Origin of the sequence: Streptomyces sp. NPDC091280, from assembly GCF_044768565.1 — a bacterium.
Lineage (GTDB): Bacteria > Actinomycetota > Actinomycetes > Streptomycetales > Streptomycetaceae > Streptomyces.
On the sequence record NZ_JBIVUZ010000019.1, the window covers coordinates 112049 to 169719 of the forward strand.

26 protein-coding genes and 1 pseudogene (1 of these 27 cut by a window edge) are annotated in these 57671 nt (G+C 71.2%); 12 read left to right on the forward strand and 15 right to left on the reverse strand.

What is annotated here, in order from left to right; all coding sequences use genetic code 11:
* Positions 1–172: the beginning of a hypothetical protein gene (locus tag ACIQPR_RS43035; RefSeq protein ID WP_403661039.1), read on the reverse strand. 341 nt of this gene lie to the left of the window's left edge; the window shows 172 of its 513 coding nt (coding positions 1–172); its start codon is at positions 170–172; its stop codon lies beyond the left edge, outside the window.
* 175 nt (positions 173–347) lie between these two features.
* Here ACIQPR_RS43035 and ACIQPR_RS43040 point away from each other — a divergent pair, with 175 nt between their 5' ends.
* Positions 348–692, forward strand: coding sequence for a cupin domain-containing protein (locus ACIQPR_RS43040; protein ID WP_403661042.1), 345 nt, complete (start codon positions 348–350; stop codon positions 690–692).
* Between the two features lie 6 nt (positions 693–698).
* Here ACIQPR_RS43040 and ACIQPR_RS43045 read toward each other — a convergent pair whose 3' ends face one another.
* A complete protein-coding gene (locus tag ACIQPR_RS43045; protein WP_403661045.1) occupies positions 699–1730 on the reverse strand; it encodes a LacI family DNA-binding transcriptional regulator in 1032 nt (343 codons plus the stop codon).
* Positions 1731–1837: 107 nt separating this feature from the next.
* Here ACIQPR_RS43045 and ACIQPR_RS43050 point away from each other — a divergent pair, with 107 nt between their 5' ends.
* Genes ACIQPR_RS43050 through ACIQPR_RS43065 form a run of 4 tightly spaced genes read left to right on the forward strand, consistent with a single transcriptional unit; the run spans position 1838 to position 5863 of the window.
* The gene (locus tag ACIQPR_RS43050) at positions 1838–3013 is read left to right on the forward strand and encodes a phytanoyl-CoA dioxygenase family protein (RefSeq protein ID WP_403661048.1); all 1176 of its coding nucleotides are present in this window, start codon (positions 1838–1840) and stop codon (positions 3011–3013) included.
* An 8-nt stretch (positions 3014–3021) separates the two neighbouring features.
* Positions 3022–3789 (forward strand): SDR family oxidoreductase, encoded by a 768-nt coding sequence (locus ACIQPR_RS43055; protein ID WP_403661051.1) that lies wholly within the window; start codon positions 3022–3024, stop codon positions 3787–3789.
* 50 nt (positions 3790–3839) lie between these two features.
* Positions 3840–4844: a Gfo/Idh/MocA family oxidoreductase gene (locus tag ACIQPR_RS43060; RefSeq protein WP_403661054.1), complete on the forward strand. Its 1005-nt coding sequence runs from the start codon at positions 3840–3842 to the stop codon at positions 4842–4844.
* The gene (locus ACIQPR_RS43065) at positions 4841–5863 is read left to right on the forward strand and encodes a Gfo/Idh/MocA family protein (RefSeq protein ID WP_403661057.1); all 1023 of its coding nucleotides are present in this window, start codon (positions 4841–4843) and stop codon (positions 5861–5863) included. Before ACIQPR_RS43060 ends, ACIQPR_RS43065 begins: the two co-directional genes overlap by 4 nt.
* Before the next feature lie 70 nt (positions 5864–5933).
* Here the strand turns inward: ACIQPR_RS43065 and ACIQPR_RS43070 are convergent, their stop codons facing one another.
* The 5 genes from ACIQPR_RS43070 to ACIQPR_RS43090 form a co-directional block, all read right to left on the reverse strand.
* Positions 5934–6953, reverse strand: coding sequence for a Gfo/Idh/MocA family protein (locus tag ACIQPR_RS43070; RefSeq protein WP_403661118.1), 1020 nt, complete (start codon positions 6951–6953; stop codon positions 5934–5936).
* An 87-nt stretch (positions 6954–7040) separates the two neighbouring features.
* Positions 7041–7949 (reverse strand): sugar phosphate isomerase/epimerase family protein, encoded by a 909-nt coding sequence (locus tag ACIQPR_RS43075; protein WP_403661060.1) that lies wholly within the window; start codon positions 7947–7949, stop codon positions 7041–7043.
* 1 nt (position 7950) lies between these two features.
* Positions 7951–8865 (reverse strand): ATP-binding cassette domain-containing protein, encoded by a 915-nt coding sequence (locus tag ACIQPR_RS43080; RefSeq protein ID WP_403661063.1) that lies wholly within the window; start codon positions 8863–8865, stop codon positions 7951–7953.
* 5 nt (positions 8866–8870) lie between these two features.
* Positions 8871–9947, reverse strand: coding sequence for an ABC transporter permease (locus ACIQPR_RS43085; RefSeq protein WP_403661066.1), 1077 nt, complete (start codon positions 9945–9947; stop codon positions 8871–8873).
* Entirely contained in the window at positions 9947–10966 is a 1020-nt protein-coding gene (locus tag ACIQPR_RS43090) for a sugar ABC transporter substrate-binding protein (protein WP_403661069.1), read from the reverse strand. The genes ACIQPR_RS43085 and ACIQPR_RS43090 overlap by 1 nt, the downstream gene beginning before the upstream one ends.
* 290 nt (positions 10967–11256) lie before the next feature.
* Here ACIQPR_RS43090 and iolC point away from each other — a divergent pair, with 290 nt between their 5' ends.
* The 6 genes from iolC to ACIQPR_RS43120 are packed head-to-tail and all read left to right on the forward strand — an operon-like array spanning position 11257 to position 18291.
* Positions 11257–12225 carry a 5-dehydro-2-deoxygluconokinase gene (iolC, locus tag ACIQPR_RS43095; protein WP_403661072.1) on the forward strand — a complete coding sequence of 323 codons (969 nt, stop codon included), beginning with the start codon at positions 11257–11259 and terminating at the stop codon, positions 12223–12225.
* A gap of 39 nt (positions 12226–12264) precedes the next feature.
* A complete protein-coding gene (locus ACIQPR_RS43100; protein ID WP_403661075.1) occupies positions 12265–13143 on the forward strand; it encodes a deoxyribose-phosphate aldolase in 879 nt (292 codons plus the stop codon).
* A 14-nt stretch (positions 13144–13157) separates the two neighbouring features.
* Complete coding sequence (gene iolB, locus ACIQPR_RS43105) at positions 13158–14054, forward strand: 5-deoxy-glucuronate isomerase (protein ID WP_403661078.1); 897 nt, start codon at positions 13158–13160, stop codon at positions 14052–14054.
* Positions 14054–15931 (forward strand): 3D-(3,5/4)-trihydroxycyclohexane-1,2-dione acylhydrolase (decyclizing), encoded by a 1878-nt coding sequence (iolD, locus tag ACIQPR_RS43110; RefSeq protein WP_403661081.1) that lies wholly within the window; start codon positions 14054–14056, stop codon positions 15929–15931. The genes iolB and iolD overlap by 1 nt, the downstream gene beginning before the upstream one ends.
* 47 nt (positions 15932–15978) lie before the next feature.
* Positions 15979–17472 carry a CoA-acylating methylmalonate-semialdehyde dehydrogenase gene (locus ACIQPR_RS43115; RefSeq protein ID WP_403661084.1) on the forward strand — a complete coding sequence of 498 codons (1494 nt, stop codon included), beginning with the start codon at positions 15979–15981 and terminating at the stop codon, positions 17470–17472.
* A gap of 33 nt (positions 17473–17505) precedes the next feature.
* Positions 17506–18291: a GntR family transcriptional regulator gene (locus tag ACIQPR_RS43120; RefSeq protein ID WP_403661088.1), complete on the forward strand. Its 786-nt coding sequence runs from the start codon at positions 17506–17508 to the stop codon at positions 18289–18291.
* A gap of 42 nt (positions 18292–18333) precedes the next feature.
* Here the strand turns inward: ACIQPR_RS43120 and ACIQPR_RS43125 are convergent, their stop codons facing one another.
* A complete protein-coding gene (locus ACIQPR_RS43125; RefSeq protein ID WP_403661091.1) occupies positions 18334–18996 on the reverse strand; it encodes an NUDIX domain-containing protein in 663 nt (220 codons plus the stop codon).
* A gap of 165 nt (positions 18997–19161) precedes the next feature.
* Here ACIQPR_RS43125 and ACIQPR_RS43130 point away from each other — a divergent pair, with 165 nt between their 5' ends.
* Positions 19162–20289 (forward strand): DUF5954 family protein, encoded by a 1128-nt coding sequence (locus ACIQPR_RS43130; RefSeq protein WP_403661094.1) that lies wholly within the window; start codon positions 19162–19164, stop codon positions 20287–20289.
* Positions 20290–20365: 76 nt separating this feature from the next.
* Here the strand turns inward: ACIQPR_RS43130 and ACIQPR_RS43135 are convergent, their stop codons facing one another.
* From ACIQPR_RS43135 to ACIQPR_RS43165, 7 genes and pseudogenes are all read right to left on the reverse strand, one after another.
* Positions 20366–20989, reverse strand: a complete 624-nt coding sequence (locus ACIQPR_RS43135; RefSeq protein WP_403661097.1) for a DUF305 domain-containing protein — start codon at positions 20987–20989, stop codon at positions 20366–20368.
* Positions 20990–21062: 73 nt separating this feature from the next.
* Positions 21063–21440: a DUF6153 family protein gene (locus ACIQPR_RS43140; RefSeq protein ID WP_403661121.1), complete on the reverse strand. Its 378-nt coding sequence runs from the start codon at positions 21438–21440 to the stop codon at positions 21063–21065.
* Positions 21426–22004: pseudogene (locus ACIQPR_RS43145) on the reverse strand (hypothetical protein); the annotation flags it as partial. The pseudogene ACIQPR_RS43145 and the gene ACIQPR_RS43140, both read right to left, overlap by 15 nt.
* Positions 22005–22129: 125 nt before the next feature.
* A complete protein-coding gene (locus ACIQPR_RS43150) occupies positions 22130–23671 on the reverse strand; it encodes an AMP-binding protein (RefSeq protein ID WP_403661100.1) in 1542 nt (513 codons plus the stop codon).
* A gap of 110 nt (positions 23672–23781) precedes the next feature.
* Positions 23782–24063, reverse strand: a complete 282-nt coding sequence (locus tag ACIQPR_RS43155; protein ID WP_403661103.1) for a hypothetical protein — start codon at positions 24061–24063, stop codon at positions 23782–23784.
* Positions 24064–24165: 102 nt separating this feature from the next.
* On the reverse strand, positions 24166–48195 hold the full coding sequence (locus ACIQPR_RS43160) for an SDR family NAD(P)-dependent oxidoreductase (protein WP_403661106.1): 24030 nt from the start codon (positions 48193–48195) through the stop codon (positions 24166–24168).
* A 53-nt stretch (positions 48196–48248) separates the two neighbouring features.
* Complete coding sequence (locus ACIQPR_RS43165; protein WP_403661109.1) at positions 48249–57641, reverse strand: type I polyketide synthase; 9393 nt, start codon at positions 57639–57641, stop codon at positions 48249–48251.
* Positions 57642–57671 lie beyond the last annotated feature (30 nt).

A 57671-nucleotide genomic window follows, 5' to 3' on the forward strand; every position in this document is an offset into this window, starting at 1 on the left:
CCAGCAGCCACAGGGCGTCGTAGCGGCGGCTGCCTCTGGAGGTGTGGCCGTACTGGGTGAGCGCGGCGACCATCGAGCAGGCGAGGACGGCGCCGTAGACGCCTCCGAAGAGGATGTTCTCCCGGGTGTCGTGCCGGTGCGGCTCGGGGAGGGCCGTCGTGGTGTCCGCCATGGGCTGCCCTCTTCGCAGGCGTACGGGGATCGCGAGTGTACGGGGACGCTTCCCCTCCACGATCACCCGGGCCCCCGCTCCCCGCCACCGGGCGACGAAGTGTCCTCCGACCTGGGCCGATACCCCACACAGTGTCCACGCCCGGGGCGCGGTGGACCGGGCTAGGGTCGGCGGTATGACACACAGTTTCGTTGTCCGCATCCCCGACGCCGAGCTCGAACCCGAACCGCTGGACCCGGCGCAGATCGTGTCCGGTACGCCGGAGGTGACCGGGAAGGTCGTGTGGGAGTCCGAGGACGGGCGGCAGATCCGGGGGATCTGGCAGATCACGCCCGGGGTGGTCACCGACACGGAGGCGGACGAGCTGTTCGTCGTGATCAGCGGCTCGGCGACCATCGAGGTCGAGGGCGGGCCGACCCTGGAGGTCGGTCCCGGTGACATGGCCGTGCTGCGCGCGGGCGACCGTACGACGTGGACCGTGCGCGAGACGCTGCGCAAGGCGTACGCGATCACCCTCTGACGGGCCTCAACGCGGCCCGGCGGTGGGCATGTTGTAGGGCGTGACGACCTGGATCGCGGACGGCAGGGCCGGTCCGGCGGGCGGCAGCGCGTCGTGGGCGCGCATCACGATGCGGCAGGCCTCGCGGACGTCCTGGCGCAGGTCGTGGTGGAGGACGGCGGACAGGCGCTGCTCGTGCAGCAGCCGGGTGTTGTCGTGGTCGAGGTCGTGCGCGACGAACACGGCGCACTCGCGGCCCAGGTCGGCGAAGGCGCGCAGGGTCGCGATGTTGCCGCCGCCGATCGAGTAGACCGCGCGGATGTCCGGGTCCCGCTTCAGGGCGGCCCGGACCAGCTCGTACTGGGTGGCGTCCAGGCCGTGGCCCTCGGTGATCTCGACGAGGGACCGGTCCGGGCAGCGGGCCCGCATGGTGCTGCGGAAGCCCATCTCGCGCTCCTCTTCGTTGCGGAAGAAGCCGCTGCTCAGGCTGGTGAGGACATTGCCGGGGCGGTCGCCGAGCCACTGGCCCATGAGGTAGGCGGCGGTGGCGCCCGCCGCCCGGTTGTCTATCCCGACATAGGCCAGGCGGGCGCTCGCGGGCAGGTCGGTGACCAGGGTGACGACCGGGATGCCGGCGGCGACGAGCCGGCCGACGGCCGCGGTGATCTCGGGGACGTCCGGCGCCTTGAGGATCACGCCCTGCGAGCCGCGCCGGGCGATCCGCTCCAGGGTCCCGACGAGTTCCCTCACCGGGGCGGTCTCCCGGAAGTGGAAGCGGGAGCGCACCACGGCGGGGTGCAGATCGGGCAGCTCCGCCTCCAGCGCCACCCGTACGGCGGTGGAGAACCGCTCCGGCGTCTGCATCACGATGTCGATCATGAAGGTGCGGCCGACCAGCCGGACCTGGGTGCGCTGCCGGTCGAGATCGGCGATGGCCTGCCTGACCTCACGCTCGGTGCTCTCCCGGACACCGCCCCTGCCGTTCAGCACCCGGTCCACGGTGGCCTCGCTGAGACCCGCCTGACGTGCGATTTCCCTGATCGGGAAGGGGTGGCCCACGGGTCTCCTCCTTGAGGGGTTTTTGATGGCTCGCTGCCGGTTGTTCGACGGGTTTGTACTGACAAGAATGACAGGAACGCACCACTCCGTGACCCGAGGGGACGACGATGTCCTTCACATCAGCACCACGCCCCGCCTGGCTCACCGAGCAGGACTGCGACCTCGACGCCTTCCGCGCACTCGTCGAGCGGCCGACCGACCCGGGCGATTTCCCCTACGCCTCCTCGGTCGAGCGCGAGGTCCTCGTCTACGACAGCGACCAGCTGCGCAAGTCGGTGGCGGCCGGTGAGCGCCGCGAGGTGCAGAGCGAACTGGTGCGGGCGTTCACGGAGGGGCCCGGCGTCGTGATCCTGCGGGACACGTTCCCGGACGCGTCCGTGGTGGACCGTACGACCGAGGTCTTCGAGGCGCTGATCGCCGAGCAGCACGCCTCCGGCGCGGGCGCCGGTGACCACTTCGCGAAGCCGGGGGCCAACGACCGGGTGTGGAACGCCCTGGAGAAGGCTGCGCTCTACGACCCGGAGGCCTTCGCCGACTACTACGCCAACGACCTGCTGGCCCTGGTGTCCGTCGCCTGGCTCGGCCCCGGCTACCAGGTCACCTCGCAGGTCAACGTGGTCCACCCGGGCGGCGCGGCGCAGACCGCGCACCGCGACTACCACCTCGGCTTCCTCGGCAACGACACCGCCGCGGGCTACCCGGCGCACGTGCACCGCCTCTCCCCCGTGCTCACCCTCCAAGGAGCCGTCGCGCACTGCGACATGCCGGTGGAGTCGGGGCCGACGCTGTACCTTCCGCACTCGCACAAGTACGAGCCGGGCTATCTGGCGTGGCGACTCCCGCCGTTCCAGGCCTACTTCGAGGCCCACCACGTCCAACTCCCGCTCGCCAAGGGCGATGCCGCGTTCTTCAACCCGGCGGTGTTCCACGCGGCCGGCACCAACCGCACCACCGATGTGCGGCGCATGGCCAATCTGCTCCAGGTGTCCTCCGCGTTCGGGCGGGCGATGGAGACGGTGGACCGCGAGGCCGTCAGCAACGCGGTCTTCCCGGTGCTGCTCAGCCGGAAGGCGGCGGGCGCCGGCGAGGAGTGGCTGGACGCGGTCGTCGCGGCCTGCGCCGAGGGCTACCCCTTCCCCACCAACCTCGACAACGACCCGCCGGTCGAGGGGCTCGCCCCGCCCTCGCAGGCCGACATCGTGCGGCGCGCGGTGCGTGAGGGGTGGGCCCCGCAGGCCCTTCGCGGAGAACTGCGGGCCGGTGCCGAGCGGCGCGAGAGCTGAGGGAGACCATGGGACTTCGACTTCTCGACGGCAAGGTCGTCCTCGTCAACGGCGGCAGCCAGGGCGTGGGCGCGGCGATCGTCCGGGCGGCGGTGCGCGAGGGCGCGACCGTCGACTTCACCGGCCGCCGGGCGGAGGTGGGCGAGAAGCTGGCCGCCGACACGGGTGCCCGCTTCGTGCGCGCCGACCTCTCCGATCCGGGCCGGGCCCGCGACAGCGTCGCGGCGACCGTCGAGGCCCACGGGCGCGTCGACTGCCTCGTCAACGCGGCCGGACTGACCTCGCGCGGCTCGCTGCTGGACACCACACCCGAACTCTTCGACCAGCACATCGCGATCAACCTCAAGGCACCGTTCTTCGCGACGCGGGCGGCGGTCGCCGACATGGTGGGGCGCGCGGCACCGGGCACGATCGTCAACATCGGCTCCAACTGCGCCCACGGCGGGCCGCCCCACCTCGCCGCCTACTCCGTCGCCAAGGCCGGACTCGCCGGGCTGACCCGCAACGCGGCGCACGCCCACCGCTTCGACCGGATCCGGATCAACACCGTCAACATCGGCTGGACCGACACCGAGGGCGAGGACGCCACCCAGCGCGCCTTCCACGGCGCGGGCGACGACTGGCGCGAACAGGCCGCGGCCCGGCTCCCGATGGGCCGGCTGGGGCAGCCGGACGAGATCGCCGACTTCGTCGTGTTCCTGCTCTCCGACCGGTCCGGCGTGGTCACCGGCTCGGTGATCGACTGGGACCAGAACGTCCCGGGCGCGCTCGACTGACCCGCACCACCGGCAACACACCCGCACCCCTCAAGAAAGCAAGAGCACTCATGCGCATCGGAATCCTCGGCCTCGGCCGCATCGGCGCCTTCCACGCCGAGACCCTGTCCGGACTCGACGTGGTCGAGTCCCTCGTCGTCGCCGACCCGTTCGCGGAGGCCGCCAAGAAGGCCGCCGAGCGCTTCGGCGCCGAGGTCGCGGACTCCCCCGAGGCCGTGCTCGCCGCCGGTGTCGACGGTGTCGTGGTGGCCGCGGCGACCGACGCCCACCCGGGTCTGATCCTGGCCGCCGTCGAGGCGGGCATCCCCGTCTTCTGCGAGAAGCCCGTCGCCAAGACGATGGCCGAGGGCGTCCAGGTCCTCAAGGCGGTCGAGGGCAGCGACGTGCCGATCCAGATCGGCTACAACCGCCGCTTCGACGCCGGTTTCGTCGCCGCGCGCGCCGCCGTGCAGTCCGGGGAGCTGGGCAAGCTGCACACCGTGCGCTCGACCACGCTGGACCCGGCGCCGCCGCCGGCCGCGTACATCGCCGCGTCCGGGGGCATCTTCCGGGACTGTTCCGTGCACGACTTCGACATCATCCGCTGGGTCACCGGCCGTGAGGTCGTCGAGGTGTACGCGGTCGGCGGCAACCGGGGCGCCGAGTACATCAAGGAGGCGGGCGACGCCGACACCACCGGCGCGATCCTCACCCTCGACGACGGCACCATCGCGGTGGTCTCCAACTCCCGCCACAACGCCCGGGGTTACGACGTCCGGATGGAGATCCACGGCTTCACGGACTCCATCGCGGTGGGCCTGGAGGACAAGCTGCCGCTGCGCTCCGTGGAGCCCGGGGTGACCTTCCCGGCCGGTGTCCCGCACGACTTCTTCATGGACCGCTTCACGGCCGCCTACCGCGCCGAACTCACCGCGTTCACCGAGGTCGTGGCCGGCACCCGGCCCTCGCCCTGCACCGTCGCCGACGCGCTGGAGGCCGGCTGGATCGCCGACGCCTGCACGCTGTCGCTGCACGAGCACCGCCCCGTCACCATCCAGGAGGTACGCGAAGCATGAGCGGTACGGGCCGGGAACCACTGCGCATCGGAGTACTGGGAGCGGCTCGGATCACCGAGCACTCCCTGATCGGCCCGGCCCGGACGACCGGCCACCGCGTCGTCGCGGTGGCCGCCCGCGACCGGGACCGGGCGACGGCGTACGCGAGCGCGCACCGCGTCGAGCGGATCGCGGACTCCTACGCCGACCTGATCGCCGACCCCGAGGTGGAGGTCGTCTACAACCCCCTCGCCAACGGTCTGCACGGACCGTGGAACCTCGCCGCGCTGGAGGCGGGCAAGCACGTCCTGTCGGAGAAGCCCTCGGCGAGCAACGCCGAGGAGGCGGCCGAGGTCAAGGAAGCGGCGGCGAAGTCGGGGACGGTCTTCATGGAGGCCTTCCACTACCTCTTCCACCCGGTCACCCGGCGTCTGCACGAGCTGCTGGCCTCCGGTGAGCTCGGCGAGCTGCGGCACGTCGAGACGCTGGTCGCGATCCCGGCCCCGCCGGACACCGACCCGCGCTGGTCGCTCGACCTGGCCGGCGGCGCCGTCATGGACCTGGGCTGCTACAGCCTGCACGCCCAGCGCATGCTGGCGCCCTGGGCGGGCGGCGCGCCGCGGCTGGTCTCGGCCCGGGGCGGCGAACGGCCGGGCGCGCCCGGTGTCGACGAGTGGCTGGACGCCGACCTCGCCTTCCCGAGCGGCGCGACCGGCTCCGCCCGCTGCCACATGGCGTACGACGAGATGGTGATGAGCTGCCGGATCATCGGCAGCCGGGGCGAGGCCTTCGCGCCGAACTTCGTCCTGCCCCACCTGGACGACCGGGTGGTGGTCCGCACGACGGACGGCGAACGCACCGAGCGCCTCGGCCGCCGCTCGTCGTACACCTATCAACTGGACGCGTTCGCGGCCCGGTTGAGGAACGGCGCGCCCCTGCCGCTGGGGCCGGACGACGCGGTGGCGACGATGACGCTGATCGACGGGGCCTATCGGGCGGCGGGGTTCGCGCCGAGGCCGCGGGTGTCGGTTCTGCGGTAGCAGCGGGCCGGTCCAGAACGCGGCGACGCCCGGACGGTTCCGTCCGGGCGTTCCGCGTGCGGGGGGCGCGTCACCGATACAGCGCGGGGCGCTCCACCAACTCGACCTCGATCCGGCCGCCTTCCTCCAGCGCCCGGACCCCGGCCTCGCACACGGCCGCCGCCGCGTAGCCGTCCCAGGCGCTCGGGCCGGTGACCTCGTCGCGGCGGGTGGCGTCGATCCAGGTCTGGACTTCACGGTCGTAGGCGTCGGCGAAGCGTTCGGTGAAGTCCTGGGCGATGGTGCCGCCCCAGCGGCCGGCCATGTTGGTGACCATGGCGTGGCCGTCGCCGATGCGGGCGGTGCCGCGTTCGCAGACGATCTCGGCCTGGACCTGGTAGCCGAAGCCGCAGTTGACGAACATCTCGACGTCGACGATCGCGCCGCCGTCGGTCTCGAAGACGACGAACTGCGGGTCCTGGAGGTCGTCCGGGGCGCTCGCCGAGGGGCGTGGGCGCAGCACCTGGACGGCCGTGATCTCGTGTCCGAGGAGCCAGCGGGTCGCGTCGGTCTCGTGCGCCACGGAGTCGCTGATCAGCATGGAGCTGGTGAAGAAGGGCGGGCTGGCCGCGTTGCGGTGCCGGTTGTGCAGCATCAGCGGCCGGCCCAACTGGCCTGTTTCCAGAAGGGACTTCAGCTTCATGTACTCGGCGTCGTAGCGCCGCATGAAGCCGACCTGGACCCGGCGGTGACCGAGGTGCGTCTCGGCCTCCAGGACGCGCAGCGCGGAGGCCGCGTCGGGGGTGAGCGGCTTCTCGCACAGGACCGGGAGGTCGTGCTCGAAGGCCGTCAGCAGGGCCGCCTCGTGGGCGGGGCCCGGCGAGGCGATCAGCACGGCGTCGACGTCGGCCGCCGCCATCGCGGCGGCCGGATCGGTGTAGGCGGTGCAGCCGTCGATGCCGGACGCGATCCGTTTGGCGCGCTCGGCGTCGACGTCCACGACCGCGGTCACCCGGGCGCCGTTGACCACGTGCTCGATCCGGCGGACGTGGTCCGCGCCCATCTTTCCGGTTCCGACGACTGCCACTCCGAGCGGGTCGCGCGGGTTCATGGCCATCGGCCGTCCTTTCGGCTCGTCAGGGTCGTCACACATTCGGCAGGTCCGCCAGTTCCGTCGGTACCGGTACCGTCAGTCCCGTCAAGCACCGCAGGAGCGGAGGAACTTGCGGGTGCGTTCGGCGATCGGCAGCGGACGGTCCGGCTCGCAGGGGTACATGTCCTGCTCGACGATCGCGAACAACTCCACGCCCAGGCGCTGCGCCGCGCTCAGCACCGGCGCCAACTCCGGTACGCCGGACGGCGGTTCGCACATCACACCGCGCTGCACGGCCGGTCCGAACGGGATCTCGTTCTTGACGACGTCGGCGAGGATCTCCGGGTCGACCTGCTTGAGGTGCAGATAGCCGATGCGCTCGCCGTAGGTCTCGATCAGCTTGACGCTGTCGCCGCCGCAGTAGGCGTAATGCCCGGTGTCCAGGCAGAGGTTGACCAGTTCGGAGTCGGTCGAGTCGAGGAAGTGCTCGACGTGGTCCTCGGTGTCGAGGTGGGTGTCGGCGTGCGGATGGACGACGATGTCGAGCCCGTACGCCTCCTTGACCTCGTGCCCGAGGCGTTCCATGCCCTTGGTGAGGTGGGCCCACTGCTCGCCGGTCAGCTCCGGCGGCTCCAGGATCTCGGCGGTCTTGTCGTCCCGCCAGAAGGAGGGGATGACGACGAGGTGCCCGGCGCCCATCGCCTGAGTGAGCGCGGCGACCTCGCTCACGTGCTCCCAGGTGGCGTCCCAGACGGCGGGGCCGCGGTGCAGGCCGGTGAAGACCGTGCCCGCGGAGACCTTCAGTTCGCGCCGCGCGATCTCGTCGGTGAGCCGGGCCGGGTCGGTCGGCAGATAGCCGTAGGGACCCAGCTCGATCCAGGAGTAGCCGGCCTGCGCGACCTCGTCCAGGAACCGCTGCCAGGGCACCTGTTGGGGGTCGTCCGGGAACCACACGCCCCAGGAGTCGGGCGCGGAGCCCACCCGGATGCGGTCCAGGACGGGACGCTCCGACATGTCAGGCGGTCCCTTCGGGAGACGCGGGCACCGGGGCCTTGAGGGCCTTCTCGTCGGGGAGTTCCTCGACGTCGACGCCGCGTACCTGGGACAACTCGTGCTTGAGCGCGGCGAGTTCGGTGCCGCCGGCCATGTGGTTGGTGAGTTCTTCGAGGGTGATCTCGCTGCGTTCGGCGGAGAGTTCCATGGTGCCCAGGCGCAGCACGCTGAAGTGGTCGCCGACCATGTAGGCGTGGTGGGGGTTGTGGGTGATGAAGATGACGCCGAGGCCGCGTTCGCGGGCGGCGGCCACGTACTTCAGGACCACGCCGGACTGCTTGACGCCGAGGGCGGCGGTGGGCTCGTCCAGGATCAGCACCCGGGCGCCGAAGTAGACGGCGCGGGCGATGGCCACGCACTGGCGCTGGCCGCCGGAGAGGGTGCCGATGGGCTGGTCCAGGTTGTCCAGGACGATGCCCATGTTGCGCAGTTCCTCGTCCGCGGTCTGCTTCATCCTCTCGATGTCGAGGCGGCGCACGGGCCAGGGGCCCTTGGTCATCTCGGAGCCGAGGAAGAAGTTGCGCCACACCGGCATCAGCGGGACGACCGCGAGGTCCTGGTAGACCGTCGCGATACCGCGGTCCAGTGCCTGGCGGGGGGTGCTGAAGTGGACGGGTTCGCCGTCGACGAGGAACTCGCCCTCGGTGTGCTGGTGCAGGCCGGAGATGATTTTGATCAGGGTGGACTTGCCGGCGCCGTTGTCGCCCAGGACACAGGTGACCTGGCCGGGACGGACGGTGAGGTCCACGCCGTGCAGGGCACGGACGTTGCCGTAGGACTTGCCGGCGTTGCGCAGCCGGACGAGGGGATGGTCCCCGTCCTGGGCGGGCGCGTCGGTGAGGATCGCGCCGTGGGTGCCACTGGTGCTGTCGGTCATTGAGGTCACCTCCGGGTCGCGGTGCGCTGCACCCACAAGTTGATGAGGACGGCGCCGAGCAGCATCACGCCCAGGAACGCCTTGAACCAGTCGGGGTTCCAGCCGGCGTAGACGATGCCCTGCTGGACCATGCCGAACATGAACGCCCCGAAGACCGGGCCGATCGCGGAGCCCGCGCCGCCGGTCAGCAGACAGCCGCCGATCACGGCCGCCGAGATGTAGATCAGCTCCTGCCCGACGCCTTCGCCGGACTGCACGGTGTTGAAGGAGAACAGCTGGTGCATGCCGATGAACCAGGCGCCGAAGCCGACCAGCATGAACAGCGAGATCTTCGTGAACGCGACGGGCACGCCGACGGCCCGCGCGCTGTCCTGGTTGCCGCCGACCGCGAAGATCCAGTTGCCGTACTTGGTGCGCAGCAGCACCCAGGTGGCGATGGCCGCGAACACCAGCCACCACACGATGGTGATCTTCACCTGCACGCCGCCGACGTCGAAGGACGACGCGAAGACCTTCTTGGCCTGGTCGAAGCCGTCCATGTTGCTGATGTCGTCGGTCGCCACGTTGCCCGTCACCAGCTTGGTGACGGCGAGGTTGACGCCCTGGAGGATGAGGAAGCTGCCCAGGGTGACCAGGAAGCTCGGCAGGCCGGTCTTGACGACCATCCAGCCGTTGAGGAAGCCGATGCCCAGCGACACCGCGAGGGCGACGATGACACCGACCCACACGTTCATGGTGAGCTGGTAGCTGAGCATGCTCGCGGTCAGTGCCGAGGTGATCACGGCGACACCGGCGGAGAGGTCGAACTCGCCGCCGATCATCAGCAGCGCGACCGGCAGGGCCATGATCCCGATGGTCGAGGAGCTGTAGAGGATGTTCGCCATCGACGCGCCGTCGCGGACCGGCGGGGCGGCGATCAGGAAGAACACGTACACCGCTGCCGCGCCGAGGAAGACACCGACCTCGGGACGGGCCAACAGCCGCAGCGGCAAGGGCCGTTCGGCGGTCCGGCCGTCGGTGTCCTTGGGGCCGGGGGCCGGCGGTGAGGTCACCGCCGGCTCGGCGTGCTGGGTCATGCTCATCACCGGGTTCCGTTGGCGGCGTACTTGGCGACCGCTTCGACGTTGGTCTTGTCGACGAAGGCCGGGCCGGTCAGCACGGGCTGCTCGCCACCGCCGCTGTAGTTGCCGTTGTTCTTGTAGAGCCACAGCGAGTCGACGGCCAGGTAGCCCTGGAGGTACGGCTGCTGGTCGACCGCGAACTGGATGGTGCCCTTGCTGATGGCGCTCGTGAGGTCCTTGTTGAGGTCGAAGGTGGCGACCTTCGCCTTGCTGCCCGCGTCGGACAGCGACTGCACGGCGGTCAGCGCGAAGGGCGCGCCCAGCGTGACCACGTAGTCGATGGCCTTGTCCTGCGTGAGCTTGGCGGTGATCGTCGACTTCACCGACGGCATGTCGGTGCCGTTGACGTTGAGGACCTCGGTGGTGCCGCTGAACGTCTTCTTCACACCGTCGCAGCGCTGGGTCAGGCCGATGTTGCCCTGCTCCTGGATGACACAGACGACCTTCTTGGCGCCTTCGGTGTTCAGCCGGTTGCCCAGCGCCTCACCGGCGACCGTCTCGTCCTGGCCGAAGAACTCCAGCAGACCGAGCTTCTTCCAGTCACTGAGACCGGAGTTGAGGCCGACCACGGGTATGTTCGCGGACTTCGCCTTGCCGATGACGTCCTTGAGGGCGTCGGGCTTGGCGAGGGTGACCGCGATGCCGTCGACCTTCTGGTCGATCGCGTTCTGCACCAGGTTGGCCTGGTTGCCCGCGTTGGGGTCGGCCGAGTAGATCAGCTTGATGTTGTCCTTGTCGGCGGCGGCCTGGGCGCCCTTGCGGACGATGTCCCAGAAGGTGTCGCCGGGGGCCTGGTGCGTGACCAGGGCGACCGTCATGCGCGGAGTGCTGGCCTTGCCCGCGGAGGCGCCGGAGGTGTCCTCCGTGGACTTCTTGCCGCCCGAGCTGCTGGAGCAGCCGGCGAGGGTCAGTGCCGCTGCCGCGGCGACCGCCACGAAGGGGGCCATTCTGCGCGTACGGGAGTGGGAAGAACGGTCCATCTTTCCTGCACCTCACTGTGCTTCAGGGGAAAGGCAGCCATGATCGCAGAGATCCGGGCTCGGGGCCTGTCGGGGCCCGGGCCGTATGGCGCGAAACACGGCTGTTGCGTTGGGACGGAATCAAATCCCCGGTCGCGCCCGCTGTCAATACTTTGTTAAGACATCATTTCACAAGCAGGTCCGAATGTAAGTACAAACTATTGACAGAGCCCCCCTCGGAGTCCTACACCTGGGAGTCGGCAGGCCCTCGGGACCCGCCCACCCCCCAGTAGCTCAGAGGAGTGCCGCGCATGGCCGAGTCAGCCCAGCCCTTCGATCTCATCACCATGGGCCGTATCGGGGTCGATCTCTACCCGCTCCAGTCCGGCGTGCCGCTGGCCCGGGTGGAGACCTTCGGGAAGTTCCTGGGAGGTTCGGCGAGCAACGTGGCCGTGGCCGCCGCCCGGCTCGGCCGCTCCACCGCGGTGATCACCCGCACCGGCGCCGATCCCTTCGGCGCCTACCTGCACGAGGCGCTGAAGGACTTCGGGGTCGACGACCGCTGGGTCACCCCGGTCCCCGGCCACCCCACCCCGGTCACGTTCTGCGAGATCTTCCCGCCGGACGACTTCCCGCTGTACTTCTACCGGCAGCCCAAGGCCCCGGACCTGGAGATCCGCACCGAGGAGCTGGACTACTTCGCGATCCGCCAGGCCCGCGTCTTCTGGATCACCGGCACCGGCCTGAGCGAGGAGCCGAGCCGCTCCGCCACGCTCGCCGCCCTCAAGGCGCGCGACAAGGCGGGCACCACGGTCTTCGACCTGGACTGGCGCCCGATGTTCTGGAAGGACCCCGAGGAGGCCCGCCCGTACTACGCGGAGGCCCTGCGGCACACGACGGTCGCGGTCGGCAACCTCGACGAGTGCGAGATCGCCACCGGCGTCCGCGAACCGCGTGCCTGCGCCGAGGCGCTGCTGGCGGCGGGCGTCGAACTGGCCGTCGTCAAGCAGGGCCCCAAGGGGGTGCTGGCCGTGCACCGCGACGGCACGAGCGCCGAGGTGCCGCCGGTCCCCGTCGAGGTGCTCAACGGCCTCGGCGCGGGCGACGCCTTCGGCGGTTCGCTGTGCCACGGACTGCTGTCCGGCTGGGAGTTGGCGAAAACCATGCGGTACGCCAACGCGGCCGGCGCCCTCGTCGCCTCCCGCCTCGCCTGCTCCACCGCGATGCCCACCGAGTCCGAGGTCGAGGACCTCCTCGCCGGCGCCCGCGTGGGCGGCTGACCCCGTGACCGCCCGAGCCACCCCCGAACGGAGTTCCCCTTGAGCATCAGCATTCCCGACCTGGTCACGGTCAGAGCCCGGCATCCCGAGGCGATCGCCGAGGCGGCGGCCCGCCGGGTGCGCAGGCCGCTGCTCGGCGACAGCGGCCGACTGATGATCGTGGCCGCCGACCACCCGGCGCGCGGCGCGCTCGGCGTCGGCGACCGCCGTACGGCCATGGCGAACCGCGCCGACCTGCTGGAACGCCTCTGTGTCGCGCTGTCCCGGCCGGGTGTCGACGGAGTGCTGGCCACCGCCGACATACTGGAGGACCTGCTCCTCCTCGGGGTCCTGGACGGCAAGGTCGTCATGGGCTCGATGAACCGGGGCGGGCTGTCCGGCGCCGCGTTCGAGATGGACGACCGGTTCACCGGCCACCGCGCCCAGGACATCGAGCGGCTCCGCTTCGACGCGGGCAAGCTGCTGCTGCGCATCGACTACGACGACCCGGGCTCGCTGACCACGCTGGAGTCGACGGCACGCGCGATAGACGACATGGCGGCCCGCCGACTCCCCCTGTTCGTCGAGCCGTTCGTCTCGCGCCGGGTCGACGGCAAGGTCCGCAACGACCTGTCCGCCGAGGCCGTGACCCGCTCGATCGCCATCTCCTCGGGCCTGGGCGGCACGTCGGCCTACACCTGGCTGAAGCTGCCCGTCACCGCCGACCCGGACGACATGGCCGAGGTCATGGAGACCTCGACGCTGCCGGCCGTGCTGCTCGGCGGCGAGGTCGGCGACGACCAGGAGGGCGCGTACGAGAAGTGGCGCAAGGCGCTGCGGCTGCCGACCGTCCAGGGCCTGGTCGTGGGCCGTTCCCTGTTGTACCCCGCCGACGGCGGCGTGGAGGCGGCGGTGGACACCGCCGTGGGTCTGTTGTGAACCGGAGGCACACGATGACGAGCGCGTATCACCTTCCCGCGGGCAAGGCCCTGGGCGGCCCCTATGTCGTGGACGTCACCCCCGAGTCCGCGGCCTGGGGCTACTCCAGCCTGCGGGTCCTTGAGCTGCCGCCGGGCGGCTCGCACACCTTCGACACCGACGACAGCGAGTGGATCGTGCTCCCGCTGAGCGGCGCCTGCACGGTCTCGGCCGCCGACGACTTCGGCCACGACACCTTCGAACTCCACGGCCGCGAGAGCGTGTTCACCGCCGTGAGCGACTTCGCGTACGTCCCCAGGGACTCCCGTACGACGGTCTCGTCGGCCGGCGGTGGCCGCTTCGCGCTGACCGGCGCCCGCTGCGCCCGGCGGCTGCCCGCCCGCTACGGCCCGGCCTCCTCGGTGCCGGTGGAACTGCGCGGCACCGGCACCAGCAGCCGCCAGGTCAACAACTTCGGCGCGGCCGGCGTCTTCGAGTGCGACAAGCTGATCGCCGTGGAGGTGATCACGCCCGGCGGGAACTGGTCCTCCTTCCCGCCGCACAAGCACGACGAGCACCGGCCCGGCGAGGAGTCCGTCCTCGAAGAGGTCTACTACTTCGAGTTCGCCGACCACGAGGGCACCCCCGGTCTCGGCTACCAGCGCGTCTCCCCCTCCGGGCAGGGCCGCAACACCGACGTCCTGGCCGAAGTCCGGGGCGGGGACGTCGTGTTGATCCCGGACGGCTGGCACGGGCCCTCGATGGCGGTGCCCGGCCACCACATGTACTACCTGAACGTCATGGCGGGTCCCGACGAGGACCGCTCCTGGCTGATCTGCGACCACCCCGATCACGCCTGGGTGCGCGGCACCTGGCCCGAGCAGCCCGTCGACCCCCGTCTCCCTCTCTACACGGCACCGGAGCAGTCCTGATGAGCACCCCCACCCGCCGCCTGACCGTCGCGCAGGCCCTGGTGCAGTTCCTGTCGGCCCAGTACACCGAGCGCGACGGCGTACGGCACCGGCTGATCGCCGGCACCTGGGGCATCTTCGGCCACGGCAACGTCGCCGGACTCGGCCAGGCCCTGCTGGAGGCGGGCGAGGAGGCGATGCCGTTCCACCAGGGCCGCAACGAACAGGCCATGGTGCACGCGGCGGTCGGCTACGCCCGCCAGCTCGACCGGCTCTCCGCCCAGGCCGTCACCACCTCGATCGGACCGGGCGCGACCAACCTGGTCACGGGTGCCGCGCTGGCCACGATCAACCGCCTGCCGGTCCTCCTCCTCCCCGGCGACTACTTCGCGACCCGCGCCGCCGACCCGCTGCTCCAGCAGCTGGAGCACCCGGTGGAGGCCGACCTCTCGGTCAACGACACGCTGCGCCCGGTCTCGCGCTACTTCGACCGGATCTCCCGCCCCGAGGCGCTGGTCCCGGCCGCGCTGAACGCGATGCGCGTCCTGGCCGACCCGGTGGAGACCGGCGCGGTGACCCTGGCTCTCCCGCAGGACGTACAGGCCGAGGCCCACGACTGGCCGGAGGAGTTCTTCGCCGACCGCGTGTGGCACGTACGGCGTCCCGCACCCGACCTCGCCGAACTGGCCGAGGCAGCCCGGGCGATCCGGTCCGCGGCACGTCCGCTGATCGTCGCGGGCGGCGGCGTCCACCACAGCCGCGCCGAGGAGGCGCTGAAGGCCCTGGTCGACGCCACCGGCATCCCGGTCGCCTCCACCCAGGCCGGCAAGGGCTCACTGCGCCACGACCATCCGGCCGACCTGGGCGGCATCGGCCACACCGGCACCGCGGTCAGCGACGACATCGCGCGCACCGCCGACCTGGTCATCGGTGTCGGCACCCGCTACACCGACTTCACGACGGCCTCCAACACCCTGTTCCAGAACCCGGCCGTGCGTTTCGTCAACCTCAACATCGCCGCGTTCGACGCCCACAAGCTGGCCGCGCGCACCCTGGTCGCGGACGCCAAGTCCGGTCTGGAGGCGCTGACTTCGAGCCTCGACGGGCACCGCGTGGACCCCGCCTACGAGGCCGAGTACCGCGCGGGCAAGGAGAGTTGGGAGCGGGTGGTCGACACCGCGTTCACCGCCCCCGACGAGAACGCCGTACCGACGCAGACCCAACTCCTCGGCGCCCTCGACGCGGTCGTGGGCGACGACGACGTGGTGATCAACGCGGCCGGCTCGCTCCCCGGCGACCTGCACAAGCTGTGGCGGGCGCGCTCGCCGCGCCAGTACCACCTCGAATACGGCTACTCGTGCATGGGCTACGAGATCCCGGCCGGCATCGGTGTCCAGCAGGCCGCGCCCACCACCGCCGTGTGGTCGCTGGTCGGCGACGGCACCTATCTGATGATGCCCACCGAGATCGTCACCGCCGTCCAGGAAGGCCTCCCGGTCAACCTGGTGCTGATCCAGAACCACGGCTACGCCTCCATCGGCGGCCTGTCCGAGTCGGTCGGCGGCGAGCGCTTCGGCACCCCCTACCGCTACCGGGCGGCCGACGGCACCTTCTCCGGCGCCCCGCTCCCGGTCGACCTCGCCGCCAACGCGGCCAGCCTCGGCATGGACGTGCTGCGCCCCAAGACCGTGCGCGAACTGCGCGAGGCCCTGGCGACGGCCCGCGCCTCCGACCGGCCGACCTGCGTCTACGTCGAGACCGACACCACCACCCCGACCGCTCCCCCGGCCGAGGCCTGGTGGGACGTACCGGTCGCCGAGACCGCCTCGCGCGAGTCCGCCGTACGGGCCCGCGAGGAGTACGACCGTCAGGTCGTCGACCGTCGCCGCCATCTCTGAAGTCGCTGAACGCGCCGAACTCCCCTCCCTTGAAAGGCACTGGCACCATGAAGACGATCACCCACTGGATCGACGGCAAGCCCGTCGAGAGCGCGTCCGGCCGTTTCGGACCCGTGTACAACCCGGCGACCGGCGCGCAGGAGAAGCAGGTCGGCTTCGCGACCGTGGACGAGGTGGACGCCGCCGTCGCCTCCGCGAAGGCCGCGTTCGAGAGCTGGGGCGCCTCCTCGCTCGCCAAGCGCACCGCGATCCTGTTCAAGTACCGCGAGCTGCTGGACGCGCACCGCGACGAGATCGCCGAGCTGATCACCGCCGAGCACGGCAAGGTGCACTCGGACGCGCTCGGCGAGGTCGCGCGCGGCATGGAGATCGTCGAACTCGCCTGCGGCATCAGCGTCCAGCTCAAGGGCGAACTGTCGACGCAGGTCTCCAACCGGGTCGACGTCGCGTCGATCCGCCAGCCCCTGGGCGTGGTCGCGGGCATCACGCCGTTCAACTTCCCGGCCATGGTGCCGATGTGGATGTTCCCGCTCGCCGTCGCGACCGGCAACACCTTCGTGCTCAAGCCCAGCGAGAAGGACCCGTCGGCCTCCTTCCGGCTGGCCGAACTCGCCTCCGAGGCGGGCCTTCCGCAGGGTGTGCTGAACATCGTGCAGGGCGACAAGGTCGCCGTGGACCGGCTGTTGGAGCACCCGGACATCGAGGCCGTCTCCTTCGTCGGCTCGACGCCGATCGCGAAGTACATCCAGCTCAAGGCGGTTGAGCACGGCAAGCGCGTGCAGGCCCTCGGCGGCGCCAAGAACCACATGCTCGTCCTGCCGGACGCGGACCTGGACTTCGCGGCCGACCAGGCGATCAACGCGGCCTACGGCTCGGCCGGCGAGCGCTGCATGGCCGTCTCCGTCGTGGTCGCGGTCGGCGACACCGGCGACGAGCTGGTCGGCAAGATCGCCGAGCGGGCCGGCAAGCTGCGCATCGGCCCCGGCAACGACCCGGCCAGCGAGATGGGCCCGCTCATCACCCGCGAGCACCGCGACAAGGTCGCCTCCTACGTCGCCTCCGCCGCCGCCCAGGGCGCCGAGGTCGTCGTGGACGGCACCGGCCTGACGGTCGACGGCCACGAGGACGGCTTCTTCCTCGGTGTCTCCCTCCTCGACAAGGTGCCGCTGACGGCGGACGCCTACAAGGACGAGATCTTCGGCCCGGTCCTGGTCGTGGTCCGCGCGGAGTCGTACGACGAGGCCATCACCCTGATCAACAGCTCCCGTTGGGGCAACGGCACCGCGATCTTCACCCGGGACGGCGGCGCCGCCCGCCGCTTCCAGATGGAGGTCAAGGCGGGCATGGTCGGCGTGAACGTGCCGATCCCGGTGCCCGTCGGCTACCACTCCTTCGGCGGCTGGAAGGACTCCCTCTTCGGGGACCTGCACATCTACGGCAACGACGGCATCGCCTTCTACACGCAGGGCAAGGTGATCACCACCCGCTGGCCGGACCCTGCCGACGGCGGCATCAACCTCGGTTTCCCCAGCAACTCCTGACGACCCGTCACCCCTTGTGAGGAGGTGCCCTCCGTGGCGAAGACCGGTGGCTACTCGCGTACCGTGGCCGGCTCCCCGCTCGACGGCCTGCATTTCGCCCTGGACCGCAACAGTCCGGTGCCGCTGTACTACCAGCTCGCGCAGCAGCTGGAGGCGGCGATCGAGCACGGCACCCTCGCGCCGGGCAACCTCCTGGGCAACGAGATCGACCTGTCGGTCCGCCTCGGCCTGTCCCGCCCCACCGTCCGCCAGGCCATCCAGTCCCTTGTCGACAAGGGACTGCTGGTCCGGCGGCGGGGGGTCGGCACCCAGGTGGTGCACAGCCAGGTCAAGAGACCGCTGGAACTCAGCAGCCTCTACGACGACCTGGAGTCGGCCGGACAGGGACCGACCACGAAGGTGCTGCGCAACGAGGGGGTACCGGCGACCGCCGATGTCGCCGCCGCCCTCGGGGTCGCGGAGGGCAGCGAGGTCACGCTCCTGGAACGGCTGCGCTCCACCCACGGCCAGCCGGTGGCGTTCCTGTGCAACTACCTTCCGGCCGATCTGCTCGAACTCGACACCGCCCGGCTGGAGTCGACGGGCCTGTACCGGATGCTGCGCACCGCCGGCATCACCCTGCACAGCGCCCGCCAGACGATAGGCGCCCGCTCGGCCACCCCCGAGGAGGCCGCCCGGCTCGACGAGAAGGAGAACGCGGCGCTGCTCACCATGCAGCGCACGGCCTACGACGACACGGGGCGGCCGGTCGAGTACGGGACGCACGTCTATCGTGCGTCCCGGTACGCGTTCGACTTCCAGCTGCTGGTCAGGCCGTGACCGGGACGGCGGCGGCCCTGGCCGCCGCCGGTCCGGACGGCGCTACTTGGCGAACGGCCCGTCCAGGGCCGCCCATTGGAGCAGCATGATGGTCTTGGCATCGGCGATCTCGCCGCTCCGGATCATCTCCAGGGCCCTGCGGAAGGGCAGTTCGAGGATCTCGATGTCCTCGCCCTCCTCCTGGAGTCCGCCGCCCTCGTGGGTGCGGGTCGAGGGGCCGTAGGAGGCGGCGTAGAAGCCGATGCGTTCGGTGACCGAGCCGGGGCTCATGTAGACGTCGAAGACGTGCTCGACCTCGCCCACGGTGTGTCCGGTCTCCTCGACCACTTCGCGCCGTACGGCCTCCTCGGGGTGCTCGTCCTCGTCGTCGAGGAGGCCGCCCGGGGTCTCGACGAGCATGCCGTCGGGGTGGCCGTTGACGTACACGGGGAAGCGGAACTGGCGGGTGAGCAGGACCGTTTCGCGCTCGGCGTCGTACAGGAGGAGGGTCGCGCCGTTGCCGCGGTCGTGGGTCTCGCGTTCCTGGGTGGTCCAGGTGCCGTCGGCGTGCCGGAAGTCGAAGGTGGTGGTGCGCTCGACGTACCAGTGGCTGGAGAGCAGGGTGACGTCGCGGACCCTGACCCGGGGGTTGCCGGTCAGGTCGAGGCCCGTGCGGTGGAGGCCGGTGCGGCCCCGGCGGTCGGGGGTGTCGGCGCCCGCGGTCATCGGAGGCCGGCCGAGGGGGAGCAGCTGATCGAGTTGTTCATGTCCGACGTCTATCACCCGGGGATGTGCGACGTGTGGCCGAAACCGGTGAGCCGCGAGCCCAACCGGTGTGCCAGTTGCGTTGATTCGTCGCCCGACGTCCCCTCCGCTGGGCATGCTGGAGGCATGTCTCAGCACGGTGATCAGGTTCCCGGCTACCGGGTGATCAGGATGGAAGCGCTCCAGGACGCCCCGGCCGCCGCCCTCGCGGACGTGGAGGCGTGGCAGGCCCGCGAGGCCTACCCGAACGTCCTGGCCGGCGGCGGCCCGGTGTTCGGGGTGGCCGAGGAGCTGGACACCGGCGGCTGGCAGGTCCTCTCCCGGTTCGGCACCATGGCCCCGCAGAGCACCCGCGACACCCTGGCGGCGATCTTCCGCCAGCGCGCGCGGGAGGCCTCCGACGCCGGCGACACGGCGGCCCAGCAGGAGTGGCTGCGCGGGGCGGAGCGGCTGGACTGGGAGAAGATCGACGAACTGACCGTGCACGGCCGGCGGTTCCGGGTCGTGCGGGCCGACCAGTTCATCCGGATGGGACCGACCGGACCCGAGCCGCCCCGGCCCTCCGACCCCGACCCGGCGAAGGTCGGGCACGGCCATGAACTCCCCAGCCGCACCACGGGGTTCGTGATCGACCCGTTCACCGCGACCGGCATGTCCGAGGGCATCCTGCGGATGGAACTGCTGTCACTGGTCCGCGCCCCGGGCATGGCACCCGCCGCCGTACGCGAGGACTCGGTGCGCGCCCTGGAGACGCATCCCGGGGGTGTGCTGCTGCCCGCCGAGTTCACCGCGGCGGAGCACACGGACGACGGCTGGCAGCCGACGCAGATGACCAACCAGAGCCCGCAGGGGGCACGGGACACGCTCACCACCTATCTGCGGGTGATGGCGCCGGCCATGGAAGAACTCGACGAGGAGACACGGGCCGAGTACGCGCGGGCCGCCGACCGGATCGACGCCGAGCGCTGCGACGAGATCGTGATCGACGGGTGCCGGACGAGGATCGTACGGGTCGAGCGGCTCGTCCGGATCGGCCCCGACGGTCCCGAGGGCCCGCGCCCCTCCGACCACGACCCGGAGCTGCCGTCCTCCGTCCAGGAGGAACAGCTGCGCGCGGAGGGCCTGTTCGACGAGAACCGGGTGATCAGCGAGGAGGAGGCCGAGCGCCAGCGGGTCGCCGACGCACAGGCCAAGGAGTTCCTGCGGCTGTTCGAGGAGCAGCGGCAGCGGCGGGAGGCCGCGGAGGGTTCCTGAGCCGGGGCCCGGGGGTGGGACCGGCCCCGCGGCCGGTCCCACCCTTTCTCACCGGACGTACGTGATGCGGTCGTGCTCAGCCCTTGCCGAGCATCTTGTTCATCTGCTCGATCTCGGCGCTCTGTGCCGTGATCACCTCGGCCGCGAGCGCCGTGGCAGGGCGGTAACTGCCGTCCGCCTTCTCGGTCCTGGCCATCTCCACGGCGCCCTCGTGGTGCTCGACCATCATGTCGAGGAACAGGGCGTCGAACGCGGCGCCGGAGGCCTTCTCCAGCTTGCCCATGTCGGCGGCGGTCATCATGCCGGGCGTCGAGGACGACATGTCGTGGCCCATGCCGGTCATGTCCTGGGGCACCTTCTCACCCCAGGACGTGAGCCAGCCGGACATGGTCCCGATCTCGGGGTCCTGTGCGCCCTTGATCTTCGTGGCGAGGGTCTTGACCTGCGTCGAGGCGGCGCGGTCGGTGGCGAGCGAGGCCATCTCCACGGCCTGCCGGTGGTGCTGGATCATCTCCTTCGAGAAGGAGACGTCGGCGGCGTTGTGCCCGCCGGCCCCGGTCGCGGCCTCGGTCGCGGTCCCGGTACTGCCACTCGCCTTGTCGTCTCCGTCGGCGCCGCACGCGGTGAGCGCGAGGGCGGCCACGGAGGCGGTGACGGCGAGAGCGACGGTACGGCGGACGGACCTGCGTCGTGCGGTCATGGTGGTACTCCTGGAACGGTTGTCTGTACAGGGCATGCCGAAGCGCGCGGGGGTAGGGCGCGCGCGGGCTGCTCTAGATCCGCAGGAGTTGGAGTTCGGAGAGGGAGGGCGGGGCCCGGCCGCCGTCGGGGCCGCCACCGGTCAAGGACCCACGGATGTCGGACCGTTGGGCCCAGGCGGCCACGTCGGGACACAGCAGCGGAACCACGGCGGGAGGACCGGCGACGGAGGCGGAGGCGCAGGTCGCGTCCGCGTGGGTCATATGGCTGCCGCAGTCGCCCGCGTCGTGATCGCAGGCGTCCGGGGTCGACACCCGCTCGACCACGGCCGTGGGAGGGGCCGGAGCAAGGGCCGGGGTCATGGCCGTCACGGCGTGCTCGGACGAGGGGTGGGCCAGCGGAACCGGACCGAGTCCGTGCATGCCCAGCAGGCCCAGGAGCAGCGCGCCCATGAGAGCGGTGGTGCCCCAGCCGTTCGCCGCGTAGAAACGCGCGGGAGTGTTGCCGAAGAACAGGGACGGCACGAAGGCCAGATTGACCGCGGCCAGGACATAGGCCGACCTGCCGGTCCAGCGTGGCAGGAGTCCGGTGCGGGAGACGGCGAATCCCAGCGCGGTCAGAAAGAACGCGAGCATGAGCCGGGAGATCGAGCCGTAGAGGATGTAGGTCCCGCTGACGTCGATCGTCGGGTCGATCGGACGGTCGGCGGCGATGACGGCACCGGCTTCGAGACCGCTGGAGACCAGGGTGATCGTCGTGTAGACCAGCCCGGCGGCGAAGGCCATGGAACCGGCCCACTCGTACGCGGGACACACGCGCTTCACCAGTTCGCGGAAGGCGGTCACGAACACCAGCAGAAACGCCAGCGCGACGATTCCGATCAGCAGCCGGGAGAGGACGTTCGCGTCCGGCGGCGGTCCCGAATAGACGAAGTACAGCGGAACTTCGACGATGAAGGCGCTCGCGGCGGCGATACCCGCACCGCCGACGAGACGCCTGGCCGACATTTCGTTCATGAGGTCCCCCGGAATGTCCGTGTGGTGGATTCGGTACGCCTTGAATCCTGCCGCCGGCGGCACACGGGGTCCCTGGGCCTGAGGACCGGATCGGGGGTGGTCCTGACGACACCCCCGGCCGGGCGTCAGCCCTGGGTGCCGCCCGTTCCGGGCCTGGTGGCCGTGCGCAGTTCGCGCTTGAGGATCTTGCCCGCGCCCGACATCGGGAACTGTTCCACGCGCTCCAGGCTGCGCGGGCACTTGTAGCCGGCGATCTCCTTCCTGCAGAACTCCTGGAGTTCCTCCAGGGTGAGCGTGGCGTCGGGGACGAGGGTGACCACCGCGTGCACCCGCTCGCCCCATCGCTCGTCCGGCAGGCCGATCACCGCGACCTGGACGACCGCGGGATGCTTCGCGACGACGTTCTCGACCTCGGTCGAGTACACGTTCTCGCCGCCGCTGACGATCATGTCCTTGAGCCGGTCGACGACGTACACATAGCCGCGTTCGTCCATGTAACCGACGTCACCGGTGTGCATCCAGCCGTCCCGGACCGCTTCCGCGGTCTCCGCCGACTTCTTCCAGTATCCGAGCATCACGTGCTCGCCGGCGGCGGTGATCTCGCCGATCGTGCCGGGCGGCACCTCGGTGTCCTTCTCGTCCACGATCCGCACCTGGGCGTACGGCGCGGCGCGGCCGACCGAGCGGCGCAGCACCGGGTCGTCGTGGTCCGCGTCGAGCAGGAGCGTCGTGGACGGCGACAGTTCGGTCATGCCGTACACCTGGAGGAACCGCGCCGACCGGAAGGCCGCGCGGGCCCGGGTCAACAGGGTCTCGGAGATCGGGGACGCGCCGTAGGCGAGGAGTTCCAGGCTGCTCAGGTCGTAGGCGTCCGCGTCGGGGTGGCCGACGATCGCCTGGATCATGGCCGGCACCAGCAGGGTCTGCCTGGCGCGCTGCTCCTGGATGGTGCGCAGTATCCCGACCGGGTCGAACACGGCGACCGGCGCGGTCGTCATGTCGGCCAGCATCCCGACGATCCAGAAGGCGAACCCGGCCAGGTGGAAGGCGGGCGCGGCCAGCACGGACGTGCCGCCGCGCGGGAGTTGGGTGTGCAGCAGCGTGCCCAGGGCCGTGATGTAGAGCTGGCGGTGCCCCAGCATGACGCCCTTGGGCAGGCCGGTGGTGCCGCCGGTGTAGAAGATGCCGGCCATGGCGTCGCCCTGCCGGTGCGCGTCCTCGACGGGTTCGGCGGCGAGCAAATCGGCCAGCGGCAACAGGCCGTCGGGCGTGGGCGCGTCACCGCAGTGCACGATCGTGCGCAGGCCCGGCGCACCGGCCCGCAGCTGCGCCACCATCGGCAGGAACGCGTCGTCGACGAACAGGACGCCGACGTCGGCGTCGTCCAGCGCGTAGGTGTGCTCGGTGGCGCTCCACCGGGTGTTGAGCGGTACCACGACCGCGTCGGCCCACGCGGTGGCGAGCGCGATCTGGCAGAACCGGTCCGTGTTCAGTGACAGCAGACCCACCCGGTCGTCCTTGCGCACGCCGAGCCCGGTCAGACCGCCCGCCAGCCGGGAGACCACGTCGTAGGTCTCCGTGGCCGTGTGGGTGCGCCCGTCGTACACGGTGAACGGCACGTCGGGTGACTGTCGTACGGCTCGGTGCAGCGATTGGGTGAGGTACATGGCGGCCCTTCCTGACGTCGCTCTCGATGGCTCGCGCGTTCCGATCTCCGGCCGTCGCGGCTGCGGAGATCGGAACCGCCGTGTGGCCGCCGCCGGACAGCGGCGGCCACCTACTTGCGCTTACCGGAGAAGGAGAACGTCATGAACGCGGCCTTGACCTTGCCGCTCATGGTGTCGCCGTCGAAGGTCCCGGTGGTCTTGACCTTGATCTTGGCCGGGGAGGTGAGCTTGGCGGTGTAGCTGAAATCCGCGCCGTGGACCTCGCCGTCGTCGATCGGGGTGCCGTCGAAGGTTCCGGTCAGGGTCGTCCCGTCCGTGCTGAGCACCAGGTCGGCCTGCTTGTCGCCGGTGGGACCCTGATAGGTGATCGCCCACGTGCCATCGAGCGCCATGTCAATTCCTCCTGTTTTCAATGCTGTTCACTGGTTCTCGGTACTGGTGGCACTTGCTGTGCCGGTCGTGCCGGTGCGTCCGGGCCGCCTCCTTCCGGCCGGTCAGTCCGCGTCCGACGGTGAGTCGGCCGTCAGCCACCGCTCCGTCGCGTCCGCCGTCAGCGCGGACTCGGTCTCGATCAGGGAGAAGTGGTCGGCGGCGATCTCCACCTGGCCGTCGCAGACGTTCCACGCGGGCCAGTCGGAGACGTCGTCGCCGACGCCCAGCGGCCTGCCCGCGCGGATCAGCAGACTCGGGGCGTCGATCGAGTCGGGGCGCCGCTCGGCGAGCAGCCGCACATAGCTGCCCATGGCCAGCCAGCCGGCGTCGTCGATCACGGTCGCGCCCTGCCCGCGGTCGAGGATCTCCGCCATCACCAGGGAGAAGACACCGAGGATCTCCTTCTCGTCCGTCGGCGTGGGGGTGTCCAGCATGACGACGCCCTCAGGGCCGGCCCCCTCGGCCTCGAAGCGGGCCGCGATCGAATGCGCCAGGACGCCGCCGATCGAGTAGCCGACCAGGACGAACGGGTCGTCGCCCACCGCGCGGCGGATCGACGCGACCAAGAGGTCGATCGCGGCGCGCCAGGTGCCCGGCGCCTCGTCCGTGCCCCGCAGCCCCGGCAGCGAGCAGGCGTAGACGTCCCGCTTGCCCTCGAAGCGGTCGGCGAACCGCATGAACTGGTGCGGGCCGGAGCCGGGCATGAACGACGGCACACAGACCAGCTTGGGCAGGCCCTCGCCGGAGGTGAGTTTCACGACGTGTCCCGCCTCGTCGGGCAGGTCCGACGAGGTGAAGGCGGGCCGGAACCGTGATGCCTCGGTGAGCAGCGGCAGCGCTTCGAGCAGCGACTGCGTCGCGTGCGCGTGGTGGATGAGCGCGCTGAACGTGCCCTGCCCGGTCCGGCTCCCGCGCGGGGTGCCGGTGCCAGTGCCGATGCCGGTGCCGGTTCCGTTGGGGTTCCGGTTCCCGTCCGCCGGGCGCGCTCCGGTCCGGCCGGCCGAGGTCGCCGGTGCCGCCTCGGCCGCCGCCTCCGCCGCTGCCTCGCTGAGCAGGAGCCGGGCGACGGCCGTGGGCTCCGGGTGGTCGAAGACCAGGGTCGTGGGCAGCCGCAGGCCGGTGGCCTGGGTGAGCCGGTTGCGCAGTTCGACCGCGGCCAGCGAGTCGAAGCCGAGTTCCCGGAACCCGCGGTCCGGATCGACCGCTGCGGACGAGGAGTGCCCGAGCACGGCGGCGACATGGGACAGCACCAATTCGAGCGCGGCCATGGCGCGTTCGCTCTCCGGTACGGCGGCGAGCCGTCGGGCCGGTGACGCGCCTCCCGTCGTGGTACGGCGGGCCGGGGCACCGGTCAGACCGGTCAGCAGCGGCGGCAGCAGTCCGCCGCCGGCCTGGACGCGCAGCGCGGCCAGGTCGAACCGCGCCGGGACCACCAGGGCCCGGTCGTGCTGACGGCCCTGGTCGAACAGTTCCAGCGCGAGCGGGGTGAGCATGGGCCGCACGCCCTGCCGCGCCAGCCTGGCGAGCGCCGCCTCGTCGAGACCGCGTGCCATCCCGGTCTCCTCGGCCCACAGGCCCCAGGCCAGCGACACCGCCGAACGGCCCTGCGCCCGCCGCCGTGCCGCCAGAGCGTCCAACACGGCGTTCGCCGCTGCGTAGTTGCCCTGCCCCGAGCTGCCGATCAGTCCGGCGGCGGAGGAGAAGAGCACGAACAACCGCACGTCCATGTCCGCCGTCAACTCGTCGAGCAGCAGCGCCGCGTCGACCTTCGGGCGCATCACGCGGTCGAGCTGCTCGGGCGTCAGCGAGGTCACCACACCGTCGTCCAGCACACCGGCCGCGTGCACCACACCGGAGAGCGGGACGTCCAACGAGGCGATCAGAGCGGTCAGTTGCTCGCGGTCGGCCACATCGCAGGCCGCGACCCGGACCCGGCCGCCCGCGGCTTCCAGCTCCGCGACCAACTCGCCCGCCCCCGGCGCCTCCAAGCCGCGCCGCGACGCCAGCACCAGCTGACGGGCGCCACCCGACTCGACCAAGTGCCGGGCCACCAACGCACCCAAGCCACCGGTCCCGCCGGTGATCAGTACCGCGCCGTCCGGATCGACCGGTCCGGGCACGGTGAGCACCAGCTTGCCCGTGTTGTGGCCCTCGCGCAGGAACCGGAACGCCTCCTGCCCGTCCCGTACGTCCCAGGTCCGCACCGGCGCGTGCGACAGGACACCCCGGGCGAACAGGTCCAGGACATCGAGCAGCATCTCCTGGATGTGGTCCGGTCCGGCGTCGAACGCGTCGAACGCCTGGTACCGCACCCCGGGACGAGCCTCCGCCACGGCCTGCGGGTCGCGGACATCGGCCTTGCCCATCTCCAGGAACCGGCCGCCGCGCGGCATGAGCCCCAGCGAGGCGTCGATGAACTCACCGGCCAGCGCGTTCAGGACGACATCCACGCCCGCGCCGTCCGTGGCCCGCGCGAAGGTCTCCGCGAAGTCCAAGTCCCGCGAGGACGCGATCCGTTCGGCCGGGACGCCCAGTGCCTTCACGGCCTCCCACTTCGACGGACTCGCCGTCGCGTAGACCTCCGCGCCCAGCCGCTTGGCGAGTTGGACCGCGGCCATGCCGACACCGCCGGCCGCCGCGTGCACCAACACCCGCTCCCCGGCCACCAGCTGGCCGAGTTCGACGAGGCCGTAGTACGCGGTCAGATACACCACCGGCACGGCAGCGGCCTGCTCGAAGGACCAGCCCTCCGGCATCCGCGCGACCATCCGCCGGTCCACGATCCCCGCCGTACCGAACGACTCGGGGATCAGACCCATCACGCGGTCGCCGGGAGCCAGGTCGGTGACATTGGAGCCCACCTCCAGGACGATTCCCGCCGCCTCGCTGCCCAGCGCGGCTTCTCCGGGGTAGAGGCCGAGGGTGATCAGTACGTCGCGGAAGTTGAGCCCGGCGGCGCGTATGGCGATCCGTACCTCGCCCGCCTCCAGTGGACGATCCGCGTCCGAACGGACCAGCGCCAGGCCCTCCAACGAGCCCTTCGTGACAGCGGACAACCGCCACGGCCCTTCGGCGGGCAGCCCCGACCCGGTCGTCGCCCGGGTCAGCCGGGGTGCCAGCAACCGCTCGCCGCGCAGGGCGAGTTGGGACTCGCCGAGACCGGCGAGCACGGCCCAGTCCGGCGCGGTCTCGCCGCCCTCCTCGGCCGGGTCCAGGTCCACCAGCAGGAACCGGCCCGGGTGTTCGGACTGCGCGCTGCGCACCAGACCGCAGATCGGCGCCTGGGCGAGATCGGGAACCACGCCGTCCATCCCGACGCCACCGCGCGTCACCACCACGAGCCGTGCCCCGGACAGCGGTTCACTGCCCAGCCAGCGTTGCACCAGCGAGAGCGCGTCCGCCGTGGCGGCCCGTGCCGCGCCGGCCTCGCCGCCGGCTCGTGGCGTGGTCCGGACCGAGGCCACCACCGCCTCCGGCACCGCGGCGCCCGCCATGACGGCCGCCTCCAGCGCGTCCAGGTCCGCGTAACGCTCGCCGACTCCCGCCAGCTCACCGAGGATCGCGATCCCGGTCACGGCGGTACCGGCCGCGACCGGAGTCCAGTCGACGGTGAACAGCGAACCGTCGGCCGGCCGCCTCACTCCGGACAGCTGTGCCGGGTCCACCGGCCGGGACGTGAACTCCCTTACGGTGGCGATCAGTTCGGCGTTCTCGTCGGCGATGTCGATCCGGGTCGTGGACGGTCCGGCCGGAGTGATCCGGACCCGCGCCCGGGACACGCCCCGCCGGTCCAGCCGCACACCGGACCACGAGAACGGCAACTCGACGTCCGAGGCCTCGTCGTGGTCGAGCAGGCCGCCGTGGAGTGCCGCGTCGAGGAGCGCCGGATGGATACCGAAGCCCGCGGAGGAGCCCACCGGCTCCTCCGGCAACACCACCTCCGCATACACGAGTTCACCGTCGCGCCAGGCCGACCGAAGCCCCTGGAAGAGCGGACCGTACTCGTAACCCGCCTCCGCCAACCGCTCGTACAACCCCTCCACCGGCACCACCACAGCGCCCTCCGGCGGCCACACCACCGGGAACGGCACCCCACCCGACTCCACCTCCCCACCGAGCCGACCACGCGCATGGCAGGTCGCTTCGGGCCGTACGCCCGGCTCGGTGGCTTGCGGTCGCGTGTAGATCGCGATGTCACGGTGGCCGTTCTCGTCGGCCTCCGCGACGGTGACCTGCACCTGGACGACCTCGCCCACGGGCAGCGGCAGCGGTGCCTGGAGGATCAACTCCTCGACCACCGGCGCCTCGACCTGCCGTCCGGCGGCGAGGGCCAGTTCGGTCAGGGCGGCACCGGGCACGAGGACCGTGTCGAGCACGGTGTGGTCGGCCAGCCAGGGCTGCGCCTCAAGCGACAGCCGACCGGTCAGCAGCCACTCGTCACGGTCACCGACCTGCACGGCAGCGACCAACAGCGGGTGATCGAGCCGCGCCTGACCCGCGGCAGCGGCATCGCCGGCCGCGGCCCGGGGCAACAGCCAGTAGCGTTCGTGCTGGAAGGCGTAGGTGGGCAGGGGGATGGTCCGGGCACCGCTCCCGGCGTAGAACGCCGACCAGTCGACGCCGATTCCGGCCGTGTGTGCCTGGCCGAGGAATGCGGCGAAGGCTTCCGGCTCGCTCTGGCGGGCGCGCAGTGCGGCGATCACGACTGCTGTCTCGCCCGTCTCTTCCAACACTTCGCGGGCCAGAGCGGTCAACGATCCGTCCGGACCGACCTCCACGAACCGCGTCACACCCGCCTCGGCCAACGCGGTGATGCCGTCCGCGAAACGGACCGCCTCCCGCGCATGCCGCACCCAATACGCCGGATCAGCCAGCTCACCGGGTCCAGTCAGCGCGCCCGTCAGGTTCGACACGACCGGGATGGCCGGCTCGGCGAACCTCAACTGGCCCACCACAGCAGCGAATTCGTCCAGGACCGGTTCCACCAGCGCCGAGTGGAAGGCGTGCGAAACCCTCAGCCGCGTCGTCTTGCGGCCCTGCCAGACGGGCAGGGTCAGCCACTCCTCCAGCGCTTCGTGCTCGCCGGAAACGACCACAGCACGCGGGCCGTTGACCGCAGCGACCGACAACCGGTCCTCCAACCCGGCCAGCGACTCACGTACTTCCGCCTCGGTCGCCTGGACGGCGGCCATCGCGCCACCCGCCGGCAACCCGCTCATCAAACGGCCCCGGGCAGCCACCAACGCACACGCATCGGCCAGCGACAGCACACCCGCGACATGGGCGGCAGCGACCTCGCCCACCGAGTGACCCACCAGGAAGTCCGCCCGGACACCGAGCGATTCCAGCAGCCGGAACAGGGCGACCTCGACCGCGAACAACCCACTCTGCGTGAACTGCGTGTCGTTCAGCAGACCCGCCTCGACGGAGCCTTCCTCCGCCGCCAGCACCCGCGACAACGGCCGCTCCAGCAACGGATCAAGCTCCGCACACACCTCCTCCAGGGCCCGCGCGAACACCGGGAAGACCTGCGCCAGGCCCGCGCCCATCCGCACCCGCTGCGCACCCTGACCCGAGAACACGAACGCCGTCTTCCCCGACACCGCCCGCCCCACAACCGGCCCTGGCTCCCCCGCAGCCAACGTCGACAACGCGGTCAGCAAGCCGTCACGGTCGGCAGCGGTGACAACCGCCCTGTGCTCCAGGTGAGCCCGGGTGGTCGCGGCCGAGAAGGCCGTGTCCAGGAGGCCGAACTCGGGGCGTGCGATGAGGTGTTCGCGCAAGCGGCCCGCCTGGGCCCGCAACGCGACCTCGTCCTTCGCAGACACCAACACCGGCACCGCAGGAAGTCCCAACTCGGGCTGCTGCGCGGGCTCCTCGGCGACCGCCGGGGCCTCTTCCAGGATCATGTGGGCGTTGGTGCCGCTGACGCCGAAGGACGAAACGGCCGCACGACGAGGACGGCCCGGGTCGTTCCAGGGCCGGGCTTCCGTCAGCAGCTTGACCGCGCCCGAGTCCCAGTCCACGTGCTGGCTGGGCTCGTCCGCGTGCAAGGTCGCGGGGAGTTCCTGGTGCCGTAGCGCCTGGACCATCTTGATGACGCCGGCCACGCCGGCCGCTGCCGAGGAGTGGCCGATGTTCGACTTGATCGATCCGAGCCACAACGGGCTTTCGGCGTCCCGGTCTTGACCGTAGGTCGCCAGCAACGCCTGCGCCTCGATCGGGTCACCGAGCCGGGTTCCGGTGCCGTGGCCCTCCACCGCGTCGACCTCGTCAGGGCGCAATCCGGCCGCCGACAGCGCCGTACGGATCACTCGTTCCTGAGCGGGGCCGCTGGGCGCGGTCAGGCCGTTGGACGCGCCGTCCTGGTTCACCGCGCTGCCCCGGACTACGGCCAGCACCTTGTGCCCGAGACGTTGCGCGTCCGACAGGCGTTCCATCACGACGAGACCGACACCGTCGGAGAAGCCGGTTCCGTCTGCCCCTTCCGCGTAGGACTTGCAGCGGCCGTCGGGCGACAGGCCGCGCTGCCGGGAGAACTCGACCAGCAGGAAGGGACCCGACATCACCGTCACGCCACCGGCCAGGGCCAGCGAGCATTCGCCGTTGCGCAGTGCCTGCGCGGCCAGGTGCATCGCCACGAGGGACGAGGAGCACGCGGTGTCCACCGACACCGCCGGGCCCTGCAATCCGAACGTGTAGCTCAACCGTCCGGATATTACGCTCGTGGTGGTGCCGGTCAGCCGGAAACCTTCCAGATCGGGGGTGGCTCCACCCGCGTACTCGGAGGCGACCGCGCCGCAGAACACACCGGTATCGCTCCCGCGCAGCGAGCCCGGGTCGATGCCCGCGTCCTCCAACGCCTCCCACGCACCCTCCAGCAACAACCGCTGCTGCGGGTCCATCGCCAACGCCTCACGCGGACTGATCCCGAAGAACCCCGCGTCGAAGTCACCGGCGTCTTCGAGGTAGCCGCCGCCCTGCGTATAGACCGTGCCGGACTGTTCCGGGTTCGGGTCGTAGAGCCGTTCCAGGTCCCAGCCACGGTCACCCGGCAGGCCCGAGATCGCGTCCCGACCGGACGCCACCAGATCCCACAGCTGCTCCGGCGACGAGGCGCCACCCGGATAGCGGCAGCTCATGCCCACGATTGCCAACGGCTCGTCCACATCGGCACGTCGTCGCGCCGGAACCCGTACCGCAGGCGCGACAGTGGCCTTGGACTCGGTCCCGGGAACCTGGCTCACCAGGAACCTCGCCACGGCCGTAGCGGTCGGGTGATCGAAGACCAAGGTCGCCGGCAGCTTGAGTCCGGTCGCCTGCGCGAGCCGGTTGCGCAACTCGACCGAGGACAACGAGTCGAAGCCCAACTCCTTGAACGCCCGCCCCGGATCCAGCGACGACGCCGACGCGTGCCCAAGTACGGCCGCCACCTGGGCAGTTACCAGGTCCAGCGTCACCCGCTCCCGGTCCTCCGGACCGACCTGAGCAAGCCTCGTCGCCAGCGAACCGCCCGCGCCCGCACGTCCCGCACGGCCAGGCGTACGGACCAGCCCTGCCAGCAACGGCACCGCTGTCCCCGCACGCGCCTGCTCCCGAAGCGCCACCAGGTCCAACTGGACCGGCGCGACCAGGGCAGCATCCACCCCCTGGGCCGCGTCCAGCAGTTCGAGCCCGTACTCCGACGACAACGCCTGCACACCGAGCCTGTTCAGGCGGGTCAGCTGTGCCTCGTCCAGTTCGCAGGTCATGCCGGTCTCCGCCGCCCACAGACCCCACGCCAGCGACACCGCAGGACGACCGGAAGCACGCCGACGCGCCGCGAGAGCGTCCAACCCGGCGTTCGCCGCAGCGTAGTTGCCCTGACCCGCACTCCCGATCAACGCCGCCACGGAAGAGAACAGCACGAACGACCGCACGTCCATGTCCGCCGTCAACTCGTCCAGCAGCAGCGCCGCGCCCAGCTTCGGGCGCAGCACCCGCGACAACTGCTCCGCACTCATCGACGCCACAAGACCGTCGTCCAGCACGCCGGCCGCGTGCACCACACCAGACAGCGGGACGTCCAACGAGGCGAGCAGTGCCGTCAGTTGATCGCGGTCCGCCACATCGCAGGCCGCGACACGGACCCGGCCGCCCGCGGCCTCCAGCTCCGCGACCAACTCGCCCGCCCCCGGCGCCTCCAGACCACGCCGCGACGCCAACACCAAATGACGGACACCACCCGACGTGACCAAGTGCCGGGCCACCAACGCACCCAAGCCACCGGTCCCGCCCGTGACCAGCACCGCGCCGTCCACATCGACCGGCCCCGGCACCGTGAACACGACCTTGCCCGTATTGCGACCCTCACGCAGGAACCGGAACGCCTCCCCAAACCGACGCACATCCCACGCCCGCACCGGCGCATGCGACAACACACCCGCCCCGAACAACCCCACAATCTCGCCCAACATCCGCCCGAGCCGCTCCGGACTCACCTCGAACAGATCAAACGCCCGATAACCCACCCCGGGATGAACCTCCGCCACGACCTGCGGATCCCGGATATCGGCCTTGCCCATCTCCAGGAACCGCCCACCCCGCGGCAACAACCCCAGCGACGCATCGACGAACTCACCCGCCAACGCATCCAGCACCACATCCATCCCCGCACCGTCCGTCACCCGCGCGAAGACCTCCGCGAAGTCCAAGTCCCGCGAGGACGCGATCCGTTCCGCCGGCACACCCAGCGCCCTCACGGCCTCCCACTTCGACGGACTCGCCGTCGCATACACCTCCGCACCCAGATGCATGGCCAACTGCACCGCGGCCATCCCCACGCCACCCGCCGCCGCATGCACCAACACCCGCTCACCAGCGGTCAATTCGGCCAGATGCACCAACCCGTAGTACGCGGTCAGGTACACCACGGGAACCGCAGCCGCCTGCTCGAAGGACCAGCCGTCCGGCATCCGCACGACCATGCGGCCGTCCGCGATCACGACAGGTCCGAACGTGTCGGCGGTCAGGCCCATCACGCGGTCGCCGGGCGCCAGGTCGGTGACATCGGAGCCGATCTCAAGGACGACTCCCGCCGCCTCGCTGCCCAGCGTGGCGTCGCCGGGGTAGAGGCCGAGGGTGATCAGTACGTCGCGGAAGTTCAGTCCCGCAGCTCGGACGGCGATCCGGACCTCGTGCGCCTCCAGCGGCCGATCGGCATCGGAGCGGATCAGCGCCAGGCCCTCCAACGACCCCTTCGTGACCGCCTGGAGCACCCACGGTCCCTCGGCGGGAAGCGGCGATTCGGCTGCTCGCTTCAGTCGCGGGGTCAGCATTCGGCCCTCGCGCACCGCGATCTGCGACTCGCCGAGACCGGCGAACACGGCCCAGTCCGGGTCCGCTCCGTCACCGCTGTCGTCGGCCGGGTCGAGGTCCAACAGGACCAGACGGCCCGGGTGTTCGGACTGAGCGCTGCGTACCAGACCCCACGCCGCAGCAGCCGCCACGTCCGGCGACTCCTCACCGACCGAGACCGCGCCCCGGGTCACCAGCACCAACCGCGCTCCCGACAGCGCCTCGGCGGCCAGCCACTCCTGCACCAGGCTCAACACCCGTGCGGCAACGGCACGTACGGCATCGGTCTCCTCGCCAGGGACCGCTTCCGCCTCTACGCCGGCGACGACCACCTCCGGCAGCGACGCACCCGCCGCCACCGCATCGACCAGCGCGCCGAGATCCGCGAAGCGCTCGCCCGTGCCGGCGCCTGCCGTCTCGCCGAGCAGCGCGATGTTCACCGGGGCAGCGGCACTGTCCGTTGCGGTGACCTCGGTCCACTCCATGGTGAACAGCGACTCGTTGGCCGTCCGCACGGCACTGGCCAACTGCGCCTGGTCCACCGGGCGGGAAGCCAGTTCCCTTACGGAGGCGATCAGTTCGCCGTTCTCGTCGGCGATGTCGATCCGGGTCGCGGACGGTCCGGCCGGAGTGATGCGGACCCGCGCCCGGGACACACCTCGCCGGTCCAGCCGCACACCGGACCACGAGAACGGCAGTTCCACCGCCGAAGTCCCGTCCCGGTCGAGCAGTCCACCGTGCAACGCGGCGTCGAGCAGGGCCGGGTGGATCCCGAACTCGCGCGCGGACCCGGCTTCTTCGGGGAGGACGATCTCGCTGTAGACGTCCCGTCCGTCGCGCCAGGCCGCCTGCAAGGCCTGGAAGGCGGGGCCGTACTCGTACTCGGCGTCGGCCAGCCGCTCGTAGAGTCCCTCGACCACGACCGGTTCGGCGCCCTGCGGCGGCCACTCGGTCGGGAAGGCTGGGGCGAGCAGACCGGTCTCTTCTGCCAGTACGCCGCGGGCGTGGCATGTCATCACGTCGGTCGCCGCGGTCGGGTCGTCGTGCGCCGCGTGCTGCGAGCGGGTGTAGATCGCCACGTCCCTGCGGCCGTCCGGGCCCGGTTCGCCGACCATGACCTGCAAGGGCACCGCGTCATGGACGGGCACCGGCAACGGGACCTGGAGGACGAGTTCGTCCACCACCGGGCAGCCCACTTGCCGGCCGGCGGCCAGGGCGAGTTCCACCAGTGCCGCGCCCGGCACGATGACCGCGCCGAGTACGGCATGGTCACGGCTCCAGGGCTGAACCTCTTGCGACAGCCGCCCGGTGAACAGCCACTGGCCCTGGTCACCGAGCGGGACCGCAGCGGTGAGCAGCGGGTGGTCGAGCCTGGCCAGCCCGGATGCGGCGGGGTCACCGACCCCGCTGAGCGAGGGCAGCCAGTAGCGTTCGTGCTGGAAGGCGTAGGTGGGCAGGGGGATGGTCCGAGCACCGCTTCCGGCATAGAACGCCGACCAGTCGACGCCGATTCCGGCCGTGTGCGCCTGGCCGAGGAACGCGGCGAAGGCTTCCGGCTCGCTCTGGCGGGCGCGCAGCGCGGCGATCACGACCGCCAACTCGCCCGTGTCTTCCAACACTTCGCGGGCCAGAGCCGTGAGTGATCCATCCGGACCGACTTCCACAAACCTCGTCACACCCGCCTCGGCCAGCGCAGTGATGCCGTCCGCGAAACGGACCGCCTCGCGTGCATGCCGCACCCAATAGGCCGGATCAGCCAGTTCGCGCGGCTGGGTCAGGGCGCCTGTCACATTCGACACGATCGGGATGGCCGGTTCGGCGAACCGCAACTGGCCGACCACTTCAGCGAATTCGTCCAGGACCGGTTCCACCAGCGCCGAGTGGAAGGCGTGCGAAACCCTCAGCCGTGTCGTCTTACGGTCCTGCCAGACGGGCAGGGTCAGCCACTCCTCCAGCGCTTCGTGCTCGCCGGAGACCACGACAGCCCGGGGACCGTTGACCGCCGCGACCGACAACCGGTCCTCCAACCCGGCCAGCGATGCCACGACTTCGGCCTCGGTCGCCTGGACGGCGGCCATCGCACCGCCCGCCGGCAACCCGCTCATCAAACGGCCCCGGGCAGCCACCAACGCACACGCATCGGCAAGTGACAGCACGCCCGCGACATGGGCGGCGGCGACCTCGCCCACCGAGTGACCGACCAGGAAGTCCGCCCGGACACCGAGGGATTCCAGCAGGCGGAAGAGGGCGACCTCGACCGCGAACAGACCGCTCTGCGTGTACTGCGTGTCGTTCAACAACGCAGCCTCTGCGGAGTCTTCCTCCGCCGCCAGCACCCGCGACAACGGCCGCTCCAGCAACGGATCAAGCTCCGCACACACCTCCTCCAACGCACGCGCGAACACCGGGAAGACCTGCGCCAGCCCGGCGCCCATCCGTACCCGCTGCGCACCCTGACCCGAGAACACGAACGCCGTCTTCCCCGGCACCGCCCGGCCCTCGACCACACCCGCACCCGGCTCACCGACCGACAACGCCAGCAACCCGGCAATCAAGTCCTCACGGTCGCCAGCAGTGACAACCGCTCGGTGTTCCAGGTGGGCCCGGGTCGTCGCCGTCGAGAACGCCGTGTCCAGAACACCGGCTTCCGGACGCGCGAGCAGGTGTTCACGCAACCGGCCCGCCTGCGCCCGCAGCGCCACCTCGTCCCGCCCCGACACGACCACCGGTACCGCAGGAAGTCCCAACTCGGGCTGCTGCGCGGGCTCTTCGGCGACCGCCGGGGCCTCCTCCAGGATCACGTGGGCATTGGTGCCGCTGACGCCGAAGGACGAGACGCCCGCGCGGCGGACCCGTTCCCCGGACGGCCACGGCTGAGCGTCGGTCAGCAGCTTGACGGTGCCCGACTCCCAGTCCACGTGCGAGGTCGGCTCGTCCACGTGCAGAGTGGCGGGCAGTTGCTCGTGCCGCAGCGCCTGCACCATCTTGATCACGCCGGCCACACCCGCGGCCGTAGAGGAGTGGCCGATGTTCGACTTGATCGAGCCGAGCCACAACGGCTGGTCCGCGGCGCGGCGCTGGCCGTAGGTGGCCAGCAGTGCCTGCGCCTCGATCGGGTCGCCCAGGCGGGTGCCCGTGCCGTGGCCCTCGACGGCGTCGACCTCGTCGGGCCGCAGGCCGGCTCCGGACAGTGCCGTACGGATGACGCGTTCCTGAGCGGGACCGCTGGGCGCGGTCAGGCCGTTGGACGCGCCGTCCTGGTTGATCGCCGACCCGCGCAGTACCGCGAGTACCTGGTGGCCCAGGCGGCGGGCGTCCGACAGACGTTCCAGCACGATCAGACCGAGGCCGTCGGAGAAGCCGGTTCCGTCGGCGCCCTCCGCGTACGAGCGGCAGCGGCCGTCCGGGGACAGGCCTCGCTGTCGGGAGAACTCCACGAGCAGGAACGGCCCGGACAGTACGGTCACACCGCCGGCCAGCGCCAGCGAGCACTCGCCGGAGCGGAGCGACTGGGCGGCCAGGTGCATCGCCACCAGGGAGGAGGAGCAGGCCGTGTCGACCGACACCGCCGGGCCCTCCAGGCCGAGGCTGTACGCCACCCGGCCGGAGACCACGCTCGTCGTGCCGCCGGTCATCCGGAAGCCTTCGAGCTCCGGGCCGCCGCCTCCGGCTATCAGCCCCGAACCGTAGTCCGAGGGGCCGACCCCGCAGAACACGCCGGTGTCGCTGCCGCGCAGTGAACTGGGGTCGATGCCCGCGTCCTCAAGCGCCTCCCACGCGCCCTCCAGCAACAACCGCTGCTGCGGGTCCATCGCCAACGCCTCACGCGGACTGATCCCGAAGAACCCCGCATCGAAGTCACCGGCACTGTCCAGGTAGCCGCCGCCGCGCGTGTACACCGTGCCCGACTGCTCCGGATCCGGGTTGTACAACCGCTCCAGGTCCCAGCCACGGTCGTCCGGCAGCCCCGAGATCGCATCCCGGCCGGACGCCACCAAGTCCCACAACTGCTCGGGCGACGCGACCCCACCCGGATACCGGCACGCCATACCCACGATCGCCAACGGCTCGTCCACATCGGCACGCCGTCGCGCCGGAACCCGCGTGGCCACCGCCTTACCGACACCCGCACCGGCGATCTGCGTCACCAGGAACTTCGCCACCGCCATCGGCCTCGGGTGGTCGAAGATCAGGGTGGCCGGCAGTTTGACTCCGGTCGCCTGGGTGAGTCGGTTGCGCAGTTCCACGGCGGACAGCGAGTCGAAGCCCAGTTCCTTGAACGCCCGCCCCGGATCCAGCGACGACGCCGACGCGTGTCCGAGCACGGCCGCCACCTGGGCGGTCACCAGGTCCAGCGTGATCCGCTCCCACTGCTCGCGGTCGACCCCGGCCAGCCGCGTCGCCAGCGAACCGCCCCCGCCCGCACGTCCCGGGCGACTTGGCGTACGAACCAGGCCGGCCAGCAGCGGCACCGCCGTTCCCGCGCGCGCCTGCTCCCGAAGCGCGGCCAGGTCCAACTGGACCGGTGCGACCAGCGCGGCATCCACTCGCTGGGCCGCGTCCAGCAGTTCGAGCCCCAGCTCCGACGACAGCGGCTGCACACCGAGCCTGTTCAGCCGGTTCACGTCGGCGCTGCCGAGTTCACCGGTCATGCCGGTCTCCGCCGCCCACAGGCCCCAGGCCAGCGACACCGCCGGACGGCCCTCCGCCCGCCGTCGTGCCGCCAGGGCGTCCAACACGGCGTTCGCCGCTGCGTAGTTGCTCTGTCCCGCGCTCCCGATCAGCGCCGCCACGGAGGAGAACAGGACGAACGAATGAACATCCATGTCCGCCGTCAGCTCGTCGAGCAGCAGGGCCGCGTCGACCTTCGGGCGCATCACGCGGTCGAGCTGCTCGGGCGTCAGCGAGGTCACCACACCGTCGTCCAACACACCGGCCGCGTGCACCACACCGGAAAGCGGGGTGTCCAACGAGGCGAGCAGCACAGTCAGTTGCTCGCGGTCCGCCACATCACAGGCCGCGACCCGGACCTGACCGCCCGCGGCTTCGAGGGCCGCGACCAACTCGCGCGCGCCCGGCGCCTCCAGGCCGCGCCGCGACGCCAGCACCAGGTGACGGGCACCACCCGACGTGACCAAGTGCCGGGCCACCAACGCACCCAAGCCACCGGTCCCGCCGGTGATCAGTACCGCGCCATCCGTGTCGCCAGTGCGCGACAGCGGCGCCGACGACACGGCCGCCCGCGCCAACCTCGGCGCCAACAACCGCCCGCCACGGACCGCCACCTGCGACTCGCTCAGACCGGCGAGCGTGGCCCAGTCCGGCTGCGCTCCGACCCCGTTGTCGTCGGCCGGGTCGAGGTCCAACAGGACGAATCGGCCCGGGTGTTCGGACTGGGCACTGCGCACCAGGCCCCACACCGCAGCTGCCGCCACGTCCGGCGACTCCTCGCTCACCGAGATCGCGCCCCGGGTCACCAGCATCAGCCGGGACTGCGACAGCGCGTCTGCGGCCAGCCACTCCTGCACCAGCTCCAACACCCGCGCAGCCGAGGCACGTACCGCATCGGCCGCATCGCCAAGAGCCGACTCGGCCCCGACACCGGCGACGACCACGTCCGGCACCGACGCACCCGCCGCCACCGCATCGACCAGCGCGCCGAGATCCGCGAAGTGTGCGCCCGTGTCGGTCAGTTCACCGAGGCCGGCGATCTGCGGCGGCCGGGCGGTGTCCGTGGCCGAGGTGACCGGGGTGACCGGGGTCCAGTCGACCGTGTAGAGCGATCCGGCTTCCGTCCGCCGTGCGCCTTCGAGCTGGATCTGATCCACCGGCCGGAACGTCAGTTGCTCGGCGCTGAGGACCAACTCGCCGTGCTCGTCGGCGATGTCGACACGGAGCGAGGAGTCGGCCGTAGAGGTGATGCGGACCCGTACCTGGGCGCTGCCGGGCAGTCCCAGTCGTACTCCCGCCCAGGAGAAGGGCAGTTGGGCAGCGTGGTCGCCGCCCTTGTCGAGCCAGGTGAGGCCACTGTGGAGCGAGGAGTCGAGCAGGCCGGGGTGGATGCCGTACTGCCGGGCCGAGGCGATGTGGTCGTCGGGGAGAGCGACTTCCGCGTAGATGTACTCGTCCTGTGCCCAGGCGGTGTGCAGTCCCTTGAAGGAGGGTCCGTAGTCGTAGCCGAGGCCCGCGAGGCGTTCGTAGAGGTCGTCGACGGAGACGGGTTCCGCGTCTGCCGGCGGCCAGGTCGCGGTCCAGTCCGTGGCTGCGGGGACGTCGGAATCGGGGGCCAGGGTGCCACGGGCGTGGCAGGTGGCCTGGGCAGTGTCCTGACCGGCGTTGCCCGACGGCGCGGTGTAGATGGCGATGTCGCGGTGGCCGTCCTCGTCCGGGGCCCCGACCGTGACCTGGAGGTCGAGTGCCTCGCCCTCGGACAGCAACAACGGGACCTGCAAGACCAGTTCCTCGACCACCGGGCAGTCCAGCTGTCCGCCCGCCGCGAGCGCCAACTCGGCCAGCGCCACCCCGGGAACGATGACGATGCCGAACACCGCGTGGTCGACCGTCCAGGGCTGGGCGTCCTGCGAGACGCGTCCCGTGAACACCCACTCGTCGCGGTCGCCGACGCGCACGGCCGCCGACAGCATCGGATGCGCCAGCCGGCCCAGCCCGGCCCCCGCGAGATCGCCGCCGCCGGACCTCAACGGCAGCCAGTACCGCGACCGTTGGAACGCATAGCTCGGCAACTCCACCCGCGCAGCGCCGGATCCCGCGAAGAAACCGTCCCAATCCACCGGTGCGCCAGACACATACGCCTCGGACAGCGACACCGTGAACCGGGCCGGTCCGCCCTCGCCGCGCCGCAACGAGCCCAGCACGCACACCTGGTCGGCGCCCTCGACCTCCTGGACCGTCTCTGTGACGGCGGAGACGAGTACCGGGTGCGGCGACACCTCGATGAAACGCCCCGCCCCCTGCTCGGCCAGTGACCGTACGGCCTCCTCGAAGCCGACCTGACCCCGCAGGTTCGCGTACCAGTACCCGCCGTCCAACACCTCCGTGCCGACGAACCCGCCCCGCGCCGTGGAATAGAACGGAACCCGGCCCGCCCTCGGCTCCAACGACGCCAGCACCCGCAGCAACTCCTCCTCCAGCACACCCACCTGCACCGAATGCGACGCGTAGTCCACCGGCACCCGCCGTGCCCGCACCCCCTCCTCCGCCCAGCGGGTCAGCAACTCCTCCAGCGCGGCCGGCTCCCCGGACACCACCACCGACTGCGGACTGTTCACCGCGGCGACGGACACCCGGCCGCCGAACTCCGCGATCTGTTCCGTCACTTCGACCGCCGGCAACGCGACCGACACCATCCCGCCCAGACCCGCCAGCCGCTCACCCACCAGCTGCGACCGCAACGCCACCACCCGCGCCGCGTCCTCCAACGACAGACCACCCGCCACATACGCGGCCGCGATCTCGCCCTGCGAATGCCCCACCACCACATCCGGCTCGACACCGCACGACCGCCACAACGCCGCCAGCGCCACCATCACCGTGAACAGAACCGGCTGGACCACATCCACGCGCTCCAGAGACGGCGCACCCTCCACCCCACGCAACACATCCTCGACACGCCAGTCCACAAACCGACCCAGCGCCCCATCACACGCCGCCACCTCCCCCGCGAACACCACGGAAGAATCCAGCAACTCCACCGCCATACCCACCCACTGCGCACCCTGACCAGGAAAAACAAACACCGTCTTCCCCGACACCACCCGACCCTCCACCACACCCGAACCCGGCTCACCGGCCGACAACGTCGCCAACTCGGCCAGCAGGCCTTCACGGTCGGCGGCGGTCACGACGGCGCGGTGTTCCAGCTGCGCCCGGGTGGTCGCGGCCGAGAAGGCCGTGTCCAGGAGGCCGAACTCGGGGTGTGCGACGAGGTGTTCGCGCAAGCGGCCCGCCTGGGCCCGCAACGCGACCTCGTCCTTCGCCGATACGACCACCGGTGTCGCAGGAAGGCTCTTCTCGGGCTGCTGCGCGGGCTCCTCGGCGACCGCCGGGGCCTCTTCCAGGATCATGTGGGCGTTGGTGCCGGAGACGCCGAAGGACGAAACGGCCGCACGACGAGGACGGCCCGGGTCGTTCCAGGGCTGAGCCGCGGTCAGCAGCCGGACGGCGCCCGACTCCCAGTCGACGTGCGAGGACGGCGCGTCCACGTGCAGAGTGGCGGGGAGTTCCTGGTGCCGTAGCGCCTGGACCATCTTGATGACGCCGGCCACGCCGGCCGCTGCCGAGGAGTGGCCGATGTTCGACTTGATCGAGCCGAGCCACAACGGCCGTTCGGCGTCCCGGTGTTGGCCGTAGGTGGCCAGTAGCGCCTGCGCCTCGATGGGGTCGCCGAGGCGGGTTCCGGTGCCGTGGCCCTCCACCGCGTCGACCTGGTCGGGCCGTAGGCCTGCTGCGGAGAGTGCCGTACGAATGACGCGTTCCTGGGACGGGCCGCTGGGCGCGGTCAGGCCGTTGGAGGCGCCGTCCTGGTTGACCGCGCTGCCACGGATCACGGCCAGCACCTGGTGGCCGAGGCGTTGCGCGTCCGACAAGCGCTCCATTACGACGAGACCGACGCCGTCGGAGAAGCCCGTGCCCTCGGCGCTCTCGGCGTAGGAGCGGCAGCGGCCGTCGGGCGACAGGCCGCGCTGCCGGGAGAACTCGACCAGCAGGAAGGGACCCGACATCACGGTCGCCCCGCCGGCCAGGGCCAGTGAGCATTCGCCCGCCCGCAGGGCCTGTGCGGCCAGGTGCATCGCCACGAGGGACGACGAGCACGCGGTGTCCACCGACACCGCCGGGCCCTGGAGCCCGAACGTGTAACTCAACCGCCCCGACACCACGCTCGTCGTGCTACCGGTCAGGCGGAAACCTTCCAGCTCCGGCGTCGCGCCGTTGCCGTACTCGGAGGCCACCACACCGCAGAACACGCCGGTGTCGCTGCCGCGCAGCGAACCCGGGTCGATGCCCGCGTCCTCAAGCGCCTCCCACGCGCCCTCCAGCAACAACCGCTGCTGCGGGTCCATCGCCAACGCCTCACGCGGACTGATCCCGAAGAACCCCGCGTCGAAGTCACCGGCAGCATCGAGGTAGCCGCCGCCGCGCGCGTACACCGTGCCCGACTGCTCCGGGTCAGGGTTGTACAACCGCTCCAGATCCCAGCCACGGTCGTCCGGCAGACCCGAAATCGCATCGCGGCCGGACGCCACCAAGTCCCACAACTGCTCGGGCGACGCGACCCCACCCGGATAGCGGCACGCCATACCCACGATCGCCAACGGCTCGTCCACATCGGCACGCCGTCGAGCCGGAACCCGCGTGGCCACCGCCTTACCGACGTCCGCGCCCGCTGTCTGCGTCACCAGGAACTTCGCCACCGCAGCCGCGGTCGGGTGATCGAAGACCAACGTCGCCGGCAGCTTGAGTCCGGTCGCCTGCGCCAGCCGGTTGCGCAACTCGACCGAGGACAGCGAGTCGAAGCCCAACTCCTTGAACGCCCGCCCCGGATCCAGCGACGACGCCGACGCGTGTCCGAGCACGGCCGCCACTTGCACGGTGACCAGATCGAGGGTGATCCGGTCCCACTGCTCGCGGTCGACCCCGGCCAGCCGCGTCGCCAACGAACCTCCTCCGCCCGCGCGTCCCGCACGACCGGGCGCGCGAACCAGGCCGGCCAGCAACGGCACCGCCGTCCCCGCGCGGGCCTGCTCGCGAAGCGCGGCCAAGTCCAGCTGGACCGGTGCGACCAGGGCAGCATCCACCCGTTGGGCCGCGTCCAGCAGTTCGAGCCCCAACTCCGACGACAGCGCCTGCAAGCCCATGCGCTCCAGCCGGGCGAGTTGAGCGGCGTCCAGTTCGCCGGTCATGCCGGTCTCCGCCGCCCACAGACCCCACGCCAGCGACACCGCCGGACGACCGGCAGCACGTCGACGCGCCGCGAGAGCGTCCAACCCGGCGTTCGCCGCAGCGTAGTTACCCTGACCCGCACTCCCGATCAACGCCGCCACGGAGGAGAACAACACGAACGAATGAAGATCCGTGTCCGCCGTCAACTCGTCCAGCAGCAGCGCCGCATTCAGCTTCGGGCGCAGCACCCGCGACAACTGCTCCGCACTCATCGACGCCACAAGACCGTCGTCCAACACGCCGGCCGCATGCACCACACCAGACAGCGGGACGTCCAACGAGCCCAGCAGGGCTGTCAGTTGATCGCGGTCCGCGACATCGCAGGCCGCGACACGGACCCGGCCGCCCGCGGCTTCGAGTTCCGCGACCAACTCGCCCGCACCCGGCGCCTCCAGGCCGCGCCGCGACGCCAGCACCAGGTGACGGGCACCACCCGACGTGACCAAGTGCCGGGCCACCAACGCACCCAAGCCACCGGTCCCACCCGTCACCAAGACCGCGCCGTCCACGGCATCCGTGCCCGACAGCGGCGCCGACGACACGACCGCCCGCGCCAACCTCGGCGCCAACAACCGCCCGCCACGCACCGCCACCTGCGACTCACTCAGACCGGCGAGCTTCGGCAGGACGGGATGTGCCTCGCCGTCACCGATTTCGTCGGCCGGGTCGAGGTCCAACAGGACGAAACGGCCCGGGTGTTCGGACTGGGCGCTGCGCACCAGACCCCAGGCCGCAGCAGCCGCCACGTCCGGCGACTCCTCACCGACCGAGACCGCGCCCCGGGTCACCAGCACCAACCGGGACTCCGACAACACCTCAGTAGCCAGCCACTCCTGCACCAGGCCCAACACCCGTGCGGCAACGGCACGTACGGTGTCGGTCTCCTCGCCAAGAACCGGCTCGGCCCCGACACCGGCGACGACCACCTCCGGCACCGACGCGCCCGCCGCCACCGCACCGACCAGCGCGCCCAGATCCGCGAAGTGCTCGCCCGTCCCGGCACCCGCCGGCTCGCCGAGCACCGCGACGCTCGCCGGGGCCGCGTTGTTCGACCCCGTGATCTCTGTCCACTCCACCGTGAAGAGCGACCCGTCCGCCGCCCGCCCCGCACCGGCCAACTGGGCCTGGTCCACCGGCCGCAGGACCAGCGACGTGACCGACACGACCGGGACGCCGGCTTCGTCCACGGCGTCGAACCGCACCGTGGAGTCGCCGAGGGCGGCGGCACGGACCCGCACCCGCGAGGCGCCGCGACGGCCGAGCCGTACGCCGGTCCAGCTGAACGGCATCTTGTGCTGGCTGCCGCCCGCGAAGAGGGGCACGCCACCCTGTACCACCGCGTCGAACAGCGCCGGGTGCACACCGAACTCCTCGGCGGGGCCGGTGTATTCGTCGGCCAGCGCGACTTCCACGTAGATGTCGTCACCGTCGCGCCAGGCCGCACGCATCCCCTGGAAGACCGGCCCGTAGTCGTAGCCGAGGTCGGTCAGCTGGTCGTACAGTCGCTCGACCGGCAGCGGTTCGGCGTCCTGCGGCGGCCACTGCGCCGCCCAGTCCGCGATCGGTTCGGTCTCGGTGTCTGTGACTGTGTTCGTGACTGTGTCTGTGTCTGTGTCTGTGTCGGCGGCGAGTACGCCTCGCGCGTGGCAGATCGACTCGCCGCGCTCGTCGCCCTCGGGGACGGTGTAGATCGCGATGGCACGGTGGCCGTTCTCGTCGGCTTCCGCGACGGTGACCTGCACCTGTACGGCGGTACCGGCAGGCAGCAGGAACGGCGCTCCGAGCACCAGTTCCTCCACCACCGGGCAGCCCACGTGGGCACCCGCCGTCAACGCGAGTTCCACCAGGGTGACGCCGGGCACGACGACCGTGCCGAACAGCATGTGCTCGGTGACCCAGGCGTCCGTGTCGGTACTCACCCGCCCGGTGAACAGCCATTGGTCCTGGTCGCCGATCCGCGTGCCCGCGGTCAGCAAGGGATGGTCGACGCGTTCAGCCCCGGCCGCGAGAGCCCCGGGGAGCGTGGCGCCGGGCGCCAGCCAGTAGCGCTCCCGTTGGAAGGCGTAGGTGGGCAGGGGGATGGTCCGAGCACCGCTTCCGGCATAGAACGCCGACCAGTCGACGCCGATTCCGGCCGTGTGCGCCTGGCCGAGGAACGCGGCGAAGGCTTCCGGCTCGCTCTGACGGGCGCGCAGCGCGGCGATCACGACCGCCGACTCGCCCGTCTCTTCCAACACTTCGCGGGCGAGGGCGGTCAGTGATCCGTCCGGACCGACTTCCACAAACCTCGTCACACCCGCCTCGGCCAGCGCGGTGATGCCGTCCGCGAAACGGACCGCCTCCCGCGCATGCCGTACCCAATACGCCGGACCAGCCAGTTCGCGCGGCTCGGTCAGGGCCCCTGTCACATTCGACACGACCGGGATGGCCGGCTCGGCGAACCGCAACTGGCCCACCACGTCAGCGAATTCGTCCAGGACCGGTTCCACCAGAGCCGAGTGGAAGGCGTGCGAGACCCGCAACCGGGTTGTCTTGCGGTTCTGCCACACCGGCAGAGTCAGCCACTGCTCCAGCGCCTCCTGCTCACCGGAAACCACCACAGCACGCGGACCGTTGACCGCCGCCACCGACAACCGGTCGCCCAACCCGGCCAACGACTCACGAACTTCCGCCTCGGTCGCCTGCACGGCCGCCATCGCGCCACCCGCCGGCAACCCGCTCATCAAACGGCCCCGGGCAGCCACCAACGCACACGCATCGGCCAGCGACAGCACGCCCGCCACATGGGCGGCGGCGACCTCGCCTACCGAGTGACCGACCAGGAAGTCCGCCCGCACACCCAGCGACTCCAGCAGCCGGAACAGGGCGACCTCGACCGCGAACAACCCACTCTGCGTGAACTGCGTGTCATTCAGCAGACCCGCCTCGACGGAGCCGTCCTCCGCCGCCAGCACCAACGACAACGGCCGCTCCAGCAACGGATCAAGCTCCGCACACACCTCCTCCAACGCACGCGCGAACACCGGGAACACCTGCGCCAGGCCCGCGCCCATCCGCACCCGCTGCGCACCCTGACCCGAGAACACGAACGCCGTCTTCCCCGACACCGCCCGACCCTCGACCACACCCGCACCCGCACCCGGCTCACCGACCGACAACGCCAGCAAGCCGGCCAGCAACGAATCGCGGTCAACAGCCGTCACCGCACCCCGATGCTCCAGGTGAGCCCGGGTGGTCGCCGCCGAGAAGGCCGTGTCCAGGAGGCCGATCTCGGGGCGCGCGAGCAGCTGCTCCCGCAACCGGCCCGCCTGCGCCCGCAGGGCCACCTCGTCCTTCGCCGACACCAACACCGGTACCGCAGGAAGTCCCAACTCGGGCTGCTGCACGGGCTCCTCGGCGACCGCCGGAGCCTCCTCCAGGATCAGGTGGGCGTTGGTGCCCGAGATCCCGAAGGACGAGATGCCCGCGCGGCGGACCCGTTCCCCGGACGGCCACAGTCGAGCGTCGGTCAGCAACTTGACCGCGCCCGACTCCCAGTCCACGTGCGAGGTCGGCTCGTCCACATGCAGGGTGGCGGGCAGCTGCTCGTGCCGCAGCGCCTGCACCATCTTGATCACGCCGGCCACACCGGCGGCCATCGAGGAGTGGCCGATGTTCGACTTGATCGAGCCGAGCCACAACGGCCGTTCGGCGTCCCGGTCTTGACCATAGGTCGCCAGCAACGCCTGCGCCTCGATCGGGTCACCGAGGCGGGTGCCAGTGCCGTGGCCCTCCACCGCGTCGACCTCGTCAGGGCGCAGCCCCGCCGCCGACAGCGCCGTACGGATGACGCGTTCCTGGGACGGGCCGCTCGGCGCGGTCAGGCCGTTGGAGGCGCCGTCCTGGTTGACCGCGCTGCCTCGGATCACGGCCAGCACGCGGTGGCCGCGGCGGCGGGCGTCCGAGAGGCGCTCCAGTACGACGAGGCCGACACCGTCGGAGAAGCCGGTTCCGTCGGCGCCTTCCGCGTACGACTTGCAGCGGCCGTCGGCGGCGAGGCCGCGCTGTCGGGAGAACTCGACCAGGAGGAACGGGCCGGACAGTACGGTCACGCCGCCGGCCAGGGCCAGCGAGCATTCGCCGGAGCGCAGTGCCTGCGCGGCGAGGTGCATCGCGACCAGGGAGGAGGAGCAGGCCGTGTCGACCGACACCGCCGGGCCCTCCAGGCCGAGGCTGTACGCCACCCGGCCGGAGACCACGCTCGATGTTCCGCCGGTCAGCCGGAAGCCCTCAAGGTCGGACCGGCCGCCGATGGCCGTCTCGGATCCCGGGTAGTCGTTGAGGCCGACGCCGCAGAACACTCCGGTGTCGCTGCCCCGCAGTGAACCCGGGTCGATGCCTGCGTCCTCCAACGCCTCCCACGCACCCTCCAGCAACAATCGCTGCTGCGGGTCCATCGCTAACGCCTCACGCGGACTGATCCCGAAGAACCCCGCGTCGAAGTCGCCCACGCCGTCCGCGAATCCGCCGCGCTGCGCGTAGAAGGTGCCGGCCTTGTCCGGGTCCGGGTCGTAGAGCCGCTCCAGGTCCCAGCCGCGGTCCTCGGGCATGCCCGACATCGCGTCCCGGCCCGAGGCCACCAGATCCCACAACTGCTCGGGCGACGACGCGCCGCCCGGGTACCGGCAGCTCATCCCCACGATCGCCAACGGCTCCGTGGCCTGGGCCATGAGCCGCCGGTTCTGCTGCCGAAGTCGCTCGGCCTCCTTGACCGACCGCCTCAGGGCCTCGACGAGTTCGTTCCGGTCGCCAGCCATGCTTGTTCCTCCAGGTTCGAACGCCTAGCGGGGATCAGCTGCAACGCTTGTGCTTAAACTGCGGTCTCTTCGGTCAGCCGGATCAGGGCAGCGGCGTCCATGTCGTCGATCGACGCGGCGCTGTCCTCCGTCGGAGAGCCGTTCTCCGAGGCGTTGTTCACCAGTTCAAGGAGCGCGTCGAGCAGCCCCGTCGCCCGTAGGCGGCCGATCGGAATCGATGTCAGTACTTCCCGGATCTCGTTCTCCTCCGTCGAGCGGCTGGTGTTGCCGTTCGGCGCGGCTCCGGGCATGGCGACCGGGATCATGTACCGGGTGACGGCCATCGCGGTGGGATGGTCGAAGACCAATGTGGTCGGGAGTTTCAGTCCGGTCGCCTGGGTGAGTCGGTTGCGCAGTTCCACGGCGGACAGCGAGTCGAAGCCGAGTTCCTTGAACGCCCGCTCCGGATGCAGCGACGATGCCGTCGCGTGCCCAAGTACGGCCGCCACCTGGGCGGTTACCAGGTCCAGCGTCACCCGCTCCCAGTCGTCCGGCCCGACCTGGGCCAGCCGGGAGGCCAGCGAGCCGCCCGCACTCGCCGCCCGGGTCTGCCGTGCCTGGACCCGTACGAGCCCGGCCAGCAGGGGCGGTGCCATTCCTTCCCTGGCCTGCGTCCGGATGGAGGCCAGGTCGAGTTGCACGGGCGCGACCAGCGCCGCGTCCACCCGCTGGGCCGCGTCCAGCAGCTCCAGCCCCAACTCCGTTGCCAGCGGGTGCAGCCCGAGCCTGTTCAATCGGGTCAGGTCGGTGTTGCCGAGCTCGCCGGTCATCCCGGTCTCCACGGCCCACAGGCCCCAGGCCAGCGACACCGCCGCACGTCCCTGCGACCGCCGCCGCGCCGCCAAGGCGTCCAACACGGCATTGGCGGCTGCGTAGTTGCCCTGCCCGGGATTGCCGATGAGCGCTGCGACCGACGAGAACAGCACGAACGACCGCAACTCCATGCCGGCCGTCAGCTCGTCGAGCAACAGGGCCGCGTCGACCTTTGGGCGCATCACGCGGTCGAGCTGCTCGGGCGTCAGCGAGGTCACCACACCGTCGTCCAGAACGCCGGCTGCATGCACCACACCAGACAGCGGGACGTCCAACGAGGCGAGCAGAGCAGTCAGTTGATCGCGGTCCGCCACATCGCAGGCCGCGACACGGACCCGGCCGCCCGCGGCCTCCAGCTCCGCGACCAACTCGCCCGCACCCGGCGCCTCCAAGCCTCGCCGGGACGCCAGCACCAGATGCCGGACACCACCCGACTCCACCAAGTGCCGGGCCACCAACGCACCCAGACCACCGGTCCCGCCCGTGACCAGCACCGCGCCGTCCACATCGACCGGCCCCGGCACCGTGAACACCACCTTGCCCGTATTACGACCCTCACGCAGGAACCGGAACGCCTCCCCAAACCGACGCACATCCCACGCCCGCACCGGCGCATGCGACAACACACCCGCCCCGAACAACCCCACAATCTCGCCCAGCATCCGCCCGAGCCGCTCCGGACTCACCTCGAACAGATCAAACGCCCGATAACCCACCCCGGGATGAACCTCAGCCACCACCTCCGGATCCCGGATATCGGCCTTGCCCATCTCCAGGAACCGGCCACCCCGCGGCAACAGCCCCAGCGACGCATCGACGAACTCACCCGCCAACGCATCCAGCACCACATCCATCCCCGCACCGTCCGTCACCCGCGCGAAGACCTCCGCGAAGTCCAAGTCCCGCGAGGACGCGATCCGTTCCGCCGGCACACCCAGCGCCCTCACGGCCTCCCACTTCGACGGACTCGCCGTCGCATACACCTCCGCCCCCAGATGCGTGGCCAACTGCACCGCCGCCATCCCCACACCACCCGCCGCCGCATGCACCAACACCCGCTCACCAGCGGACAGTTGACCGAGTTCGACGAGGCCGTAGTACGCGGTCAGATACACCACTGGCACGGCAGCGGCCTGCTCGAAGGACCAGGCCTCCGGCATCCGCACGACCATCCGCCGGTCCGCGACCGCCGCCGTACCGAACGACTCAAGGACGAGACCCATCACGCGGTCGCCGGGCGCGAGGTCCGTGACATCGGAGCCGGTCTCCAGGACGACTCCCGCCGCCTCGCTGCCGAGTGGCGCGTCTCCCGGATACACGCCCAACGCGATGAGTACGTCACGGAAGTTGAGCCCGGCGGCGCGTACCGCGATCCGGATCTCGTGTGCCTCCAGCGGACGGTCCGCGTCCGAGCGGATCAGCGCCAGGCCCTCCAACGAGCCCTTCGTGACGGGCGACAGCCGCCACGGGCCTTCGGGCAGCGTCGATTCCGTCGCTCGGGTCAGTCGCGGGGCCAGCGTCCGGCCCTCGCGCACCGCGATCTGCGACTCGTCGAGACCGGCGAACGCGGCCCAGTCCGGGTCCGCTCCGTCGCCGCTGTCGTCGGCCGGGTCGAGGTCCAACAGGACGAAACGGCCCAGGTGTTCGGACTGGGCGCTGCGCACCAGACCCCAGGCCGCAGCTGCCGCCACGTCCGGCGACTCCTCACCGACCGAGACCGCGCCCCGGGTCACCAGCACCAGCCGGGACTGCGACAGCGCGTCGGCGGCCAGCCACTCCTGCACCAGGCGCAGCGTCCGTACCGCCACGGCGTGTGCCTCGTGTGCCTCGTCTCCAGGGGCCGTTTCCGCTTCCACGCCGGCGACGACCACCTCGGGCACCGACGCGCCCGCCGCCACCGCGCCGAGCAGCGCGTCGAGGTCGGCGTAGCGTTCCCCGGGGCCGGGCTGTTCGCCGAGCAGGGCCACCTGGATCGGTCCGGGCGTGTCCGCCGGACGGACGGGGACCCATTCCATCGTGAACAGGCTGTCCTGACCGTTGCCTTGGGCGCGTTCGAGCTGTGCCTGGTCGACGGGGCGGAAGGCGACGGCGTCCACCGCCGCGATCACGGCGCCTGAGTCGTCGGTCATGTCGATGCGGAACGCGGACTCTCCCGCAGGGCTGATCCTGACCCGGGCCAGTGGCCCTGAGGCGTCCCCGGTCCTGATCCCCGACCAGGAGAAGGGCAGGCCGATCTGGGAACCGGGGCGCGTGTCGAGCAGGCTGCCGTGGAGTGCCGCGTCGAGGAGCGCCGGGTGGATGCCGAAGCCAGCAGAGGAGCCCACCGGCTCGTCCGGCAACACAACGTCCGCATAGACGAGTTCACCGTCGCGCCAGGCCGACCGAAGCCCCTGGAAAAGCGGACCGTACTCGTAACCCGCCTCCGCCAACCGCTCGTACAACCCCTCCACCGGCACCACCACAGCACCCTCCGGCGGCCACACCACCGGGAACGGCACCCCACCCGACTCCACCTCCCCACCGAGCCGACCACGCGCATGGCAGGTGGGCTGGACGGTTTCGCGTCCTTCCGTCTCTCCTGGCGTGGTGTAGATCGCGATGTCGCGGTGGCCGTCCTCGTCCGGGGCCCCGACCGTGACCTGGAGGTCGAGCACCTCGCCCTCGGACAGCAACAACGGGACCTGCAACACGAGTTCCTCGACCACCGGGCAGTCGACCTGGCCGCCCGCCGCGAGCGCCAGCTCCACCAGCGCCGCGCCGGGAACGATGACCATGCCGAACACCGCGTGATCGACCGTCCAGGGCTGGGCGTCCTGCGAGACACGTCCCGTGAACACCCACTCGTCGCGGTCACCGACGCGCACGGCCGCCGACAGCATCGGATGCGCCAACCGGCCCAGCCCGGCCCCCGCGAGATCGGCACCGCCGGACCTCAACGGCAGCCAGTACCGGGAGCGTTGGAACGCGTAGTTCGGCAGCTCCACCGGCCGGGCACCTGAACCCGCGTAGAACTCGGCCCAGTTCACTCCGGCGCCCGACACGTGTGCTTGGCTCAATGAGGTCGCGAACCGGGCCGGGCCGCCCTGCCCGCGCCGCAACGAGCCCATGACGCGGACGCGTTCGCCGCCGTCCATCTCTTCGATCGTCTCCGTGACGGCGGAGACGAGTACCGGGTGCGGCGACACCTCAATGAAACGCCCCGCCCCCTGCTCCGCCAACGACCGCACGGCCTCCTCGAAACCGACCTGACCCCGCAGATTCGCGTACCAATACCCGCCGTCCAACACCTCCGTACCGACGAACCCGCCCCGCGCCGTCGAATAGAACGGAACCCGGCCCGCCATCGGCTCCAACGACGCCAGCACCCGCAGCAACTCCTCCTCCAACACACCCACCTGCACCGAATGCGACGCGTAATCCACCGGCACCCGCCGCGCCCGCACACCCTCCCCCGCCCAGCGGGTCAGCAACTCCTCCAGCACGGCCGGCTCCCCCGACACCACCACCGACTGCGGACTGTTCACCGCCGCCACCGACACCCGGCCGCCGAACTCCCCGATCCGCTCCGCCACCTCGACCGCCGGCAACGCGACCGACACCATCCCGCCCAGACCCGCCAGCCGCTCACCCACCAACTGCGACCGCAACGCCACCACCCGCGCCGCATCCTCCAACGACAGACCACCCGCCACATACGCAGCCGCGATCTCCCCCTGCGAATGCCCCACCACCACATCCGGCTCCACACCGCACGACCGCCACAACGCCGCCAACGCCACCATCACCGTGAACAGGACGGGCTGGACCACATCCACGCGTTCCAGCGACGGCGCACCCGCCACCCCACGCAACACATCCTCGACACGCCAGTCCACAAACCGACCCAGCGCCCCATCACACGCCGCCACCTCCCCCGCAAACACCGCAGAAGAATCCAGCAACTCCACCGCCATACCCACCCACTGCGCACCCTGACCAGGGAAAACAAACACCGTCTTCCCCGACACCACTCGACCCTCCACCACACCCGAACCCGGCTCACCCACAGCCAGTCCGGACAAGTCCGCCAGGAGACCCTCGCGGTCCGCGGCCGTCACGACGGCCCGGTGTTCCAGGTGGGCCCGCGTGGTCGCCGTCGAGTAGGCCACATCCGGCAGGGCCAATTCCGAGCGTGCGACGAGGTGTTCGCGCAGTCGGTCCGCCTGGGCCCGCAGCGCCGTCTCGTCCTTCGCCGAGAGCAGTACGGGGGTGGCGGGAAGGGTATTCGCGGGCTGCTGCGCGGGCTCCTCCGCGACCGCCGGGGCCTCTTCCAGGATCACGTGGGCGTTGGTGCCGGAGATCCCGAAGGAGGAGATGCCCGCGCGGCGGACGTGGTCGCCGGCCGGCCAGGGCTGGGCGTCGGTGAGGAGTTTGACCGCGCCCGAGGTCCAATTGACGTGTGCGGACGGGGAGTCCACGTGCAGGGTCGGCGGCAGCACCTCGTGGCGGAGCGCCTGGACCATCTTGATGACGCCGGCCACGCCTGCGGCGGCCTGGGTGTGGCCGATGTTGGACTTCATCGAGCCGAGCCACAACGGTCGTTCGGCGTCGCGGTGTTGGCCGTAGGTGGCCAGTAGTGCTTCGGCCTCGATGGGGTCGCCGAGGCGGGTTCCGGTGCCGTGGGCCTCGACCGCGTCGACCTCGTCGGGGCGCAGGCCGGCGGCGGCGAGGGCCTGGCCGATGACTCGTTGCTGGGCCGAACCGTTGGGTGCGGTGAGGCCGTTGGAGGCGCCGTCCTGGTTGATGGCCGAGCCGCGCAGTACGGCGAGGACGCGGTGGCCGTGCCGTTCGGCGTCGCTCAGTCGCTCGATCGCGACGACTCCGGCGCCTTCGGCCCAGCCGGTTCCGTCGGCCGCCGCGGCGAAGGCCTTGCAGCGGCCGTCCGGTGCGAGTCCACTCTGTCGGCTGAACTCGGCGAACATGCCGGGGCCGGCCATGACGGTGGCGCCGCCGGCCAGGGCCAGTGAGCATTCGCCCGCCCGCAGGGCCTGTGCGGCCAGGTGGATCGCGACGAGGGAGGAGGAGCAGGCGGTGTCGACGGTGACGGCGGGGCCCTGGAGGCCGAGGGTGTAGGCGACGCGGCCGGAGGCGACGCTCGGGCTGTTGCCGGTCAGGAGGTAGCCGTCGTAGCCGTCCGCCTGTTCGTGCAGCCTGGGGCCGTAGTCCTGGGACATGGCGCCGGTGAACACGCCGACCTGGCCGCCGCGCAGCGTGGTGGGGTCGATGCCGGCGTCCTCCAGTGCCTGCCAGGACGTTTCGAGGAGGAGGCGTTGTTGGGGGTCCATGGCGGTGGCTTCGCGGGGGCTGATGCCGAAGAAGCCGGGGTCGAACTCGTCGGCGTCGTAGAGGAATCCGCCGTTCCTGGTGTACGACGTGCCGGAGCGGGCGCGGGCCGGGTCGTAGAGGGTCGTCAGGTCCCAGCCTCGGTTGACGGGGAACTCGCCGATCGCGTCGCGGCCTTCGGCGACCAGACTCCACAGGGCGTCGGGGGAGTTGGCGTCGCCGGGGTAGTGGCAGGCCATGCCGACGATCGCGAGGGGTTCGGTGCTCGTGGAGGGTTCGTCGGCCGGGGTGTCGGGGGCCGTGTCTCCGGACAGTTCGGTGCGGAGGTGGCGGGCGAGCGCGTCGGGGGTCGGGTGGGCGAAGACGAGTGTGTCGCTGAGTTCGAGGCCGGTGGCGGCGGCGAGCCTGCCGCGCAGTTCGAGGGCGGCGCCGGAGTCGAGTCCGAGGTCCTTGAAGGTGCGGGTGACGTCGACGGCGTCGGGGGTCGCGTGGCCGAGGGTGATGGCGGTCGCCTTCTGGACGAGGCCCACCAGGTCCTCGGCGTGGGCGACGGGTTCGGCGGCGGGCCGTGCGGGGGTGGTCGGCGAGGGCGGGACCGTTCCCGCCGGGGTGTCGGGCCGGGCGTCCGCGGTGTCCGGGGCGCCGAACCAGTGGCGCTCGCGCTGGAAGGCGTAGGTCGGGAGGCCGGTGCGGTGTGCGGTGTCCGGGGCCGGTCGCCAGTGGAGTGGGCCGCCCTGCGCGTGGTACTGGGCGACCGAGGTGAGGAAGTGCCGGAGGCTGCCGTGGCCTCGGCGCAGGGTCCCGGTGACGAGTGATTCGGTGATGTCCGCGGCGCGCAGGGTCTCGCCGATGCTGCCGACGAGTCCGGGGTGCGGGCTGGTCTCGACGAAGGCGCGGTGGCCGTCGGCCAGGGCGGCCCGGACGGCCGACTCGAACTCGACGCTCTGGCGGAGGTTGCGGAACCAGTAGGCGCCGGTCAGTTCGGCGGTGTCGAGGAGGCCGCCGGTGACCGTCGAGTAGAAGGCCAGGTCCGAGCGCCGGAAGCGGATCGAGCCGAGGAGTCGTAGGAGGTCGTCCTCGATGACGTCGACCTGCGGGGAGTGCGAGGCGTAGTCGATGGGGACCTCGCGGACGCGGACGCCGTCGGCGCGGCAGGCGGCGAGCAGTTCCGCGAGGGCGCCGGGGTCTCCGGAGACCACGGTGCTGTGGGGGCCGTTCACCGCGCCGACGCCGAGGAGGCCGGTGTAGGCGGTGAGGCGGCGGCGGACCACGTCGACCGGTTCGGCGACCGACACCATTCCGCCGAGTCCGGCGACCGCCTTGAGTGCCTGGCCGCGCAGCGCGACGACGGCGGCGGCGTCGGAGAGGGAGAGGGCGCCGGCGATGTGCGCGGCGGCGATCTCGCCCTGGGAGTGTCCGATGACGGCGTGCGGGGTGACGCCCTGGGCCTGCCAGAGGCGGGCGAGGGAGACCATCACGGCGAACAGTGCCGGCTGGACGACGTGGCCCTGGTCCAGTGAGGGGGCTCCGGGCAGTCCGCGGACGACGTCGATGACGGACCAGTCCTGGTACTCGGCCAGTGCCTGGGCGCAGTCGGTGAGGTGCTGGGCGAAGACGGGTGAGGTGTCGAGGAGTTCGCGGGCCATGTCCGGCCACTGCGATCCCTGTCCGGGGAAGACGAAGACCGTGCGGCCGACGGCGCGCGCGGTGCCTTCCACGACGTTGGCCGCGGGGTCGCCCGCTTCGAGGGCCTTGAGGCCGGAGCGGAACTCGGCGTGGCCGTCGCCGAGGACGACCGCGCGCTGCTCGAAGGTCTGGCGTGTGGTGGCGAGGGACAGGCCGGTCTCGGCGGTGGGGACGCCGGGCCGTGCCTCGACGTGTGCGCGCAGTCGGCCGGCCTGGGCCCGCAGTGCGGGTGCGGTGCGGGCGGACAGCGGCCAGGCGTGTGCGGCGATGTGGTCGGCGGGGACGGTCGCCGTGGTGCTCGGCGCGGCTGCGGGCGGTTCGGCGACGACGAGGTGGCAGTTGGTGCCGCCCATGCCGAACGAGCTGACGCCCGCGACGAGTTGGCGTTCCTCGTCGGGCCAGGGGCCCTGTTCGGTGCGTACGCTCAGGCCGAGTTCGGCGAGCGGGATCGCGGGGTGGGGGGTCTGGAAGTTGAGGCTGGCCGGGACATGGCGGTGTTCGATGCTGAGGAGCACCTTCAGCAGTCCGGCGATGCCGGACGCGCCTTCGAGGTGGCCGATGTTGGTCTTGAGGGAGCCGACGTGCAGGGGCTTGGTCTTGGGTCGGTCCGTGCCGAGGGCGGCGCCCAGGGCCGCCGCTTCGATGGGGTCGCCGACCTTGGTGCCGGTGCCGTGCAGTTCGACGTACTGGATGGCGTGGGGGCTCACGCCGGCCGCGTGGACGGCGCGTCGTATGACGTCGCGCTGTGCCTGCTCGCTGGGGACGGTGAGGCCGTCGGTGAGGCCGTCGTTGTTGACGGCGCCGCCCAGGACGAGCCCGTAGATGTGGTCTCCGTCGGCGCGGGCCCGGTCGGCCGCCTTGAGGACGACGACGGCGCCGCCCTCGCCGCGGACGAAGCCATTGGCGCGGGCGTCGAAGGTGTAGCAACGCCCGTCGGGGGAAAGGGCGTTGAACTGTTCCGTCATGGCGGTGCTGCCCGGGTCCAGCATGAGGTTGACCCCGCCCGCGAGAGCCAGGTCGGTCTCGCCGCGGCGGATGCTCTCGGCGGCCAGGTGGACGGAGACGAGGGAGGAGGACTGCGCGGAGTCCACCGTCAGGCTCGGTCCGCGCAGGCCCAGGGTGTAGGAGACGCGGTTGGCGATGATGCCGCGGTTGAGGCCGGTGAGTGTGTAGCGGGAGATGTCTCCCTGGCCGCGGGCCATGAGGGTGGCGTAGTCGCTGGCGATACTGGCGGCGAAGACGCCGGCGCGGCTGCCCGCGAGGTGGGCGGGGACGATGCCCGCGTCCTCCAGTGCCTCCCAGCACAGCTCCAGCATGAGGCGCTGCTGCGGGTCCATGGCCGCGGCCTCGTTCGGTGAGACGCCGAAGAACGCGGCGTCGAACTCGGCGATGTCGTCGATGAATCCGCCCGGCCAGTCGGCTCCGCCCGGTCCCGCTGTCCGGTTCCTGTCGGACGCCTTCTCGATGGCGTGGCGGCCGTCGAGGAGGAGTTCCCAGAGTTCCTCGGGGGTGGAGGCTCCCGGGAGCCGGCAGGAGATGCCGACGATGGCGATTTCCGGTCCGCTGCCGGTGAGGGATTCAGTCATCACTATCTCCACAGAGGTCCGACGAGGCCA

What these genes read in the sequence shown, in the direction of transcription:
- ACIQPR_RS43165 (WP_403661109.1), bottom strand. Translation starts at nt 57,641, where the DNA reads ATGACTGAATCCCTCACCGGCAGCGGACCGGAAATCGCCATCGTCGGC.
- ACIQPR_RS43085 (WP_403661066.1), bottom strand. Translation starts at nt 9,947, where the DNA reads ATGAGCATGACCCAGCACGCCGAGCCGGCGGTGACCTCACCGCCGGCC.
- iolC (WP_403661072.1), top strand. Translation starts at nt 11,257, where the DNA reads ATGGCCGAGTCAGCCCAGCCCTTCGATCTCATCACCATGGGCCGTATC.
- ACIQPR_RS43090 (WP_403661069.1), bottom strand. Translation starts at nt 10,966, where the DNA reads ATGGACCGTTCTTCCCACTCCCGTACGCGCAGAATGGCCCCCTTCGTG.
- ACIQPR_RS43130 (WP_403661094.1), top strand. Translation starts at nt 19,162, where the DNA reads ATGTCTCAGCACGGTGATCAGGTTCCCGGCTACCGGGTGATCAGGATG.
- ACIQPR_RS43125 (WP_403661091.1), bottom strand. Translation starts at nt 18,996, where the DNA reads ATGACCGCGGGCGCCGACACCCCCGACCGCCGGGGCCGCACCGGCCTC.
- iolD (WP_403661081.1), top strand. Translation starts at nt 14,054, where the DNA reads ATGAGCACCCCCACCCGCCGCCTGACCGTCGCGCAGGCCCTGGTGCAG.
- ACIQPR_RS43135 (WP_403661097.1), bottom strand. Translation starts at nt 20,989, where the DNA reads ATGACCGCACGACGCAGGTCCGTCCGCCGTACCGTCGCTCTCGCCGTC.
- ACIQPR_RS43160 (WP_403661106.1), bottom strand. Translation starts at nt 48,195, where the DNA reads ATGGCTGGCGACCGGAACGAACTCGTCGAGGCCCTGAGGCGGTCGGTC.
- ACIQPR_RS43075 (WP_403661060.1), bottom strand. Translation starts at nt 7,949, where the DNA reads ATGTCGGAGCGTCCCGTCCTGGACCGCATCCGGGTGGGCTCCGCGCCC.
- ACIQPR_RS43140 (WP_403661121.1), bottom strand. Translation starts at nt 21,440, where the DNA reads ATGGGCGCGCTGCTCCTGGGCCTGCTGGGCATGCACGGACTCGGTCCG.
- ACIQPR_RS43115 (WP_403661084.1), top strand. Translation starts at nt 15,979, where the DNA reads ATGAAGACGATCACCCACTGGATCGACGGCAAGCCCGTCGAGAGCGCG.
- ACIQPR_RS43050 (WP_403661048.1), top strand. Translation starts at nt 1,838, where the DNA reads ATGTCCTTCACATCAGCACCACGCCCCGCCTGGCTCACCGAGCAGGAC.
- ACIQPR_RS43070 (WP_403661118.1), bottom strand. Translation starts at nt 6,953, where the DNA reads ATGAACCCGCGCGACCCGCTCGGAGTGGCAGTCGTCGGAACCGGAAAG.
- ACIQPR_RS43040 (WP_403661042.1), top strand. Translation starts at nt 348, where the DNA reads ATGACACACAGTTTCGTTGTCCGCATCCCCGACGCCGAGCTCGAACCC.
- iolB (WP_403661078.1), top strand. Translation starts at nt 13,158, where the DNA reads ATGACGAGCGCGTATCACCTTCCCGCGGGCAAGGCCCTGGGCGGCCCC.
- ACIQPR_RS43080 (WP_403661063.1), bottom strand. Translation starts at nt 8,865, where the DNA reads ATGACCGACAGCACCAGTGGCACCCACGGCGCGATCCTCACCGACGCG.
- ACIQPR_RS43055 (WP_403661051.1), top strand. Translation starts at nt 3,022, where the DNA reads ATGGGACTTCGACTTCTCGACGGCAAGGTCGTCCTCGTCAACGGCGGC.
- ACIQPR_RS43150 (WP_403661100.1), bottom strand. Translation starts at nt 23,671, where the DNA reads ATGTACCTCACCCAATCGCTGCACCGAGCCGTACGACAGTCACCCGAC.
- ACIQPR_RS43065 (WP_403661057.1), top strand. Translation starts at nt 4,841, where the DNA reads ATGAGCGGTACGGGCCGGGAACCACTGCGCATCGGAGTACTGGGAGCG.
- ACIQPR_RS43060 (WP_403661054.1), top strand. Translation starts at nt 3,840, where the DNA reads ATGCGCATCGGAATCCTCGGCCTCGGCCGCATCGGCGCCTTCCACGCC.
- ACIQPR_RS43155 (WP_403661103.1), bottom strand. Translation starts at nt 24,063, where the DNA reads ATGGCGCTCGATGGCACGTGGGCGATCACCTATCAGGGTCCCACCGGC.